The organism is Ornithinibacillus contaminans (genome assembly GCF_001038425.2).
Lineage (GTDB): Bacteria > Bacillota > Bacilli > Bacillales > Amphibacillaceae > Ornithinibacillus > Ornithinibacillus contaminans.
In genome coordinates this window covers 1-57,671 of sequence record NZ_LDPV02000044.1, presented here as the reverse complement: position 1 = coordinate 57,671, position 57,671 = coordinate 1, and the positions used below count along the sequence as shown (strand labels likewise).

General features: G+C 40.0%; 52 protein-coding genes, 1 pseudogene and 3 riboswitches (1 of these 56 running past the window's edge). Of the genes and pseudogenes, 44 read left to right on the top strand and 9 right to left on the bottom strand.

Annotated features, from left to right (window positions below; genetic code table 11):
- Positions 1–216: the start of an ABC transporter ATP-binding protein gene (locus tag JF53_RS11035; RefSeq protein ID WP_047979553.1), read on the bottom strand. The gene continues 789 nt to the left of window position 1, outside the view; only the first 216 of its 1,005 coding nucleotides appear in the window; it begins with the start codon at positions 214–216; its stop codon lies beyond the left edge, outside the window.
- Between the two features lie 298 nt (positions 217–514).
- On the opposite strand from JF53_RS11035, the gene JF53_RS11030 reads away from it, so the two are divergent.
- The 7 genes from JF53_RS11030 (at position 515) to JF53_RS11000 (ending at position 10,815) form a co-directional block, all read left to right on the top strand.
- Positions 515–2,032: an amidase gene (locus JF53_RS11030; RefSeq protein WP_047979554.1), complete on the top strand. Its 1,518-nt coding sequence runs from the start codon at positions 515–517 to the stop codon at positions 2,030–2,032.
- A 195-nt stretch (positions 2,033–2,227) separates the two neighbouring features.
- Positions 2,228–2,566 carry a hypothetical protein gene (locus JF53_RS11025; RefSeq protein ID WP_047979555.1) on the top strand — a complete coding sequence of 113 codons (339 nt, stop codon included), beginning with the start codon at positions 2,228–2,230 and terminating at the stop codon, positions 2,564–2,566.
- A gap of 247 nt (positions 2,567–2,813) precedes the next feature.
- The gene (locus tag JF53_RS11020; protein WP_047979556.1) at positions 2,814–3,773 is read left to right on the top strand and encodes an AAA family ATPase; all 960 of its coding nucleotides are present in this window, start codon (positions 2,814–2,816) and stop codon (positions 3,771–3,773) included.
- Positions 3,773–5,041, top strand: coding sequence for a DUF58 domain-containing protein (locus tag JF53_RS11015; RefSeq protein ID WP_047979557.1), 1,269 nt, complete (start codon positions 3,773–3,775; stop codon positions 5,039–5,041). Before JF53_RS11020 ends, JF53_RS11015 begins: the two co-directional genes overlap by 1 nt.
- Positions 5,038–7,227 carry a DUF4129 domain-containing transglutaminase family protein gene (locus JF53_RS11010; RefSeq protein ID WP_053071814.1) on the top strand — a complete coding sequence of 730 codons (2,190 nt, stop codon included), beginning with the start codon at positions 5,038–5,040 and terminating at the stop codon, positions 7,225–7,227. Before JF53_RS11015 ends, JF53_RS11010 begins: the two co-directional genes overlap by 4 nt.
- Positions 7,228–7,267: 40 nt before the next feature.
- Positions 7,268–7,369, top strand: a riboswitch (purine riboswitch).
- Between the two features lie 104 nt (positions 7,370–7,473).
- Entirely contained in the window at positions 7,474–9,012 is a 1,539-nt protein-coding gene (gene guaA / locus JF53_RS11005) for a glutamine-hydrolyzing GMP synthase (protein WP_047979558.1), read from the top strand.
- 88 nt (positions 9,013–9,100) lie between these two features.
- A riboswitch (purine riboswitch) is annotated at positions 9,101–9,201 on the top strand.
- Positions 9,202–9,510: 309 nt separating this feature from the next.
- Positions 9,511–10,815 (top strand): NCS2 family permease, encoded by a 1,305-nt coding sequence (locus JF53_RS11000; RefSeq protein WP_047979559.1) that lies wholly within the window; start codon positions 9,511–9,513, stop codon positions 10,813–10,815.
- 61 nt (positions 10,816–10,876) lie between these two features.
- On the opposite strand, the gene JF53_RS10995 is transcribed toward JF53_RS11000, so the two are convergent.
- A complete protein-coding gene (locus tag JF53_RS10995; protein ID WP_047979560.1) occupies positions 10,877–12,037 on the bottom strand; it encodes an MFS transporter in 1,161 nt (386 codons plus the stop codon).
- A 172-nt stretch (positions 12,038–12,209) separates the two neighbouring features.
- Complete coding sequence (msrA, locus tag JF53_RS10990) at positions 12,210–12,734, bottom strand: peptide-methionine (S)-S-oxide reductase MsrA (RefSeq protein WP_083443610.1); 525 nt, start codon at positions 12,732–12,734, stop codon at positions 12,210–12,212.
- A 289-nt stretch (positions 12,735–13,023) separates the two neighbouring features.
- Between msrA and JF53_RS10985 the strand changes: the two genes are divergently transcribed.
- Positions 13,024–13,689, top strand: a complete 666-nt coding sequence (locus JF53_RS10985) for an MOSC domain-containing protein (RefSeq protein WP_047979561.1) — start codon at positions 13,024–13,026, stop codon at positions 13,687–13,689.
- 79 nt (positions 13,690–13,768) lie between these two features.
- Here the strand turns inward: JF53_RS10985 and JF53_RS10980 are convergent, their stop codons facing one another.
- On the bottom strand, positions 13,769–14,203 hold the full coding sequence (locus JF53_RS10980) for an Hsp20/alpha crystallin family protein (RefSeq protein ID WP_047979562.1): 435 nt from the start codon (positions 14,201–14,203) through the stop codon (positions 13,769–13,771).
- 368 nt (positions 14,204–14,571) lie between these two features.
- Here JF53_RS10980 and JF53_RS10975 point away from each other — a divergent pair, with 368 nt between their 5' ends.
- The 23 genes and pseudogenes from JF53_RS10975 (at position 14,572) to JF53_RS10870 (ending at position 36,285) form a co-directional block, all read left to right on the top strand.
- Positions 14,572–15,159, top strand: coding sequence for a DUF2179 domain-containing protein (locus tag JF53_RS10975; protein ID WP_047979563.1), 588 nt, complete (start codon positions 14,572–14,574; stop codon positions 15,157–15,159).
- Between the two features lie 133 nt (positions 15,160–15,292).
- Positions 15,293–15,392: riboswitch (purine riboswitch) on the top strand.
- Positions 15,393–15,509: 117 nt separating this feature from the next.
- Positions 15,510–16,001, top strand: a complete 492-nt coding sequence (purE, locus tag JF53_RS10970; protein WP_047979564.1) for a 5-(carboxyamino)imidazole ribonucleotide mutase — start codon at positions 15,510–15,512, stop codon at positions 15,999–16,001.
- Positions 15,988–17,109, top strand: coding sequence for a 5-(carboxyamino)imidazole ribonucleotide synthase (gene purK / locus JF53_RS10965; protein ID WP_047979565.1), 1,122 nt, complete (start codon positions 15,988–15,990; stop codon positions 17,107–17,109). Before purE ends, purK begins: the two co-directional genes overlap by 14 nt.
- Positions 17,106–18,401 (top strand): adenylosuccinate lyase, encoded by a 1,296-nt coding sequence (gene purB, locus JF53_RS10960; protein WP_047979566.1) that lies wholly within the window; start codon positions 17,106–17,108, stop codon positions 18,399–18,401. The genes purK and purB overlap by 4 nt, the downstream gene beginning before the upstream one ends.
- A gap of 10 nt (positions 18,402–18,411) precedes the next feature.
- Complete coding sequence (purC, locus tag JF53_RS10955) at positions 18,412–19,125, top strand: phosphoribosylaminoimidazolesuccinocarboxamide synthase (RefSeq protein ID WP_047979567.1); 714 nt, start codon at positions 18,412–18,414, stop codon at positions 19,123–19,125.
- Positions 19,122–19,373, top strand: a complete 252-nt coding sequence (gene purS / locus JF53_RS10950; RefSeq protein WP_047979568.1) for a phosphoribosylformylglycinamidine synthase subunit PurS — start codon at positions 19,122–19,124, stop codon at positions 19,371–19,373. The genes purC and purS overlap by 4 nt, the downstream gene beginning before the upstream one ends.
- Positions 19,370–20,056 carry a phosphoribosylformylglycinamidine synthase subunit PurQ gene (purQ, locus tag JF53_RS10945; RefSeq protein WP_047979569.1) on the top strand — a complete coding sequence of 229 codons (687 nt, stop codon included), beginning with the start codon at positions 19,370–19,372 and terminating at the stop codon, positions 20,054–20,056. Before purS ends, purQ begins: the two co-directional genes overlap by 4 nt.
- Positions 20,040–22,259 carry a phosphoribosylformylglycinamidine synthase subunit PurL gene (gene purL, locus JF53_RS10940; RefSeq protein ID WP_047979570.1) on the top strand — a complete coding sequence of 740 codons (2,220 nt, stop codon included), beginning with the start codon at positions 20,040–20,042 and terminating at the stop codon, positions 22,257–22,259. The genes purQ and purL overlap by 17 nt, the downstream gene beginning before the upstream one ends.
- Entirely contained in the window at positions 22,244–23,653 is a 1,410-nt protein-coding gene (gene purF / locus JF53_RS10935) for an amidophosphoribosyltransferase (protein ID WP_047979571.1), read from the top strand. Before purL ends, purF begins: the two co-directional genes overlap by 16 nt.
- Positions 23,654–23,671: 18 nt before the next feature.
- Complete coding sequence (gene purM, locus JF53_RS10930; RefSeq protein ID WP_047979572.1) at positions 23,672–24,694, top strand: phosphoribosylformylglycinamidine cyclo-ligase; 1,023 nt, start codon at positions 23,672–23,674, stop codon at positions 24,692–24,694.
- Positions 24,687–25,256, top strand: a complete 570-nt coding sequence (purN, locus tag JF53_RS10925; protein ID WP_047979573.1) for a phosphoribosylglycinamide formyltransferase — start codon at positions 24,687–24,689, stop codon at positions 25,254–25,256. The genes purM and purN overlap by 8 nt, the downstream gene beginning before the upstream one ends.
- 173 nt (positions 25,257–25,429) lie before the next feature.
- Positions 25,430–25,627: a hypothetical protein gene (locus tag JF53_RS17490; RefSeq protein WP_157052498.1), complete on the top strand. Its 198-nt coding sequence runs from the start codon at positions 25,430–25,432 to the stop codon at positions 25,625–25,627.
- A gap of 31 nt (positions 25,628–25,658) precedes the next feature.
- Positions 25,659–27,191, top strand: a complete 1,533-nt coding sequence (gene purH, locus JF53_RS10920; protein ID WP_047979574.1) for a bifunctional phosphoribosylaminoimidazolecarboxamide formyltransferase/IMP cyclohydrolase — start codon at positions 25,659–25,661, stop codon at positions 27,189–27,191.
- A 14-nt stretch (positions 27,192–27,205) separates the two neighbouring features.
- Positions 27,206–28,468 carry a phosphoribosylamine--glycine ligase gene (gene purD / locus JF53_RS10915; protein WP_047979575.1) on the top strand — a complete coding sequence of 421 codons (1,263 nt, stop codon included), beginning with the start codon at positions 27,206–27,208 and terminating at the stop codon, positions 28,466–28,468.
- A gap of 133 nt (positions 28,469–28,601) precedes the next feature.
- Positions 28,602–29,057, top strand: a complete 456-nt coding sequence (locus tag JF53_RS10910; protein WP_047979576.1) for an NUDIX hydrolase — start codon at positions 28,602–28,604, stop codon at positions 29,055–29,057.
- A 53-nt stretch (positions 29,058–29,110) separates the two neighbouring features.
- The gene (locus JF53_RS10905) at positions 29,111–29,602 is read left to right on the top strand and encodes a GNAT family N-acetyltransferase (RefSeq protein ID WP_053071815.1); all 492 of its coding nucleotides are present in this window, start codon (positions 29,111–29,113) and stop codon (positions 29,600–29,602) included.
- A gap of 15 nt (positions 29,603–29,617) precedes the next feature.
- The gene (locus JF53_RS10900) at positions 29,618–30,154 is read left to right on the top strand and encodes a GrpB family protein (protein WP_047979577.1); all 537 of its coding nucleotides are present in this window, start codon (positions 29,618–29,620) and stop codon (positions 30,152–30,154) included.
- Positions 30,144–30,641: a GNAT family N-acetyltransferase gene (locus tag JF53_RS10895; RefSeq protein ID WP_047979578.1), complete on the top strand. Its 498-nt coding sequence runs from the start codon at positions 30,144–30,146 to the stop codon at positions 30,639–30,641. Before JF53_RS10900 ends, JF53_RS10895 begins: the two co-directional genes overlap by 11 nt.
- A 317-nt stretch (positions 30,642–30,958) precedes the next feature.
- Positions 30,959–32,698, top strand: a pseudogene (locus JF53_RS10890) (adenine deaminase C-terminal domain-containing protein).
- Positions 32,699–32,782: 84 nt separating this feature from the next.
- Positions 32,783–33,820, top strand: a complete 1,038-nt coding sequence (locus JF53_RS10885; protein WP_047979579.1) for a DUF3048 domain-containing protein — start codon at positions 32,783–32,785, stop codon at positions 33,818–33,820.
- A gap of 18 nt (positions 33,821–33,838) precedes the next feature.
- The gene (locus tag JF53_RS10880) at positions 33,839–34,135 is read left to right on the top strand and encodes a YerC/YecD family TrpR-related protein (protein WP_047979580.1); all 297 of its coding nucleotides are present in this window, start codon (positions 33,839–33,841) and stop codon (positions 34,133–34,135) included.
- A 171-nt stretch (positions 34,136–34,306) separates the two neighbouring features.
- Positions 34,307–35,509, top strand: coding sequence for a class I SAM-dependent rRNA methyltransferase (locus JF53_RS10875; RefSeq protein ID WP_047979581.1), 1,203 nt, complete (start codon positions 34,307–34,309; stop codon positions 35,507–35,509).
- 218 nt (positions 35,510–35,727) lie between these two features.
- Positions 35,728–36,285, top strand: a complete 558-nt coding sequence (locus JF53_RS10870; RefSeq protein ID WP_047979582.1) for a cupin domain-containing protein — start codon at positions 35,728–35,730, stop codon at positions 36,283–36,285.
- A gap of 385 nt (positions 36,286–36,670) precedes the next feature.
- Here the strand turns inward: JF53_RS10870 and JF53_RS10865 are convergent, their stop codons facing one another.
- The 3 genes from JF53_RS10865 to JF53_RS10850 all read right to left on the bottom strand — a co-directional run bounded on the left by JF53_RS10865 (position 36,671) and on the right by JF53_RS10850 (position 38,921).
- Positions 36,671–37,378 carry a DUF421 domain-containing protein gene (locus JF53_RS10865; RefSeq protein WP_053071816.1) on the bottom strand — a complete coding sequence of 236 codons (708 nt, stop codon included), beginning with the start codon at positions 37,376–37,378 and terminating at the stop codon, positions 36,671–36,673.
- A 205-nt stretch (positions 37,379–37,583) separates the two neighbouring features.
- Positions 37,584–38,111 carry a hypothetical protein gene (locus JF53_RS10860; RefSeq protein ID WP_053071817.1) on the bottom strand — a complete coding sequence of 176 codons (528 nt, stop codon included), beginning with the start codon at positions 38,109–38,111 and terminating at the stop codon, positions 37,584–37,586.
- A 576-nt stretch (positions 38,112–38,687) separates the two neighbouring features.
- Positions 38,688–38,921, bottom strand: a complete 234-nt coding sequence (locus tag JF53_RS10850; protein WP_047979584.1) for an MDR/zinc-dependent alcohol dehydrogenase-like family protein — start codon at positions 38,919–38,921, stop codon at positions 38,688–38,690.
- 239 nt (positions 38,922–39,160) lie between these two features.
- Between JF53_RS10850 and pcrB the strand changes: the two genes are divergently transcribed.
- From pcrB to gatB, 11 genes are all read left to right on the top strand, one after another.
- Entirely contained in the window at positions 39,161–39,838 is a 678-nt protein-coding gene (pcrB, locus tag JF53_RS10845; RefSeq protein WP_407944460.1) for a heptaprenylglyceryl phosphate synthase, read from the top strand.
- Positions 39,839–39,859: 21 nt separating this feature from the next.
- Positions 39,860–42,136, top strand: a complete 2,277-nt coding sequence (pcrA, locus tag JF53_RS10840; protein WP_047979586.1) for a DNA helicase PcrA — start codon at positions 39,860–39,862, stop codon at positions 42,134–42,136.
- A 15-nt stretch (positions 42,137–42,151) separates the two neighbouring features.
- Entirely contained in the window at positions 42,152–44,176 is a 2,025-nt protein-coding gene (gene ligA, locus JF53_RS10835; protein WP_047979587.1) for an NAD-dependent DNA ligase LigA, read from the top strand.
- Complete coding sequence (locus tag JF53_RS10830) at positions 44,173–45,288, top strand: CamS family sex pheromone protein (RefSeq protein WP_047979588.1); 1,116 nt, start codon at positions 44,173–44,175, stop codon at positions 45,286–45,288. The genes ligA and JF53_RS10830 overlap by 4 nt, the downstream gene beginning before the upstream one ends.
- 211 nt (positions 45,289–45,499) lie before the next feature.
- Positions 45,500–47,047, top strand: coding sequence for an L-glutamate gamma-semialdehyde dehydrogenase (pruA, locus tag JF53_RS10825; RefSeq protein ID WP_047979589.1), 1,548 nt, complete (start codon positions 45,500–45,502; stop codon positions 47,045–47,047).
- A gap of 303 nt (positions 47,048–47,350) precedes the next feature.
- Positions 47,351–48,616, top strand: coding sequence for a helix-turn-helix domain-containing protein (locus JF53_RS10820; protein WP_047979590.1), 1,266 nt, complete (start codon positions 47,351–47,353; stop codon positions 48,614–48,616).
- 13 nt (positions 48,617–48,629) lie between these two features.
- The gene (locus JF53_RS17485; RefSeq protein WP_157052497.1) at positions 48,630–48,782 is read left to right on the top strand and encodes a hypothetical protein; all 153 of its coding nucleotides are present in this window, start codon (positions 48,630–48,632) and stop codon (positions 48,780–48,782) included.
- Positions 48,783–49,221: 439 nt separating this feature from the next.
- Entirely contained in the window at positions 49,222–50,760 is a 1,539-nt protein-coding gene (gene putP, locus JF53_RS10815) for a sodium/proline symporter PutP (protein WP_047979591.1), read from the top strand.
- A 176-nt stretch (positions 50,761–50,936) separates the two neighbouring features.
- The gene (gene gatC, locus JF53_RS10810) at positions 50,937–51,227 is read left to right on the top strand and encodes an Asp-tRNA(Asn)/Glu-tRNA(Gln) amidotransferase subunit GatC (RefSeq protein WP_047979592.1); all 291 of its coding nucleotides are present in this window, start codon (positions 50,937–50,939) and stop codon (positions 51,225–51,227) included.
- A 12-nt stretch (positions 51,228–51,239) separates the two neighbouring features.
- On the top strand, positions 51,240–52,709 hold the full coding sequence (gatA, locus tag JF53_RS10805) for an Asp-tRNA(Asn)/Glu-tRNA(Gln) amidotransferase subunit GatA (RefSeq protein WP_047979593.1): 1,470 nt from the start codon (positions 51,240–51,242) through the stop codon (positions 52,707–52,709).
- Complete coding sequence (gene gatB / locus JF53_RS10800) at positions 52,706–54,136, top strand: Asp-tRNA(Asn)/Glu-tRNA(Gln) amidotransferase subunit GatB (protein WP_047979594.1); 1,431 nt, start codon at positions 52,706–52,708, stop codon at positions 54,134–54,136. The genes gatA and gatB overlap by 4 nt, the downstream gene beginning before the upstream one ends.
- A 38-nt stretch (positions 54,137–54,174) precedes the next feature.
- Here the strand turns inward: gatB and JF53_RS18070 are convergent, their stop codons facing one another.
- Together JF53_RS18070 and JF53_RS18065 are read right to left on the bottom strand one after the other, a co-directional pair.
- On the bottom strand, positions 54,175–54,501 hold the full coding sequence (locus JF53_RS18070) for a GNAT family N-acetyltransferase (RefSeq protein WP_407944459.1): 327 nt from the start codon (positions 54,499–54,501) through the stop codon (positions 54,175–54,177).
- 6 nt (positions 54,502–54,507) lie between these two features.
- Entirely contained in the window at positions 54,508–54,720 is a 213-nt protein-coding gene (locus JF53_RS18065) for a hypothetical protein (RefSeq protein WP_407944458.1), read from the bottom strand.
- A gap of 239 nt (positions 54,721–54,959) precedes the next feature.
- Between JF53_RS18065 and JF53_RS10790 the strand changes: the two genes are divergently transcribed.
- Positions 54,960–55,871, top strand: a complete 912-nt coding sequence (locus tag JF53_RS10790) for a diacylglycerol kinase (RefSeq protein WP_047979595.1) — start codon at positions 54,960–54,962, stop codon at positions 55,869–55,871.
- 87 nt (positions 55,872–55,958) lie between these two features.
- Positions 55,959–57,344 (top strand): 23S rRNA (uracil(1939)-C(5))-methyltransferase RlmD, encoded by a 1,386-nt coding sequence (gene rlmD, locus JF53_RS10785; protein ID WP_047979596.1) that lies wholly within the window; start codon positions 55,959–55,961, stop codon positions 57,342–57,344.
- Positions 57,345–57,671 lie beyond the last annotated feature (327 nt).

Here is a 57,671-nt window from a genome sequence, read left to right as displayed (position 1 = left end):
GATGGTTCCTTCCACTATTTCGCCAGGCTTCTCGATTAGTTTCATGATGGATAGTGCAGTAATACTTTTTCCACTACCAGATTCTCCAACTATTGCTACTGTTTCTCCAGGTTGGACAGTAAAAGAAACACCATCAACAGCTTTTGCAATTTTTTTCTGGTCCAAGTAAAAATACGTTTTTAATTGATTAACAGCTAGAAGCGGATTTGGCCTCATGAAAGACACCCCAATCATTAGTTAGTACGTGTTACGGTAATATACTCTCTGCTTTTTTCTTCTCTCTAGTTGGCGAAGGTTTCTGGTATTCGTAACATACTATGACAGGTCGTTTACTATTATTCATCGTAATAGTAAAAGTGGCTTGTTTATTAGATTTTTTTGGTTAAATGTAGTACGAAAGAGCGTGTATACAATTTTTCTTAGTAAGACGAATAGGAAAGTATGACCATGCAAATTCAAATATTGAACGACAGGTGATACACTGTAGAAAAGAAGAAAATTCGAGGTGTGATTTATGGATCTAAGAACCTATTTAACATTAGATGCTACTGACATGGCAGCATTAATTCGAAATAGAGAAGTAACACCAAGGGAGCTAGTGTCTTTAAGCTTCCGGCAATTAGAAAAGGTTAATCCAGCTTTAAACGCCGTTGTTCACGAGCGGAAAGAAAAAGCATTACAGGAAGCAGAAAGCATCACAGTAGATTCTAGTGGTTTTAGTGGGGTGCCATTTTTACTGAAAAACATCTCCCAACGATTAAAAGGGGAGCCGTTAACGTCAGGCTCTAGGCTACTTCGGTCTAGCTTTGCTAAGCAAAATTCGAACTATGTGGACAAGCTTCAACAAGCAGGTTTTATCTTTTTGGGTCATACGAATACACCTGAATTCGGATTGAAAAATATATCAGAACCCGTTCTATATGGCCCTTCGAGAAATCCGTGGAATGTAGAACACTCTCCAGGTGGATCAAGTGGCGGTACGGCTGCTGCGATTGCGGCTGGTATTGTACCAATGGCAGGAGCTAGTGACGGTGGTGGATCAATCCGTATTCCAGCGTCATTTTCTGGCTTGTTCGGCTTGAAACCAACACGAGGTCGCACCCCTGTTGGACCAGGTGTAGGACGACAATGGCAAGGCGCATCGATTGATTTTGCCTTATCACGGACAGTTCGAGATAGTGCGGCATTACTCGATATGGTGCAGGTAGTTCAACCAGAAGCGGCGTTTCAGACCCCGCTATTCCCTGGAAGCTTCCAGAAGCAGATGGCACAACCGTTTAATCAAAAGTTACGAATTGCGTTTTCAACGAAATCTCCGGTCGGAACGCCTGTATCAAACGATGCAGAGTCAGCTGTTAAACAAGTTGTCACGTGGTTGGAAGCACAAGGTCATCATGTGGAGGAAAAAGAAAATGGCGTGGATGGCATTCAATTAATGCGTAATTACTACTTGATGAACTGTGGCGAAATTTCAGCCATGGTGGTTGAATTAGAGGCATTACAGGGGCGGGAGTTGACCGCGGATGATATGGAAATTGAAACGTGGTTAATGAATGTTGCTGGAAAATCAGTCAGTGCAGCTGAGTTTACGGCAAGCCTAGCTGCTTGGGATACAGCCGCAGCACAAATGGCCGAACTCCATCGGGAATATGATTTTTACATCACACCAGCTACTGCGTATACAGCACCAAAAGTCGGGGAGCTAACGCATTCTGCCGACGCGCAAGCAGAGCTTCGTGAACGGGTTGCCCGATTAGATAAGAGCGGCCAACAAGCGTTAATTTATGACATGTTCCTACCGAGCTTAACCTATACACCATTTACCCAGCTGGCTAATTTAACCGGACAACCAGCTGTTTCACTTCCGGTTTATCAGTCCGCAGAAGGCTTACCACTTGGCGTGCAGGTAATGGCATCTAAAGGGGAAGAGCATCGTCTGTTACAGCTCGCCTATCAACTAGAGCAATCAGGCCTGTGGATAGATGTGATGGGGAATCCAATTTTGAGTGAGGCAGTGGATGTGAGAGGGTAGGTGTGGTTGAGTGCTGACGCGGGGTTTGTGCTATGGTACTGGGAACTCGGGGGTGCGGGTACCCTCGCTGGCTGGTGGGGTAGGCAAGGTCGGCTAGTGTAGGAGGGCTGGGCAGGATCGTTTCAGCAGAAAAAGCGGTGGTATCAGCAGATATATGGAAACATCAGCAGAAAACGTGGTGGTATCAGCAGATATATGGGAATATCAGCAGAAAAAGCAGAAGTATCAGCAGATATTTTAGGATATCAGCAGAAATCCGGAAACATCAGCCATTATCCTGAAATATCAGCAGATGCCATTAACCTAAGGAGTAGGAACATCGCTCGAAATCCAGAAGTATCGCCCGAACCAGCAGAATATCGCTCGAAATCCAGAAGTATCGCCCGAACCAGCAGAATATCGCTCGAAATCCAGAAGTATCGCCCGAACGAGCGGAACATCGCTCGAAATCTAGAAGTATCGCCCGAACCAGCAGAACATCGCCCGAAATCCAGAAGTATCGCCCGAACCAGCGGAACATCGCCCGAAATCTAGAAGTATCGCCCGAACCAGCGGAACATCGCCCGAACCTCCAGAAACATCGCCCGTCCACCAAACCAGCGCCAAACCAGCGCCCAAGACAAAAGCCCAATTCTCTCCAGAATGGGCTTTTTTTCATCAAAAAGAGGTTTAGGGAACTGTTTTTCTGAAAATAATATATATTAAGTATCCTTTTACTAACGCGTGGATTTTTAGTATAGTTAAAGGGTACTAGTAATTTATGCAGAGGGGCGTTTAGAGGATGCAGGAGACTATGGTATATAACGAAAAAATCGAGAAAGTAATGGCGAACATTAACAAAGTAATGATTGGAAAAGAAGATGTTGCTGTTTTAAGTTTAGTGGCCTTGCTTGCGGAAGGTCACGTATTGTTAGAGGATGTTCCGGGTGTTGGGAAAACAATGCTTGTACGAACACTTGCTAAATCACTGGATTGTGATTTTAAACGAATTCAATTTACACCTGATTTACTGCCTTCAGATGTAACTGGCGTATCGATCTACAACCCGAAAGAAATGGAATTTGAATTTCGTGGTGGACCAATTTTAGGAAATATCGTGCTAGCAGATGAAATAAATCGTACTTCCCCTAAGACACAATCTGCCCTACTCGAAGGTATGGAAGAAAAAAGTGTCACGGTAGATGGAAAAACAATTCCACTCCATAAACCTTTCTTTGTTATGGCTACACAAAATCCTATCGAATACGAAGGTACGTATCCACTTCCAGAAGCTCAACTTGATCGCTTTATTTTAAAGTTAACAATGGGTTATCCAACCTTGCAAGATGAGTTGGAGCTACTAGAGAGAACATCAAAAGATCACCCCATCGAAACAATTTCACCGGTAATGACAAAAGAGGAATTAGTGTTAATACAAGAAGAAGTTCGCAATGTGTATATGGAGAAAAATGTGCAGCAATACATCGTTAACCTCATACGGGAAACACGGAATCATGATGCTGTTTTTCTGGGTGTCAGTCCACGTGGATCGATTGCTTTAATGAAGGCAGCAAAAGCGTATGCTTATATCGCAGGGCGTGATTATGTGCTTCCGGACGATGTGAAATATTTAGCACCATATGTATTAACCCATCGGATGATCCTAACCTCTGAAGCAAAATATGATGGTAAAACAGCAAGACAAATTGTGGAGGAAATTGTCAAACAAACATTTGTACCAATTCGAAAGGAATTTAGTTGATGAACCAGTCGTTTCTGTTTTTACGTAATCTTCTCTTCAGTCTGGTTTTGTTTCTATTACTATTTGCTTATGCAATGTTTCAAGGGGGATTTACGAGCTGGTTCTTGTTTTTTAGCTTTCTACCAATCTTTTTATATCTAATCGGATTATCGTTGTATCCGATATCGAGGTGGAAGGTTCAACGATTGATGAAGCGCCATGTGGTGGCAACAGGGGATCATTTAACCGTGACCATTAAGATTAATAGAACGCTACCCTTTCCGATTCATTATTGTATCGTAGAGGAAGTCTTACCGAAGAGCTTAAATCGTGTCGATATAAGGCATGCGAAGTATCAGTATTTAGAGCATCCGAACAAGTTATTCACAAGTAGGCATTTTAAAAAGATAATTTTTCCGTGGTTCAAGCGGAATATGGAAATTGTCTATGAGTTAGATCAGCTCCCACGAGGAAATCATGTGCTTCCAGCTATCCGGGTGAAAATTGGTGATATATTCGGGTTAGTGAAAAAGGAGCATATCTATCCTGTTACAAGTGAATTAATGGTTTATCCAGTAGAAAGAGCTGTTCAAATGGTGGAAAAAATGAACAGTTATGAACAGGGATCTATTGCATCATTGGCAATGAATTTAAAGAATACAAATGTTGCGACCGGAATTCGGGAATACATGCCTGGTGATAAGTTTTCTTGGATTGATTGGAAGCAAACGGCTAAGAAAAACGATGTGATGACTAAGGAATTTGAACAGGAAAAAAGTACCGATACATTGATTGTTTTAGATAATTGCTATTACAAGGGAATGAATCTATTAGCCTATGAAGCTACAGTTGAGATGAGTATCTCGTTAATGGACACGATTCGCAGACAGGCTTCTCAAGTAGGGTTCCTATCGATTGGGACAGATACTGTATTTTTTCCGGTAAAGCATGACCCAACGAAAATGGAATGGATACGCAGGCATTTAACACAGGTACAACCAAGTTCCAATTATGCATTTTCGAAAAAACTAAAAGAAGAAATGCTGAAAATCACGAGTAGTTTTTACGTTATTTTAGTAACGACGCATCTAGATGAGCAGCTGAAAGATACACTTGGGCATGTGAGGCTACGTGAAAAGAAGCTTATGATTATGTTTATTCAAGCGGAAAAACGAGTTTCCATGCAGGAGCACCGAATTATCCAGCAATTACGCAATGAAGGAATTAGTGTATGCCTGTTGACAGAGAAAGAATTAGTCCAGGACCCGATTGAGGTGAAAACATTGTGAGACGATTCAAACAATCCAATACCCCATTCATTTATACAACTATTTTGTATATAGCTGGACTTTTGTTGTTTTTTGAATGGTTATATCCGATTGAAGAGGTAACCGATACAGCTTATATTGGTGTCTTTATTCTTTATACGTTGTTATGTTGCTTTATTACCCTGCTACAGGTAAAATGGTGGATTACGGTTCCTGTAAAAGGGTTCGGTATTATTGTCGTTTTACATGGGATTTTTGCATCAAAACTTCCGGACAAAAGCTTCCTTGGTAGTGTGTTTTCGGACTTGATGTTTAATGTTGAGGCATTAATTGCAAGAGAATGGTTTAACCTAACAGACATGTTTCGGACGCTGTTGTTTTTACTCGTCATTTGGTTGATGAGCTATTTACTATACTATTGGTTTGTACAAATGAAGCATGTATTAGTGTTTAGTATTTTGACCTTTATTTTCGTGACACTGCTAGATACCTTCACAGTCTATCAAGCAAATTGGGCTATTTTTCGGACGTTTGTTATTTCTTTTCTAGCGTTAGGTCTAGCAAATGTATTAAAGGAGATGCAACGGGAAAATATTCAATCCAATGGCATGCGAGTAAGGTCTATTTGGATTCTGCCGTTGATTGCTATGGTGCTATTTTCATCGATGGTAGGATATACTGCACCAAAGTTTGAAGCGCAATGGCCTGATCCAGTTCCATTTCTGAAAAGTGCCTCCGGTGGAATTGGCGGTGTCGGTGGATTTGGTATCCAAAAGGTTGGCTACGGAGAAGATGATTCACGGCTAGGTGGGTCATTCGTCCAGGATTATAGCTCTGTATTTCAAGCCTATATGACGAAACCAAGTTATTTCCGGATTGAGTCCAAGGATGTCTATACCGGAAAAGGCTGGATTACCTCTGATAATGCCACGTATAGTGAACAAGCAGCAGAGGAAATTTCATTGGAGACGTTCGATCCAGCATTAGAAACGGAGCAATTGGATGTCTCATTAGTTTTCTCAGGTGATACACAAATTCCGAAGCTTATTTATCCGTACGGTATCCGTCAGGTGGAACTGGGTAATCCGGATGTGAGCTTATTAGTAAATGAGAACTCTGGAGAAATTCGAACAGAGCTATTGCAAGAAGAAACTAGTTTAGAGGGTTACAGGATTGAATATGATTATCCAGCCTATCCCATAGATACAATGCGTGAGGAGCTACCGATCGAGGATCCTGAACTTTTAGCACAATATACACAGCTTCCACAATCATTACCGGACAGGATTACTGAGTTAGCACAAGAGATTACCATAAACTTTGACTCGCCATATGATAAGGTTCGTGCTGTGGAAAGCTATTTTAGTGCCAATGGATATGAGTACCAAACGACAGATGTGGCAGTACCAGGAATTAACCAAGATTATGTGGATCAGTTTTTATTTGAAACAAAAGTAGGCTATTGTGATAACTTTTCCTCAGCCATGGTTGTAATGCTTCGTACACTGGATATACCAGCTAGATGGGTTAAGGGCTTTACGAGTGGGGAAAAGGCACAGGAAAATATCGATGACAGTGGCTATGATGTTTATCAGGTAACAAATGCGAATGCACATTCTTGGGTAGAAGTATATTTTCCACAAGTAGGTTGGGTACCATTTGAACCGACACAGGGCTTTGATGTACCGAATGATTTTGCGGTGGATACTAGTAATGACGAGGAAGACCCATTAGAAGCGCCAGAAGTTCAGCAGCAACCTGAAAAGCCAGAGCAAGCAGAGGAAGAAGCTGTAGAAGTGAGTGGTCAGAAAAAGGATACAGATTCATTTACGTTAGAGTTGACCTGGGTGCATGGTGTCATTGCGGCAGTTATTCTCCTACTAGTTCTTGTGCTTGCTTATTGGAAGAGGTATCAGATTCAAGTCTATTTTATCGAGAGAAAAATTCGGAAACGTCAGGATGCAGCTACGTATCAACAAGCCTATCACTATGTTCTGAAGCTATTGAAGCACAAAGGATTTAGCAAGAAGCCAGATCAGACGTTACGAGAATTTGCGAAACGGATTGATAGTTGGTATGGCAGTGATGAAATGGGGCGCCTAACAGCGAACTATGAACGGTTAATCTATCAAAATGGTGGAAACCTTGTTGCTGAACAGGAAATGTCTAATTTATGGAAAAATTTAATCAACCGTATATTGGGTTGACCTAGGTAGCGAAGGCTAGTAAAATAGGTTTAACTTTTAAACTTAAATAGTAATCGCCTTTCGTATATCCTCGATAATATGGATCGAAAGTCTCTACCGGGGCACCGTAAATGCTCTGACTATGAAGGCGGAATATCTAGATTTTTTGGAATCTGGATTTCTGCCTTTTTCTAGTTGTGTAGTGTAATCTGCATGCTTAGAATAAGGAGAAATTCAGATTTTTTTTATTTAATAATAGTTGGGAGAATGGGTATGGATAAGGAAATGATTCTAGTATTAGATTTTGGCAGTCAATATAATCAACTGATTACAAGAAGAATCCGCGAATTTGGTGTTTACAGTGAACTTCATTCTCATAAGCTTACGGTTGAAGAAATAAAAGCAATGAATCCAAAAGGAATTATCTTATCTGGTGGACCACATAGTGTTTATGATGAGAATAGCTTCCGTCCCGATGAGCGTATTTTTGAATTAGGAATACCTGTTTTGGGGATTTGCTATGGGATGCAGTTAATGGCGCTTCATTTCGGTGGCAAAGTGGATAAGTCTAAGAATCGGGAATATGGAAAAGCTACGATTGCGTTGCAGGGTGATTCATTATTATTTACGGAAACACCAGGTCAACAAACGGTTTGGATGAGTCATGGGGATAAAGTGGTAGAAGCTCCAGCAACATTTACCGTGGATGCGACGAGTGTTTCAACACCAATCGCGGCATTTAGTAACAAAGAAAGCAAGATGTATGGTGTGCAGTTCCACCCTGAGGTCCGCCACTCAGAATACGGGAATCAATTGCTTCGTAATTTTGTCTTTGATGCGTGTAATGCTACTGGTGATTGGACGATTGAAAACTTTATCGATATGGAAGTAGCGGCTATCCGGGAAAAAGTCGGCGATCGTAACGTGCTTTGTGCGTTAAGTGGTGGGGTTGATTCTTCCGTTGTGGCGGCATTAATCCATAAGGCAATTGGCGATCAGCTTACATGTATTTTTGTGGATCATGGTCTACTTCGTAAAAATGAAGCAGATGATGTGATGAAGGTATTTGCAGATGACTTTAATATGAATATTATTAAAGTAGATGCTGCTGAACGCTTTTTAACGAAGCTAAAGGGTGTCGATGATCCAGAGAAAAAACGTAAAATCATCGGAAATGAGTTTATTTATGTATTTGATGATGAAGCGGCTAAGCTAAAGGATATTGATTTTCTTGCGCAAGGTACGCTGTACACGGATATCATTGAGAGTGGGACAGAAACAGCACAAACGATTAAATCTCATCATAATGTAGGTGGACTTCCAGAGGACATGCAATTTGAATTAATCGAGCCACTAAATACGTTATTTAAGGACGAGGTTCGTGAGCTTGGAACACAATTAGGTCTTCCTGATCGAATCGTTTGGCGTCAGCCTTTCCCAGGACCAGGACTAGCTATTCGTGTATTAGGTGAAGTAACCGAAGAAAAATTAGAAATCGTACGTGAATCAGATGCGATTTTGCGTGAAGAGATTGCTGCTGCTGGCTTAGAACGTGATATTTGGCAATACTTCACCGTACTTCCAAACATCCGCAGTGTAGGGGTAATGGGAGATGCGCGTACGTATGATTATACGATCGGTATTCGTGCGGTTACCTCGATAGATGGCATGACATCTGACTGGGCAAGGATTCCGTTTGACGTGCTGGAGAAGGTTTCAACCCGGATCGTGAATGATGTGCAGCATATTAATCGCGTTGTGTATGACATTACGAGTAAGCCGCCTGCTACGATTGAGTGGGAATAAAATACGAACATTAATTAATTTATTGCAAAAATTGTTCGGGATTTATTGACATGATTCTAGTAAAATAGTAATATAACATCATAAACAAACAAAAAATAATACAGCTTTGCGTATAATTTCGGGGATATGGCCCAAAGTCTCTACCAGACTACCGTAAATGGTCTGACTACGCTGATGAGTGATTGTTAACGGATAGTTTTCCTGTTTTGGAGATCTATTGTTTCGTTGCTTTTCTTACGTAGTTACTGGTAGCATGCCTAATCCTTCCTATTTGGATTAGAGCATGCTTTTTTAGTGGAAAAGATATCAAGGATGTCTAGCTCCAGGCGCCAACGACTAACTGACTTCCTTCACCTCCGTACGATAAGTCAACATCGACTCCTTGCAGTCGTCGTGTTTCCTTTATCTCCTGCGGTTCAGTCCAGTCCGTACGTCGCTGAGCGGCGCCTTGCGCTTTTCTAAGTTGAACTTATTTTTTATTTTCTAGGAGGAAAAGGAATGAAGAAGTATTTTCAGTTTGAACAGCTAGGAACGAATTATCGCACCGAATTTATGGCAGGATTAACAACATTTTTAGCAATGGCTTATATTTTATTTGTCAATCCTGACTTACTAAGTGCAACTGGAATGGATAAAGATGCCGTGTTTGCAGCAACAGCGATTGCCTCTGCGGTAGGTACGCTATTAATGGGGATTATTGCGAAATATCCGGTGGCACTTGCACCTGGTATGGGCCTAAATGCATTTTTCGCATTCACCGTTGTTATCGGAGGCGGTATTCCTTGGGAAACAGCTTTATCTGGTGTTCTAGCATCTGGACTTATTTTTATCGTGTTAACATTAACTGGGCTACGTGAAAAAATTATTAATTCTATTCCAGCGGACTTAAAGCTAGCGGTTGGAGCTGGTATCGGTTTATTCATTGCTTTTATTGGTCTGCAAAGTTCTGGAATCGTTGTTGACAACCCTGATACATTACTTGCACTTGGTGATCTTTCAGCACCAACCGTACTACTATCTATCTTTGGACTAATTGCTTCTGTTGTTTTATTAACGCTTGGTATTCGTGCAGGTATTTTTTATGGCATGATTTTAACAGTAATTGTTGGGATGATCTTTGGATTAGTACCAATTCCATCGGGTATTGATGGTATTGTAAGTGGTGTTCCAAGTGTTGCTCCGACTTTTGGACAAGCTTTCTTACACTTCGGTGATATCTTCACAATGGAAATGCTAGTTGTTATATTAACGTTCTTGTTTGTTGATTTCTTCGATACAGCGGGAACTTTAGTGGCTGTTGCAACTCAGGCAGGTTTGATGAAGGATAATAAATTACCACGTGCTGGTAAAGCGTTATTTGCGGATTCATCTGCAACAGTTGTTGGTGCAGTAGTAGGGACATCTACAACTACTTCCTATGTAGAGTCTACAGCAGGTGTTGGTGTTGGTGGACGCTCTGGATTTACAGCAGTCGTGACTGCAGGATTCTTTATCCTAGCACTATTCTTCTCACCACTACTTGCGGTAGTTACATCAGAAGTAACAGCACCAGCATTAATTATTGTTGGTGTCATGATGGCAACATCACTGAAACAGATTGATTGGGATAAATTCGAAATTGCTGTACCGGCATTCTTTACAATTCTCATCATGCCATTAGCATACAGTATTGCAACTGGTATAGGTATCGGATTTATTTTCTACCCGATTACCATGGCTCTAAAAGGTCGTGCGAAAGAAGTACATCCAATCATGTATGGACTGTTCGTTATCTTTATTTTGTATTTTATTTTCTTAAACTAGTAATTAAAAGGAAAGAGCGAAGTCATTTAAAATCAATGATTTCGCTCTTTTTTTATATCAATTATTCTACTGCTCTACTTCTAGAAAACATCAAATGATAAAAGAATATCGACACTGTACCGATACATGAAAATACACCGAGTACCGTGTATAGTGTACCACCATTAAAGTTATTCATAATGGCTCCTCCCATTAAAGAACCAATGATTCCGCTAAGTCCGAAGAACGTAGCAAAGAACACCAAATGTCCTGTTGATTGTAGCAGCTTCGGGATTAAACGTGATACATAATTAAATGCGGACAAATAAAAGATTCCAAAGGTAATACCATGTAAAAATTGAAGTGCAATAATATAAATTGGGTCATCAATCGCTCCGTATATAAACCAACGTATGCTATAAATGGCTCCAGCAATCATGATAAACACTAGTGGATGGAGTTTTCTAAACCATAGACCTGCCAGGGCAAATACTACAGCCTCACTAGCAACGCCGACGAACCAAGCTAGTCCGACAAGCCCTTCACTCCCGCCCAGTTCTGTAATATATAGCCCGATAAAACTATCACTTGTCCGATGAGCAATCGAGAGAAATACAACGGAAACTAAGAATAGAATAAACGCTTTATTTTTTACTAGAATACCAATATCTTTAATTTTTACTGGATCGGATTCTGCTTTGACATCCTTTAATCGAAAGACTACGAGTAAGGCAAGGAATCCAAAGGAAAGATATGGCCAAATCATATGCTGCACCCCATATCGGGATAGGACTTCACCGATAACGAGGGAGGAAATGGCAAATCCAATAGATCCCCACATCCGAATTGTACCAAACGATATTCCGAGCGCTTCTGATCTGCGCTGTGCCAGGCTATCTCCCAATGGACCAATTGGTGTCACGAAGAAATAGAAGACAGCACCCATACACATAATACTAATCAAGCTATTCATTTGAAAGAATAGCGTGCTAAAAATAAGTAGCCCACAAACACAGATAATGAGTATTCGTTTCACGGTTTTAAATCGGTCACTTAAATATCCCCAAAACGGTTGGGCAAAAATAGAAGCTAAAGGACCAATTGCTAGTACCCAGCCTATTTCCGTTCCATTTAATCCTTTATATGCTAGATATAAAGGGAGAAAGCTTAATATAATGGTATTGGTAGAATGGAAACTAAACAATAGCATTTTTAATGGTAGTAATGATTCTTTATTTGCCAATATGTCCGCTCCTTTAACGATGCTGTCAAAGGGTAATTATACTACTTTCTGAAGTATGGGGAAATAGAGAGTTTAGCTAATTAGCAGATTTATTCAAATCAGGCAAACTGGAAATTTTAACTTCTATCAATTAAAAAGCATCCCTGCATAAGAGGATGCTCAGCTCAATCTATTATTTCCAATTCTCGGCGATAAACTCATCACGGCCAGACTTGGCACGATCTTCTTTATATTCTTTTTCACTCTTTTTATAAAAATCCTGATGGTAATCTTCAGCAGGATAGAAGGGTACTGCAGGTAAGATTTCGGTAACGATTGGTTTGCTAAACTTGCCGCTGTCACATAATGCTTTCTTGGATGCTTCTGCAAGCTCCTGCTGATCCTTATCGTGATAGAAAATAGCGGCGCGATATTGGTCTCCGCGATCCTGGAATTGACCACCTGCATCTGTTGGGTCAATTTGGCGCCAATATACTTCCAATATTTCATGATAGGAAATGATACTCGGATCAAATGTAATTTCAACGGCTTCATAATGGCCGGTAGTTCCTGTTTTTACTTCCTTGTAAGTTGGGTTTTCTACATGTCCGCCAGTGTAACCAGAGATAACGGCATGAACCCCGTCCCACTGATCAAACGGTTTTACCATACACCAGAAACAACCACCCGCAAATGTTGCTTTTTTTAATGCTGTCACGTGACTTCCCCCATATCAAACTGCCAGTCAATGGCAGCTATATTTTAAAAAACTATACCATAATTTGAGGAAAGTAGCACGATTGGAGCATTAGATATTCGGACACCTGTGCCACAGCAGGGCGCCTAACGTTTTCGCTTATTTTTAACATTTTAGCCTCGCTTTTAGCATTATTTCATGCAGCTTAACATTTCAACCGCACCACCCCAACTCCTCAGTTCATACTAGCCGCAAACACCGCTCAATATGATAAACTGTAGGAAGAAGCAGTTCGGAAAGAAGGTGCCAGATGGATAATCCTTTCTTAGACAAGATATTAACTGGTAAAGTAAGGCAGGTTGGTGACCCTGACGCCACCAATCTAATGGAAAAACAGTGGGAGACAGGAATGTTTAAAGAAGTCATAGCGGGTTCCGTTTGGTTAAGTAAAACAGGTCTAGCTGGGGATGAAGTGGCGGATAAAAAGAATCATGGTGGCCCAGAAAAATCTGTTTTTGCTTATCCGGTTGAGCATTATGATTTTTGGTTAGCAGATTTACCTATTGATGAAATTGGTGCTGGTGCAATGGGTGAGAATCTGTCCGTGAAAAACATGGATGAATCCACTGTATGTATTGGTGATATCTATCAAATGGGTGAGACAATTATTCAAGTATCTCAACCAAGAAAGCCGTGCTGGAAACCAGGAAGACGTTATCTGGTCCCTGATTTTGTAGTGCGGATTCAAAACACTGGTAGAACGGGTTGGTATTACCGAGTCCTCCAAGAGGGGGCGGTTGAAGCGGGGCTCAATCTTCAGTTGCTTGAGCGACCACTTCCAAAATGGACCATTGCTGCATGTAATGATGTATTAAATGTGCGGAATGATGACTTAGAAGCTGCTAAAGAACTTGTAGCGTGTGAACTACTTGCTGATGGCTGGAAGCATTCATTAAGGAAACGATTGCGTTACTAAAGGAAAAAATAAAATAATGCCCCTTTTCTACTATTATAATCGATTATAAGAGTAGAAAGGGGGCATTCGCTTCTTGAATTTATTCTTCTTCAATTAATTCAAGCTGCACGCGGCTTTTACGACTGTTATCGGAGATCAAGCGATGTAATTGAATGTAGACAAGACCATTTCGATAGGTTGCCTGTATTTTATCAGGGCGAACAGGGAAGGGGAGGTGCACAGTCCGCTCGAACACACCTTGTAAAATTTCTTCCTTTACAACTGTTCCACCTTGATGGCTAATGTCAATTACACCACGCAGTTCTAATGATGCATAATCAGCATAAATATCAATTTTATTTAAATCTGTTAATCCAGGGACATTGACAATGCATAGAAGTTCATGGTCAGTTTGATATAAATTAATTTGGGGAATGGTTGGTTTAAGGATCCCTTCAAATTGATCCCAAAATTGCTCGCCGAAAAATTGATCCATATTTTTCTTCCAATCAGTCATTTGTGAAAATGGGTCCACACGAAACACCTCGTTTTTTCAAAGTATGATAGTGATACTATATGCGAATGATAAAAATGGGTGAGTATAACAGATTTTCTGGTGGATGAGCATTAGGAGGAATCCTGCGATATCAGCGGAACTGGGCGGGTATCAGCAGGAATTCGGTAACATCAGCAGAAATCCCGTAGCATCAGCAGATATTCCAGAATATCAGCAGGAATCCCGTAGCATCAGCAGATATTCCAGAATATCAGCAGGAATCCCGTAGCATCAGCAGATATTCCAAAATATCAGCAGGAATCCCGTAACATCAGCAGAACCACAAACCCAGAATAAAAAATTTAGAACACGCATCTATAAAAGTTAGTCATGCAGGAGGTTATTTTTTGCTTAATAATGCTATCGTAATGGTTTCCATTATATTAATTATCAATGTTGTGTATGTATCTATGTTCACGATTCGAATGATTCTAACACTAAAAGGTCGGCGGTATATTGCGGCTTTTGTGAGTATGTTTGAAATCGTGGTGTATATATTTGGTTTAGGGCTCGTCCTCGATAATTTAAATGAAATTCAAAATGTAATTGCATATGCGCTCGGGTATGGAATCGGGGTTGTGATTGGGTCTATTATTGAGGAAAAATTGGCACTTGGTTACATTACAGTTAATGTGGTGTCAGGAAATCCGGATCTTAACTTTACGAGAAGGCTCAGGGAAAAGGGGTATGGTGTGACGAGTTGGTCTGCTTATGGTATGGACGGAGATCGTTTATCAATGCAAATCCTAACACCGAGAAAATATGAATTGAAACTTTATGAAGAAATAAAAACAATTGATCCAAAAGCATTTATTATTTCCTATGAACCGAAACAAATCTATGGCGGATTTTGGGTGAAACATGTACGAAAAGGTGCCTTATTGAAGCCGAGACATAAGACAGGAAAAGAAACTGAAAAGGAACCGCAAGAATAAATTACTAGAAAATAAAATGAAATAACAGGATGGAAGTGCAACGATCGCAGTAAAAACCGAACATTAACATATTATAAAATTAAAACGTTCGACAATTAGTTGACTTCACCAGATTGTTTTGTTATTCTAAAGGCGACAATTCAAAACGATTCCTCATATATTCTTAGGGATATGGCTTAAGAGTTTCTACCTGGCACCGTAAATGCTGGACTATGAGGGAGGATGAATCATTGTATCGGATATCAATGGTTACTTTAGGTTGCTTTTTTGTCTATTCATCTTCTCTCATATGAGGGAGACGAATAGACTTTTTTAATGGAAAACTTTTTCTATATAGAGGAGACGATCGTATGGCAACTGTTGGGGTTATTATGGGAAGCCTATCAGACTGGGAAACAATGATGCATACTTGTCAGCTATTAGATGAGCTCCAAGTACCGTATGAAAAAGATGTAATTTCCGCTCATCGAACGCCGGATATCATGTTTGACTATGCAAAGACCGCACGTGAGCGAGGATTAAAGGTAATTATCGCAGGCGCTGGCGGCGCGGCACATTTGCCAGGAATGGTAGCATCGCAGACAACACTTCCTGTCATTGGCGTGCCAATTCAAAGTAAAGCATTAAATGGACTTGATTCACTTCTTTCTATTGTACAAATGCCAGGTGGTGTTCCAACGGCAACTGTTGCCATCGGAAAAGCTGGCGCAATAAATGCAGGCATCCTAGCAGCACAGATTCTTGGTGCTTTTGATGAAGACGTTGCGATTAAACTAGCAAACTATCGAAAGGAGATGCAAGCAAAAGTGGCGGAAATGAGGGAAGACCTTGCAGAAGAATAGTAGCATTCTACCCCCGCAAACAATCGGTATCATTGGTGGTGGTCAGCTTGGTAGGATGATGGCGATTGCTGCACGATATATGGGCTATCAGGTTGCTGTATTAGATCCAACACCGAATTGCCCAACAGCTCAAGTGGCCGATAAGCAAATCATTGCAGCCTATGACGACAGAACCGCGATAAAGGAATTAACGGAAATAAGTGATGTTGTAACCTATGAATTTGAAAATGTTGATGTGGAAGCAGCGAAATATATTGAGAGCCATGGGAAATTACCACAAGGTGTAAAAGCGCTTGAGATTACCCAAGATCGTGCAAAAGAAAAACAACTCATGAAGGATTTAGGGCTACCTGTACCAGCGTTTTCCATCGTACGAGATGGTGCTCAGTGTGAGGATGTACTCCGAAATGTGGCTCTTCCAGTCGTGATAAAAACCTGCCGTGGTGGTTATGATGGAAAGGGTCAGTTAAAGCTTGAATCGGCAGCAGACATTCCTGCTGCGATCCGATTTGCAGATAAGAACGCACCTTGTATTATCGAGACTTGGGTCACATTTGATAAGGAGATTTCGGTGATTTTCACGCGAACAGCGATAGGAGAAATGGAATTTTTCCCAATTGCTGAAAATGTACATAAGGACCATATTTTGTATCAAACGACTGTCCGTGCGACTATTGCAGGTGGAATTCAGGAAAAAGCGTATCAGGCAGCAACTGTTTTGGCAGATCAAATGAATATTGTTGGCACCTTTGCGATTGAAATGTTTGTTGCAGGGGATGACTTTTATGTAAATGAAATGGCTCCACGCCCACATAACTCTGGCCATTATACAATTGAGGCATGCACGATATCACAATTTGCCCAGCATATCCGCGCAATCTGTGGTCTGCCGCTTGTGCCGGTAGAGCTTATAAAACCAGCGAGAATGATTAATATATTAGGGGAAGATTTAGAAGCAATTCAACAGGCGATGCCTAAGCTGAACCAAGGCTATGTCCATTTATATGGAAAGGTCGAGGCGAAAGCGAAACGAAAAATGGGGCATATTACCTTTATTGGAGAAAACATCAACGAACAGCTTGAAAAGCTTGAGGAGGCAAAACAATGATTGAACGTTACACCAGAGAAGAAATGGGCAAGATTTGGACAGAGGAAAACAAATTTAAAGCATGGCTAGAAGTAGAAATTTTAGCATGTGAAGCATGGAGTGAGCTTGGCATTATTCCGAAAGAAGATGTGAAAAAGCTTCGTGCTAATGCTTCATTTGATATTGAACGTATTTATGAAATTGAAAAGGAAACGAGACATGATGTAGTTGCATTTACTCGTGCCGTTTCAGAAACACTCGGCGAAGAGCGAAAATGGGTGCATTACGGATTAACCTCAACCGATGTGGTGGATACTGCGCTATCGTATTTGTTAAAGCAAGCAAATGAAATCATCCGTAAAGACATCAACAACTTCATTGAGATTTTAAAGAACAAAGCAATCGAGCATAAGCATACCGTCATGATGGGGAGAACACATGGGGTTCATGCCGAACCAACTACGTTTGGACTAAAGCTAGCACTTTATTATGAAGAAATGAAACGTAATCTAGAGCGTTTTGAACTAGCCGCAAAAATGATTGAGGTTGGCAAATTATCTGGTGCGGTTGGTACGTATGCGAATATCGACCCATTTGTGGAGCAATATGTTTGTGAAAAATTAGGACTATCAGCAGCACCAGTCTCTACACAAACCTTACAGCGTGATCGTCATGCAGCGTATATTTCCACACTTGCATTAGTTGCAACATCCATTGAAAAAATCGCTACTGAAATTCGTGGTCTGCAAAAGACAGAGACACGTGAAGTGGAAGAATTTTTCGCAAAAGGTCAAAAGGGCTCTTCGGCAATGCCGCATAAACGTAACCCAATTGGTTCCGAAAACATGACTGGTATGGCAAGAGTCATTCGTGGTTATATGCTGACTGCTTATGAAAATGTAGCCCTATGGCATGAGCGTGATATTTCCCATTCATCAGCTGAGCGTGTGATTTTACCGGATGCAACGATTGCCCTTAACTACATGTTAAATCGATTTGGGAATATCGTGAAAAACTTAACGGTCTTCCCAGAAAATATGAAACGAAATATTGATAAGACACATGGTGTTATCTTCTCACAACGTGTGCTTTTAGCCCTTATTGATAAAGGAATGGCGCGTGAGGAAGCATATGATATTGTCCAGCCTAAGGCGATGGAAGCATGGGAAACTGAAGTACATTTCAAGGAGCTTGTCTCACAAGAAAACAGAATAACGTCATTACTTACAGAAGCGGAAATTGAGGAATGCTTTGATTACACATATCATTTAAAAAATGTTGATGTTATCTTTGATCGCATCGGCTTAAACTGAGGTGACTAACGTGAAGGCAGAGCTTTTATATGAAGGAAAGGCTAAGAAGGTTTATCGTTCAGCTAGCAATTCAGAGCAACTCATTTTGTCCTATAAAAATGATGCGACTGCATTTAACGGCAAGAAGAAGGCAAGCTTTACTGGGAAGGGGAGATTAAATAACGAAATTTCTTCCCTAATCTTTCCTTATTTACATGAGCGAGGGATTCGCACGCACTTTTTGGAAAGGCTGAATGATACGGAACAGCTCGTATGGGCAACTGAGATTATTCCACTAGAGGTAGTTGTTCGTAATGTAGCAACCGGAAGTATTACGAAGCGGCTTGGATTCAAGGAGAGGACGCCATTTGAGCCAGCGCTTGTGGAGCTTTTCTATAAAAATGATGCATTAGATGATCCTTTAATTAATGATGATCATGCTCTGCTTTTAACAGATAGTACAGCCAAAGAATTACGTGAATTAAAAGTAATGGCATTAGAAATTAATACCGTGCTACGTGAGTTATTTCAATCTATAAATCTTGCATTAGTAGATTTTAAGCTTGAGTTTGGAAGATTGCCGGATGGAAGTATTGTCTTATCCGATGAAATTTCTCCGGATACATGTCGCCTATGGGATATGGTGACGGAGGAAAAAATGGATAAGGATGTTTTTCGCCAGGATATTGGTGATTTAATAAGCGTTTATGAACAAATACTACAGCGACTGGAGGCAAGATTATGAGAAAGGTAACAGTTTACATTACATTGAAGCAAGGTGTGCTAGATCCACAAGGGAAGGCTATCCAAGAATCACTGAACACATTAGGGTATAAAGAGGTTCAAGAGGCACGCGTTGGGAAATACATAGAAATGCAGGTGGAAGATGGTGCGGACGTGGATACTCGTGTGAAGGAAATGTGTGATAAACTGCTTGCCAATCCAGTAATCGAGGATTATCACTTCGAACTCGAGGGGGCTGTTCGCTCGTGAAGTTTGCTGTCATTGTTTTTCCAGGCTCCAACTGTGATCGCGATATGTATCATGCCGCTAATGAAGTGCTTGGCGAAGAGGCAGATTTGGTATGGTACCAAAATAGTAAACTAGAAAACTATGATGGAATCTTACTTCCGGGTGGTTTCTCCTATGGGGATTACCTCAGATCCGGGGCAGTAGCAGCTACGTCAGATGTGATGAACCAAGTAAAAGAACATGCTGCAAAAGGAAAGCCAGTGCTCGGTGTTTGTAATGGATTTCAAATTCTAACCGAAGCCGGTTTACTTCCTGGTGCGCTGATGCGTAATAAAAAGCTTGCTTTCATGTGCCATCAAGAAGAACTTATCGTGGAAAATAATGACACGATTTTTACACGGGGCTATGAAAAAGATGAAATCGTTCGGTTTCCGATTGCTCACGGGGAAGGAAATTATTTCTGTGATGAACAGACACTTGCAACGTTAAAAGCGAATAATCAAATCGTATTTACGTATAAAAACAACCCAAATGGGTCTGTTGCTGATATTGCTGGAATCATCAATCAAGCGGGAAATGTTCTCGGTATGATGCCACATCCAGAGCGTGCCGTTGAGGCGCTGCTTGGCAGTGAGGATGGGCTAAAGCTGTTTCAATCAATCGTCCAAAACTGGAGGGAGTCCCACTATGTTGCAAACGCATGAGATTAGTCCAGAGCAAATTGAACAAGAAAAGCTTTATCAAGGAATGGGGTTAAGTGATCACGAATTTGAGATGGTGAAGAAGATTCTTGGTCGTCGTCCTAATTTTACGGAGACAGGTATTTTTTCAGTAATGTGGTCGGAGCATTGTAGCTATAAAACATCCAAACCATTATTAAAAAAATTTCCGACCAAAGCACCCCATGTATTGCAAGGGCCAGGTGAGGGTGCTGGGATTATCGATATTGGGGATAACCAGGCAGTTGTTTTCAAGATTGAGAGTCATAACCATCCATCTGCTGTTGAGCCATACCAAGGGGCGGCAACTGGTGTTGGTGGGATAATTCGGGATGTCTTTTCAATGGGGGCTCGTCCAATTGCTTTGATGAACTCGTTACGATTTGGTAATTTGACGACGGATCGGGTGAAATACTTATTTTCAGAGGTAGTCAGCGGAATTGCTGGCTATGGAAATTGTGTTGGGATTCCGACTGTTGGTGGCGAGGTTCAATTTGACGATTCGTATGAGGATAATCCACTAGTCAATGCGATGTGTATTGGCTTAATTGATCATGCTGATATTCAAAAAGGAATTGCTGCTGGTATTGGGAATACGGTGTTATATGCTGGAGCACCAACAGGTCGTGATGGGATTCATGGTGCAACCTTCGCGTCAGATGATTTAGCAGAGGATGCAGCAAAAGACCGTCCGGCAGTACAGGTAGGCGATCCGTTTATGGAGAAGCTGCTTATTGAAGCTAGTTTAGAAGTGATTCATTCGGATGCACTAGTTGGTATGCAGGATATGGGTGCAGCAGGTCTGACATCATCTGCAAGTGAAATGGCAAGTAAAGCTGGAACAGGAATGGAAATGGATTTAGACCTTGTTCCACAGCGTGAACAACATATGAATGCGTATGAATTAATGCTTTCTGAATCCCAGGAGCGAATGCTGTTGGTGGTGAAGAAAGGTAGAGAGCAAGAAATCATTGATGTATTTGAACGCTATGGCCTTCGTGCAATTGCAGTAGGTCATGTTATAAAGGAAAAAGTTTTCCGTATTAAACAGCATGGTGAAATTCAAGCAGAGATTCCGGTGGATGCATTAGCAGAGGAAGCGCCTGTCTATCATTTACCAGCTCAAGAGGCGACGTATTACCAAGAATTTCAGAAGATTGGCAATACAATACCTGTAGTCAAGGACCATCGTGCTGTATTAAAACAATTATTACAGCAGCCAACCATTGCCAGTAAGGAATGGGTGTATGATCAGTACGATTCGATGGTACAAACCAATACGGTCGTTGCACCAGGCTCCGATGCAGCTGTCGTACGAATTAAAGGGACAAATAAAGCATTAGCAATAACAACAGACTGTAATTCTCGCTATATTTATTTAGATCCAGAGACTGGTGGAAAAATTGCGGTGGCTGAAGCGGCTCGTAATATTGTTTGTTCAGGAGCGAGACCACTTGGATTAACCGATGGTCTCAACTATGGAAATCCAACAAATCCAGAAGTGTTTTGGCAAATGGAGAAAAGCGTGGAAGGTATGAGTGAAGCATGTGATGCACTTGGGACTCCTGTTATTAGTGGGAATGTTTCCTTATACAACCAATCAAAAGGGAAAGCAATTTTTCCAACGCCGATTGTTGGGATGGTTGGTTTGCATGAGTCGCTAGATCATATTACCCCAAGTCATTTCCAAGCAGCGGGTGATGTCATTTATGTGATTGGTGAAGCAAAAGCTGAATTCGGTGGAAGTGAGCTGCAAAATCTATTAGAAGGAATCTACCAAGGAAAAGCTCCGGAAATTGATTTGCATGTTGAGGCAACAAGACAATCGCAGCTATTAACCGCGATTCAACAAGGAATGGTTACGTCGGCACATGATCTTGCAGAAGGTGGATTAGGTGTGGCGTTAGCAGAAAGCTTGTTTACGGATACGTTTTTAGGTGCTGATATTAACATAGCGGCGGATCCAACCGTAGCATTATTCAGTGAGACACAATCACGCTTTCTTGTTAGTGTAAAGGAAGCGCATAAGGAAGCATTTGAATTTTTAGTAGAAGATGCCATTGAAATTGGTACAGTCACAGCTGATGGCTATCTCACGGTTCATAATGAGGAAACGGTTATTTTAAGTGAAGAAGTAGAAGAGCTATGCAACCTTTGGAGAGGGGCAATCCCATGCTTGCTGAAATAAGAGGCTTGAATGAAGAATGTGGTGTCTTTGGAATTTGGGGTCATGAGAAAGCAGCCGAATTAACGTATTATGGCTTGCATGCCTTACAGCACCGTGGACAAGAGGGAGCAGGTGTTGTGACGACAGATGGTCATGAGCTAAAGCTTCATAAAGGCCAAGGTCTGGTAAATGATGTGTTTAAACGAGTGGATTTCTCGAAGCTAAGTGGGCATGCGGCAATTGGGCATACACGCTACGCAACACAAGGAGAACGAACAATCGATAATGTACAGCCATTACTTTTTCGCTCGCAGCTCGGTAGTATGGCGCTAGCTCATAATGGTAACATCATGAATGCCTATAAACTACGCGGGGAGTTAGAGGAAGCGGGGAGTATTTTACAGACCTCTTCTGATACAGAGGTGCTCGCACACTTAATTAAACGTAATGGATCATTAGAGTCCTTAGAAGGGCTAAAGGATGCTTTGCGTCAACTGGTCGGTGCATATGCCTTCATTATTTTAAAAGAAGATAAAATGCATGTTGCCCTTGATCCACGAGGGTTACGACCATTATCAATTGGCAGGTTAGGCGATGCCTATGTGGTTGCATCGGAGACATGTGCGTTCGATATAATTGGTGCAACCTATGAGCGCGAAGTATTACCTGGTGAACTATTAACTATTTCAGATAAAGGAATGGAAAGTACACGATTTGACGCACAAGAAAAACGTGCTCTATGTGCGATGGAATATGTTTATTTCTCTCGTCCAGACAGTGATTTGAATCATGTGAATGTTCATGCTTCACGGAAGCGGATGGGGATCGAGCTAGCGAAGGAATCACCAGTTGAAGCGGATGTTGTCACCGGTGTTCCGGATTCTAGTATTTCAGCAGCAATCGGCTATGCGGAACAAACAGGAATCCCGTATGAAATTGGACTTATTAAAAATCGTTATACTGGTAGAACGTTTATTCAACCATCTCAAGAGTTACGTGAGTTGGGTGTGAAAATGAAGCTATCACCAGTACGGGGGATTGTTGAAGGCAAGCGTGTCATTATGATTGATGACTCCATTGTTCGTGGTACGACGTGTAAGCGGATTGTTCGGATGTTAAAAGATGCTGGGGCAAAAGAGGTTCACGTTCGAATTGCTTCTCCAGCAATTACAGATCCGTGTTTTTACGGGATTGATATGTCCACAAAGGACGAACTAATCGCTGCCAATTACTCGATTCAAGAAATGTGTGACATGATTGGTGCTGATAGTCTGGCATATTTATCAACGGATGGATTGGAGAATGCCATTGTCACAGAGGATTCAATCAATCAAGGTGTTTGTATGGCGTGTATGACAGGGAATTATCCAGTATCAGAAAAAGGGCAATTAGAAATATCCTATACGAAATGCTAACCGAAGAGGGGTGTCCATGTGTCGAACGTATATAAAGCTGCAGGTGTTGATGTAGAAGCGGGTTATGAAGCGGTTGAACGAATGAAAAAACATATCGCAAAGACAACCAGACCAGAAGTGCTTGGAGGGATTGGTGCATTCGCAGGATTGTTTGAGCTTACTTCGTTGAATTATAAAGAGCCAGTATTGGTTTCCGGAACAGATGGTGTTGGCACGAAATTAAAGCTTGCGTTTCAACTGGATAAGCATGACACAGTAGGCATCGATCTAGTTGCCATGTGTGTTAATGACATTGTCGCCCAAGGAGCTCAGGCCCTCTTTTTCCTAGACTATATTGCCTGCGGGAAAAATGATCCAGCACAAATTGAACAAATTGTTGCTGGGATTGCAGAAGGTTGTAGAGTTGCTGGTGCTGCGTTAATTGGTGGGGAAACTGCTGAAATGCCGGGTATGTACGGGGAAAATGAATATGACCTAGCTGGTTTTGTTGTTGGCATCGCTGAGAAAGAAAAATTGGTTACGGGGGATTCTATCGATGCTGGAGATGTGGTGATTGGCCTTCCTTCAAGTGGCATTCATTCCAATGGGTATTCATTAGTTCGGAAGCTAGTGGAAGGCATGGATGTTACGTCTATTCCAGAAGGGTTATCTAAGCCATTAGGTGAATGGTTGCTTGAGCCAACACGCATTTATGCCAAACAGGTGAAGCGATTAATGGAACAGGTCAATGTGAAAGGAATTTCCCACATTACTGGTGGTGGGTTCTATGAAAATTTACCGAGAATGCTACCAGATGGATTAGGGGTAGCCGTTTCTACTACGAGCTGGGACATCCCAGAAATCTTTCCATTTTTACAAGCACAGGGCGAACTTTCCTTCGAGGAGATGTTTGGTGTTTTTAACATGGGAATTGGGATGGCAATTGTCGTTTCAAATAAGGACGCTGCGTCAGCGCTAGAAGTATTAGAAGAAGTAGGAGAAAAGGCTTCGATAATCGGTCGTGTTGTCGGTGATGAAGGGGTACATTTGCGTTATGAGTAAAGTGAAAGCAGCCGTATTTGCATCGGGCACTGGTAGTAATTTTGAAACGATCATGAAATGTGATGATCTCGCCTGTGAGGTTGTGCTATTAATCTGTGATAAGCCAGGTGCTCGTGTGATAGAGAAGGCATCTCGATGTAATGTACAAACGTTTGTTTTAAATCCGAAATCCTTTGATTCAAAGGAAGCATATGAGCAAGAAATACTTCGCATGTTGCAAGCCGCAGAAATCGAATGGATATTTTTAGCGGGTTATATGCGAATTGTTGGGAAAACGTTGCTAGAAGCCTACGAGGGAAAAATTGTTAATATTCATCCGTCCTTATTACCAGCATTCCCGGGAAAAGATGCGATTGGCCAGGCTTACCGCGCTGGAGCTGCTGTTACAGGTGTTACAGTTCATTTTATTGATGAAGGAGTCGATACTGGCCCAATCATAGCCCAAGAGCAGATTGACGTTCTTCCCGATGATACGGAAGAAACGTTGAAAGCACGGATCCAAAAGGTCGAGCATGTCCTTTATCCAGCGGTTATTAACCAATTACTTAGTACCACTGATTAACAGGATGCTGGGGGAATAGTTCAGGCGATATTTGTCCAGAACGAGCGATGTCTTTGGATATCCGGCGATATTTGGTCAGAACGAGCGATGTTTTTGGATATCAGGCGATATTAGGCCAGAACGAGCGATGTTAATGGATATCGAGCGAAATTTGGTCAGAACGAGCGATGTCTTTGGAAATCGGGCGATATTTGGCTAGAACGAGCGATGTTTTTGGAAATCGAGCGATACTTGGTCAGAACGAGCGATGTACACAGAAATCGAGCGAAATTTGGCCAGAACGAGCGATGTACACAGAAATCGGGCGAAATTTGGACAGAACGAGCGATGTTCACAGATTTCGAGCGATATTTGGCCAGAACAGCAGATAAATAATATCTCATAAAAGTGAGGGGTCTTACCATGAAGAAGCGAGCATTAATTAGTGTTTCAGATAAACGGAATATCGTAGAATTTGCGGAAGGTTTAGTTGCACTACATTACGAGATTGTGTCTACTGGGGGAACGTTAAGCGTATTACAAGATGCTGGTATACCGGCAATCGCTATTGATGCGGTTACAGGATTCCCTGAAATACTCGATGGGCGTGTCAAAACCTTGCATCCATCCGTTCATGGTGGGCTATTAGCGAAACGTTCTTATCCTAGTCATCAGAAGCAAATGGAAGAAAACCATATTGATCCGATTGATATTGTTGTCGTAAACCTATACCCATTCAAACAAACGCTTGAAAAAGAAGGCGTATTAAAAGACGAGATCATTGAAAACATTGATATCGGTGGACCAACGATGTTGCGCTCAGCTGCGAAGAACTTCACAGATGTACTAGTAGTTGTGGATCCAGGGGATTATGAGTCTGTGCTGGACGTGTTAAAGCCAAACAAAGCGGACTATGACTATCGTCAACAGCTGGCAGCGAAGGTATTCCGTCATACAGCAAACTATGATGCCTTGATCGCGAATTACTTTGCGAGTGAAACAGGAGAAAAATTTCCGGAGACCTATACCGTTACCTATGAAAAAGTGCAATCATTACGTTACGGGGAAAATCCACATCAGGAAGCGGCATTTTACAAGAACCCACTACAAAACGGCATGAGCCTAGCGACTGCAAAACAATTACACGGGAAAGAGCTTTCGTATAACAATATTCAGGATGCTAATGCGGCACTGGAGATTTTAGCAGAATATACAGATCCTGCCGCTGTTGCGGTGAAGCATATGAATCCGTGTGGTATCGGAGTTTCGGCTTCTATTGCGGATGCTTTTCAGGTGGCATTTGAAGCGGATCCAGTCTCTATTTTTGGCGGAATTGTTGCTTTGAATCGTGAAGTAGATTCCCAAACGGCAGAACAACTAAGCGAGATATTTTTAGAGATTGTCATTGCACCAAGCTTTTCAGAAAAAGCACTAGAAATCTTAACACAAAAGAAGAATATTCGCCTATTAACGTTAGAAATGACTACGAAGGATGAAGCTAGCTACAAGCTGACTACTGTTGATGGTGGCGTGTTAATACAGAGCAGAGATAATGGTAGTGTTACGGCTGAAGACTTAGCGGTAGCTACAAAACGAGCGCCGTCTGAGCAAGAGCTACAGGATCTATTATTTGCTTGGAAAGCGGTAAAACATGTGAAATCAAACGCCATTTTACTAGCAAAAAATAACCAGACGATTGGTGTTGGTGCAGGTCAGATGAATCGGGTTGGGGCAGCTAAAATTGCCATAGACCAAGCAGGTAAGAAAGCGACTGGATCTGTCATGGCATCTGACGCATTTTTCCCAATGCCTGATACGGTAGAAGAAGCGGTAAAAGCTGGGGTGACAGCGATTATCCAGCCTGGTGGCTCGAAGCGTGACCAGGATTCCATTGATGTATGTGACAAACATGGAATTGCCATGGTATTCACAGGTATGCGTCATTTCAAACATTAAAGAGGGGGTCTTTGATGAACGTTTTAGTGATTGGTCGTGGTGGTCGGGAACATAGTATCGTACGAAAGCTTTCTGAGAGTAACCAAGTTGGAAATCTATTTATTGCACCAGGTAATGCCGGGATGTCTCGTGATGCAACCTGTGTACCGATAGAGGAAACAGATGTTGATGGTTTGGTCGACTTTGCAAAGCGTAATGCGATCGATTTAACGTTTGTAGGTCCTGAAAATCCATTACTAATGGGGATAGTAAATCGATTTCAGGAAGAGAATTTAGCAATCTTTGCACCTACAAAGGAAGCAGCGCTTATTGAAGGTAGTAAAAGCTTTGCCAAGGAATTGATGGAGAAATACCATATCCCAACTGCTGATTATGAAACATTTACAGATGCTGAATTGGCGAAACGCTATGTAGCGGAAAAGGGTACTCCAATTGTGATTAAGGCGGACGGTTTAGCTGCTGGTAAAGGAGTAATTGTTGCAGAAACGGAGGAGATTGCATACCAAGCGATTGATGATATGCTTGTTTCCAAAGCCTTTTCCGATGCTGGTGCTAAAGTAGTTATCGAAGAATTTTTAGCTGGTAGAGAATTTTCTTTGATGGCATTTGTAAACGGTGAAAATGTTTACCCAATGATTCCAGCACGCGATCATAAGCGTGCCTTTGATCATGACGCGGGGCCAAACACTGGTGGCATGGGTGCTTATGCTCCTGTTGCGGATATAACAGAAGATGTGATTAAGGTTGCTGCGGAGGGAATTTTGCAGAAGGCTGCAAGTGGATTGGTCGCTGAAGGACGTACGTTTACAGGAATATTGTATGCTGGACTAATCATGACAGAGGCAGGACCAAAGGTCATTGAGTTCAATGCTAGATTCGGCGATCCAGAGACACAGGTCGTATTGCCGTTGTTGAAAAATGACCTGGTTCAGGTGATGCTGGATGTGTTAGCTGGGAAGAATCCAGAGTTGGCATGGGAAGAGAAAGCTTGCCTTGGTGTCGTGCTAGCTTCCGCGGGATATCCTGGGTCGTATGAAAAAGGTGTTTCTGTTCCTGCTTTTCCTGAGAACGATACATTTACGATTTATGCTGGTGTTGGGCAAGCAGCTAATGGCTATGTGTCGGATGGTGGACGTGTGCTGGTAGTTGGGGCGAAGGCTGGAACATTAGCGGATGCAGGTAGATTAGTATATAAAAGCTTGACTTCTGTTGGTGAGATAGATGGATTTTTCTATCGATCGGATATTGGTAAGATTGGTGAGGACGTTCTGAAATAGAGCGTCCTTTTTATTTGTGCAAAAAGTGAGTAAAATTATTTGAAAATTATGGTAGTATGGAAGTGTAAGTTGTAAAAACTGGCAGTTTAATAAAGTCTAAAGGCAAATAGCGATCCAGAAGGTGGAGTACGTAATGGAATACTATAAATATCTCAGACAATATGTAGGGCATAAACCAATTATTTTACCTGGTTCAGTTGTAATCATTTTAAATGAACAAGATGAAGTCTTATTACAAATGAGACTCGAGGGTACTTGGGGATTGCCAGGCGGTTTAATGGATTTAGGAGAAAGTTTTGAAGAAGTCGCCAAAAGAGAGGTTTTTGAAGAAACAGGACTAGCAGTTGAAAACTTAAAATTGCTTAATGTATTCTCCGACTCAAACTACTACTTAAAAGTTCCGAATGGTGATGAATTATATTCAGTAACAGCTGTTTATTATACGAAAGATGTAAGTGGAGACATTAAAATTGATTATAGTGAATCAGAAAACATGCAGTATTTTTCATTACATAATTTGCCTAGTGGGTTAACTGATGAGTATAGGGAGTTTATTAAGCAGTATATGGATAGAGAAATTATTGGGTAAATTAGAGAATTGGTTCTTATTCAAGTATTTATATTTAAAAGTGGGTGGATTTTTTGTTAAATTTACAAAGAGTACAGGCAAAGGAAGAACATGTATTACAAAATATTATGCAATTTTACATATATGAATTCAGCAAATACATTCCTATTATTAGTGTAGAAGAAGATGGTGCATATGAGCCATTTAAATTAGATAAATATTGGGATAATGAAAATTTTCATGCTTATTTTATAAAGAAAGACGATGAGCTTATTGGATTTGCACTTGTGGAAAGCGCGAAGGATTCTTACCCTAACACAATTCAAGAGTTTTTTATCATGGCTAAACATAGTGGAAAGGGATACGGGAAAGAAGCTGCGAAAAAATTATTTACCATGTTTCCTGGTGATTGGAAAATTACTCAAATAGTAAAAAATAAGCCTGCCCATTCTTTTTGGCATGGATTAATTCAGGAGATCAGCAAAGGTAAATTTACAGAGTACTTTAAAGAGGGAAAGTACATCCAAGAGTTTAATACGGAAAACTTAAATAAATATGGTATCTAAAGGAGTGTACAATAAATGAAAGTTCGGCTCACTGAATTTAATGATAAATGGTCTCAAATGTTTCATGACGAGGTACAAAATCTGAAAACAATATTCGGCGAGGAAATCATAAGATGTGAGCATTTTGGAAGTACATCAGTTCCGGGAATGAAGGCAAAACCTGTAATTGACATGATGTGTATCTTTAAAGATATAGAGAAGGTTGATTTATTCAATTCCAAAATGCAATCTCTTGGATATGATGTTGCAGGTGAATGGGGTATTACGGGTAGAAGGTTCTTTCGAAAAGGTGGAGAAAATAGGACGCACCATATTCATTGTTATCAATTTGATAATCCTGAAATCGAACGGCACTTAATTTTTCGAGATTATTTACGGACTCATCCAGAGGAAGTTATTAGGTACAGTAATTTTAAGGAAGAATTGGCTCAACGTTACGAGGATACAAATGAATACAGTCCAGCAAAGAAGGATTTTGTAGAGGAAATGGAACAGCGGGCAATTCATTGGTTTGGAGAAGTCTTAAGGGAGCAAAAACGCCATGAAAATTAGAGAAATAAAACCATCTGATGCAGAGAACCTAGCAAATCTAATCCAACGAGTAGAAGCTAGTTCACAATACATGCTTTGGGAAGCTGGGGAAAGGGTTATTCAGCCAGAAAATCAATTAACGATGATTGAGCGAATTAATAGTGAGGATAACTCTACTATTCTTGTATCTGAACGAGATAATCAATTAATAGGGTACTTATTTGCCATGGGTGGTAACGCTAAAAGGAATAAACATGCTGCCTATATTGTTATTGGAATCTCTGAGGGTTATCGAGGACAAGGTATTGGTAAATTGCTATTCAAACAGCTAGAGAATTGGGCAGCCTCTAATAACATCAAAAGGCTGGAACTAACAGTGGTCACGAAGAACGAACCAGGACTGTCATTGTATAAAAAAGCTGGCTTTGAAGTGGAAGGTACAAAGAGGAAATCATTGATCATTGATGGTGAGTTTGTGGATGAGTACTATATGTCGAAGATCTTGTAAATATTTTTTGGGGGGAGAACGTTCTTAAATAGAGCGTTCTTTTTATATACTAAACTTATCTAGTTGAAGACTGCTTACGCCGAAATAACAGTTCTTCCCGCTGAAATAATTGTACGAACGGTGATATACTATAATTTGCGCTGAATTCACCCCCCCACGGATCAAAATTTCAATCCACAACAACCATTTAAATTTATAAAGAACACCCCAAACCACATCAATTGTCAACAAATCTTCACACTACTTCATAAAAACTTTACAGTAATAAAGCGTGAATTATGGTACAATTATAAAAACTATGATTGGGAGTGTGCCATATGCTAGAAAATGGGTATTGGAGAAATATAGAGCTACGTAAGCATGTAAAAGTAGTGGAAGGCAAAATTGCTCCGACATTAGTTTTGAAAAATGCTACGTATTTAAATATGTACCTAAAGCAATGGCTAACAGCAAATATTTGGGTATATAATGAGCGAATTGTCTATGTTGGGGAGAACTTACCCGACCAGACAACGGACACTGAAATAGTAGATTGTGAGGGGAAGTTTGTTGTTCCTGGTTATATGGAGCCACATGCCCATCCGTTTCAAGTTTATAACCCGGAAGAATTAGCAAAATATGCAGCTAGATTCGGCACAACAACACTAGTAAATGATAACTTAACATGGCTTTTTTTATTCGACAAAAAGAAAGCGTTTTCGATATTAGAAGAGTTTGACAAGCTTCCAGTTACCATGTATTGGTGGTCACGCTTTGACCCGCAAACGGAATTGTTAAATGAGGATGAATTGTTTAATACAACGGATATGATGGATTGGCTTTCTCACCCGTCTGTTATTCAAGGTGGGGAATTAACTGGGTGGCCAAGCTTATTGAATGGTGATGATCGCTTATTGTATTGGCTACAACAAGCAAAGCGAAAAGGGTTGCCAGTTGAGGGGCATCTGCCAGGAGCTTCTGAGAATACACTAACAAAACTCAAACTCCTCGGTGTATCAGCTGATCATGAGTCGATTAGTGGCGAGGATGTGATGAAGCGCTTGAAACTTGGCTATCAGGTGGGTTTACGTTATTCGTCGATTCGTCCAGATTTACCGCAATTGCTTGATGAACTACTAGAAGCGGGATTAACAACCTTCGATCAATTAACCATGACGACCGATGGTGGAACAGCTGGATTTTATGAGAAGGGATTAATCAATGTCTGTATTGATATTGCGATTCAACGGGGTGTCCCAATTGAAGAGGCGTACCGGATGGCGACGTTTAATGTGGCCAAGCATTTTCACTTAGAGGAATAGCTTGGATGTATAGCTCCGGGGAGGATTGCGAATATTAATATATTACAAGCAAAGGACAACCCGCATCCGGAAAGTGTTCTAGCAAAAGGACAATGGATCGTGAAGGATGAGGTTGTTCAAGAATTCCCGTCAACCATTAATTGGGAAAACTATAACCTAAAGCCACTGGAATTTGACTGGGATATGAATATGAGTGACTTGCAATTTTCAATCCCAATTGGGTTGGATATGGTAAATGACGTCATTATGAAACCGTATGCGATTCAAACTGATATAAGTGTAGATAAATTACCGGAGGATCGTGATGATGCATTCCTTCTTTTATTGGATAAAAAAGGGGAATGGCGCGTAAATACAACTATTCGTGGTTTCACAAAGAATTTAGGTGGCTTAGCAAGTTCGTTTTCCCAAACCGGTGACCTTGTTTTTGTTGGTAAGAATAAACCGGATATGCTACTTGCATGGAAGCGTCTGAAAGAGCTAGGTGGTGGAATTGTTCTTGTGCACGAAGGTGAAATTATAGTAGAAATCCCCCTACAATTAAGTGGTAAAATGTTTGCGGGTAATATGGAGGAGTTAATTCGGATTGAGAAGGAATTGAAGGATACGCTTCAACAGTTTGGCTATTCCTTTCAAGATCCTATTTACAGTATCTTATTTTTATCATCGACCCATTTGCCCTATATCCGAATCACTCAGGCAGGTATAATTGATATTAAAAAGCGAGAAGTACTCTTTCCAGCTACTATGAGGTAACATATAATAGAAGTAGAGGTCATGAATTTGATAGGAACCAGGCAACTAAGAGGCAAAAATCGACAGAGAAAAGGTGTTGGGAGCATGAGAAATTTTATTTTATTTCTTTTTATTGGTATGAGTATTGTATTAGTAGCTTGTAATAAAGAAACCGATACGACGCAGAAAGAGGAAGAACCGGAAGAAGTAGTGGAAGAGGAAGCCTTTGAAAATGTATACCCATTAACCGGGATCGGCACAAATGATCCAGTGGATAACCGGATTGTCGGTGTGATGGTAAACAACCACGGTAACGCTCGTCCGCAAACAGGACTTTCGAAAGCGGATATTGTATTTGAGATTTTAGCAGAAGGTATGATTACTCGTTTTCTAGCACTTTATCAAAGTGAACAGCCTGAGATGGTTGGGCCAGTTCGTAGTGCCCGCGAGTACTATTTTGACTTAGCCAATCGTTATGGTGCCTTATACATTTATCATGGTGCTGCTACCTTTGTAAATGATATGCTTGATAATCGCGGAATTGACCATATTGATGGGGCGCAATATGATAATGATGGACACTTATTTAAGCGCGAATCATTCCGAGTAGCACCACATAACTCTTATTTACTACTTAATAATGTATACGATGTGGCGACGGATTTAGGCTATGAGGTTAAAGCTGATCACGATGCCTTACCGTTTTTAGCGGAGGAAGAAGTTGATGCAATCACTGGTGATAATGCAGCTCATATAGAAATCGTTTATTCCGACAATCCATTGGAAATCGTGGAATATGTATACGATGCAACAGCAGAAATATATACCCGCTATAATGACAGTGAAATGACAGTGGAGTTAGACACGAACGAACCGATTCAGGTTGATAATGTCTTTATCGTTGAGACACATCATGAAGTAATTGATGATGCGGGTCGCCGTGCTGTCGATATGAATGCGGGAGGAAATGCGTATCTGATCCAAAAAGGGAAGGTCCAACAGCTTCAGTGGGAAAACCGTGATGGAAAAATCGTTCCAGTTAAAGACGGTGAAGTAGTTGGGTTTGTTCCAGGTAAGACGTGGATTAATGTTGTTCCAACAAATCCTGGTATGGAAGAATCGGTTACGATTTCAGGTCAGTAGGGAGTAGGAGGAAATACCATGCAGATAGATAAATTACGAGGAGAACAACTAGATCAGCTATTTGATGCGATTTTATCGTTAAAAGACCGTGAAGAATGTTATCGTTTCTTTGATGACATCGCAACAATGGGGGAAATCCAGTCACTCACGCAACGCCTGCAAGTGGCAAAAATGCTAACAGAAGGACGTACCTATAATGCGATTGAGAAGGAAACAAAAGCATCAACAGCGACCATCTCAAGAGTAAGACGTTGTATTGATTATGGTAGTGACGGGTATAAGATTGTTTTAGAGCGGATTATGGAAACAGAATAAATGATTATTTGACTAAAGGTGCGTTAACATGTGTATTTCTCGTTAACGTGCTTTTTTGTATTGCAAGCAAAAGTAGTGCTTGTCACTAAAATCTTGGTAAAGGTGCATTATGTGTTACAATCAAGAAATACTAGATAACATACAAAATATCGATAGATTGGATTTGACGGAATGGTAAAGGATATAAAACTGAAAGTAGATGCAAAATTTGTAAATAAATATCGTGGTGGGTTTCCACTAATCTTCTCGGATGCAATTAGTAATCTGAAGGATTTAAAAGAAGAAGGTTCTGTTGTAAAGCTGGTTGACGAAAAGAATGCATTTATCGCCAAGGGCTACTATGGTAAACAGAACAAGGGATATGGCTGGATTCTTAGCAAGAATGAACAGGAAACATTTGATAAGAAATTCTTTAAAAATAAAATAACAGCCGCACTCAGCCGTAGAGCGAATTTATTCGCAGACGAAGAAACAACTGCGTTTCGAGTTTTTAATGGAGAGGGAGACGGTGTTGGTGGTATCACCATCGATTACTTTGAAGGCTTCTATTTAATAAATTGGTACAGCCTTGGTATTTACCATTATCGGGAGGCTATTATCGAGGCACTGAAAGAATCGGTGGACTTTAGAGGTATATACCAGAAGAAACGGTTTGATGCAAAAGGTCAGTATATGATGGAAGATGATGACTTTGTCGCTGGAGAGCGTGGAGAGTTTCCACTAATTGTGAAAGAAAATGGTGTGAAGTTTGCTGTTTACTTAAACGAAGGTGCAATGGTTGGGGTATTTCTGGATCAACGAGAAGTGCGAAAAACTATCCGAGATAAGTATGCAAAAGGGAAAACGGTGTTAAATACGTTCTCATATACAGGTGCGTTTTCCGTATTTGCGGCACTTGGTGGTGCTACGAAAACAACTAGTGTTGACCTTGCCAACCGAAGTAAGCCGAAGACGATTGAGCAATTCAGTCTAAATGGGATTGATTACGACGCACAGGATATTATTGTGGAAGATGTGTTTCATTACTTTAAATATGCCGGAAGAAAGAATTTGAAATTTGATTTGGTAGTACTTGATCCACCTAGCTTTGCTCGCTCAAAAAAGGTTGTTTTTAGTGCGGATAAGGATTACACCAAATTATTAAAAGAAGCAATAGCAATAACCGAAGATGATGGCGTCATTGTTGCCTCTACCAATAGTAGTTCATTTGGAATGAGCAAATTCAAAGGCTTTATTCAAAAAGCATTTGAAGATTCTGGTCATAACTATACAATAGTAGAGCAATTTTCGCTTCCGGAGGATTTCCGAACGGTTAAAGAGTATCCGCAGGGAAATTATTTGAAGGTGGTTTTTGTTAAAAAGCTATCTTTGTAGGTAGGGGAATAGCAATACTGCGCAACAAGGGTATCACTTTTAAATGACTTTGTGAAAGAATTTATTTAAAGTGAAGAGTTTTATATATAGGTGTTGATTTCCACAACCGGGCCATTTAAATGAGTAAAGTCTTTTGTGATAAGTCACCATAATCGAAGTACATTCCCTAAACATAGTGAATAGGATAATATTATAAATCTGTGAAGGGAATGAGCGAAATGTACTATGTTCCTTATATGTATCCACATCCTTATTACGTCAATGTACCAATGTGTGTTTATGGAAGACAGCCTGTGTACCGGTCTTATGCTGATGAGATAGAATATGCTAAACGATATCGTTATTGGCATTCATTAAATGAGGAAAGCAGCATTGAATTAAAAGATTATGGAAAAGAACCATTTGTAGTGAATATTGATGAGGCTACTAAGCAAAACCGTACATTTCGAACAGCCTTATGGACAGGTAGTAATTTGCAAGTTACTGTGATGAGTATCAATGCTGGGGAAGACATCGGTTTAGAAGTTCATCCCACAGTTGATCAATTCTTACGTGTTGAAGAGGGGCAAGGGATCGTTCAAATGGGTGATACTAAAGATAATTTATATTTTCAAGAAAGAGTTTATGATGATTATGCAATTATGGTACCTGCTGGTAAATGGCACAATCTAACCAATACGGGGGATGAACCACTTAAACTTTATACTATCTATGCCCCGCCTGAGCATCCATTTGGTACTGTTCATGAAACGAAAGCAGACGCTATGACTCCTTAAGAACCATTACTAATAGTTAAATATTTGAAATGAAATATCAAAAGTATTATGAAATTGCTAGTCCTAAAAAATCATCAATCTTCAGCAATTGGGCGCATTTCAGGAATAAGAATTGCGCTCTTTCTTTGTGTATCGGGCCAAATTGGGAACTTAATTTGATGATTAAGATAAGAATATGCATGGACATTGTTTCTTGTGGACATTATGGTGTATCATCTTAGATTGTGAGCTCGTTCATCTTATTGTTGTAGGTGTTATAAGGCTACGTATTTTTATGGAAGTGACCGATAACTATTTAAGTATTGTTGTTATATTATCTTTTATCCGATTCATAAAAACATTAGCCTATATAGACGCTACAAAATTGTTTAGGTTATCGTTGAAGTTACGTGTTTAATGTATTCAGTTTATATTTAGGGCTTATATGTATACCTTCACTCTCTCGCCAATCTGCGTAGAGTATACACTTTTCATTTTCATATCCATTTGCAACTAATTTGTTCTGTAACCACTGTTGATCGAAGCCTAGTTCATGTAAATTATCCCATAAAATTTCTCCATCTATAATTAACGATGTTGGGAGAACTACTGGACATTCTGGAAGATTAAGATCTTGCTTTTCTGGTTTTTGATACTTGGATTTTAATAATGTGCTTATTTGCCCATTAGCTTCTAATATACCGTATTTGACTTCCCGAACTGAAAAAACATGATTTTGTCGAAGCAAACTCAGTACCTGATTTATATCTAGTTTGTTCTTTTTAAGTAACTTTCTGTTGATGACACCATTTCGAATAATGATGTTAGGATTGCCTAAAAAGAGAGAACGTGCCGTCTTGTTTTTTAGAGTTACAAACTCTATCCCCAACATGAGAAGAGTCCACAATCCAATGGCATATAAAAAATGAAAAGTACTTATCTTATCTTCATAAATGGTATTTCCTAAAAAATCCCCAAGTACTAATACAAAAACTAAGTGAAACGGGGTTAACTGAGAGATAGATGTTCTGCCTGTTATGATAATAATAAAAAATAAAGCAACAAAACCCACGATAACTTTGATCGTCAGGACACCAATATTAATTTCTTCCAAGGTCTTTTCCTCCCGCTAAATTATAATTTTTTGAGTCCTCTAGATTAATTTTGCTAACAGTATGAAAGGATAGACATTCCTTGCATGATTAGAAGGGTGATAAATATCAAGTTATTCTAGTAGTAGGGAGATAGTTTTGAGATGAAAATATTACAAGTTTTTTAGGAAAGAATAAGTTCCCCGTAATAGGTGCGGCATGCAAAGTCTACGATTTTTTTAATCGATGTGGGAGGAACTTGACTTTGTTACTTTTTAACAAGTCCCTTGTAAATGTAAAAAAAAATATGTATATGGATGTAGCAAGAAGATAAAAGGCAAATGAATTAAGGAAAGTCCATCCACTATACTTAAAAACATTAAAAAACGCAGCTAACGATTCAAAGCCTAGAGCAAAAAGAGACCAAAATACGACATATGCAGTAATATATTTACCCTTTGGATCAAACTTGTCAAATAAATATATACATAATAATGCATAGGGAGAATACATCAAATATGTTATTATGTCTGTTACCTCATATTTTTTAAGGTCATTAAGGTCATATAAATCCAAGGGTGGCGTTGCTATTAGATGGTCCATAATAATTGCAATTGTTACAGTGAACAAAACCATTAAGATAGAAATTACATGAGGATATCTTTTGGGGAGTAACAAGATCAATATGAAACCAAAAACAGTGGTAAGAATTATAAACCATTCATTTTCGTCAAACTGCTCTGGCAATGGTAACAATTAGCTCATCTCCTTTTTAAGTATTTTTCTAAAGATGGTTGAAAGGAAGAATATAATAAGTAAAATGACAACCCACTCTATTATGGAATAAAAAAGATTCCATTTTACTAAATCATATACATTAAGAAGGTTGGCTAGATATTCAATCCCTATTAAAAGGGGTATTAAAATAAACAGTATAATCCAATTATTCCTGTTATTAGCCTCCTGGGTTTTATCTATATACCAAATAATAAGAACAGGAATAAGGAAGACCCTAATAAGTGCCATTGTCCAATAACTAGTTGAACTGCTATTTAAATTGATCATCTCCGTGTTCAATGCGAAGATGGTCATAAAATTATGATGAATAATGTTAATAACCATCCATATGAAGAATATTTCAAATAGATGAAGATTCTTTTTGGATACGGCATATGTCAGATTTATTATTACTGTTAATGCAAAAAATATAGAAAATGCCATAGATCCTCCAATAATATGCTTTTTAAATAGTATTGTCTCTCTATGTTTAAAAAATATACCTTATTCAATTAAAGTGGCTTATACCGAAGATGATCGATTAACAAAACATAGTCATTTTTCTGCATAGTACAAAGATAATGGCAGTGCATTACGCTTGGTGAAATCTTCCTTCGTATAATCAATGACATAATCTGCTCCAAGTGATGTTGCCATTTCGATGTGTCGTGTACTGCATACGGCTGTAACCTCGGCATTAGCTAGTTGTATCGCAAACGTTCCTACCCTTTGCCCCGATTGAACGTTCCATTTATCACGCAATGCGTGTATTGCAGTAACCGCAGCCATGGTACCAAAGCCGCCTCTTCGAAGGAAAGTGAAGATGGTTTTAGGGCTAATGCTTGTTCTGGTACTACCGCATCTATTCGCTAGCTTTGTAGAAAATCCTATAAAGTACAGAAACTTCCAAGCAAGACATTTAAAACTTCTCAAAAAAATCTCACCATATCACTAAATCCGAGGCTCTTTTTTTGCTATAATAAACTAATGGAATATAGTGATGGAGGATTAGACCTTTGTATGCAAATATGAAAGAATGGAAGCATGTATTCAAACTGGATCCAGCGAAGGAAATTTCAGATGAGGATTTAGAATTAATTTGTGAATCTGGAACGGACGCGATTATTGTTGGTGGAACAGATAATATAACGCTGGATGGTGTGTTAGATTTATTATCGAGCATACGTCGTTATACGGTTCCGGTTATTCTAGAGATTTCCTCGATGGATGCTATTACACCTGGATTTGATTATTATTATATTCCGATGGTAATGAATAGCACGGAGAAAAAATGGATGATGGATATCCAGCACGGGGCAATTAAACAATTCAAGGACATTATGAATTGGGAAGAGATATTTATGGAAGGCTATTGCGTTTTAAATGAGGATGCAAAGGTGTTTCAGTATACCAACTGTAAGCTGCCAGATGACGAGGATGTTGTGGCATATGCTTATATGGCGGAAAAAGTTTTCCATCTTCCTATTTTTTATGTTGAATACAGTGGGAAATATGGCAATCCTGAATTAGTAAGGAAGGTTAAGCAACAATTAGATAACACGCTTCTCTTCTATGGTGGTGGGATTGAAACAGCCAAACAGGCGAGTGAAATGAAAGAACATGCCGATGTTGTTATCGTTGGTAACAGCATTTATACCGATATAAAAGCAGCTTTAGAGACAGTACAAGCTGTGAAAGACAAATGATTTCGTGGGAAGGTGTTTTACATGAGTCGTACAATCGATGACTTAATTAAAGGTTTAAATAAAGAACAGCAGGAAGCGGTCTGTCATACAGAAGGACCATTATTAATTATGGCTGGTGCTGGTAGTGGTAAGACTCGTGTGTTAACACATCGTATTGCCTATTTAATGGATGAAAAGGAAGTATCGCCACGAAATATTCTAGCGATTACTTTTACCAATAAAGCTGCACGGGAAATGAAAGATCGTGTAAGCAAACTCGTTGGACCAGAGGGAGCGGATATGTGGGTATCCACCTTCCACTCCATGTGTGTTCGAATTCTTAGACGTGATATTGACCGGATTGGGTTTAATCGGAACTTTACGATTTTAGACAGTGGTGATCAGTTATCCGTGGTCAAACAGGTATTGAAAAACTTAAATATCGATACAAAACAATTTGAGCCGCGTGCAATGCAAGGACAAATTAGTACGGCAAAGAATGAACTAATATCGGTTCAAGAATTTGCAACTAAAGCAGGTAATTTTTACGACCGAACAGTGGCAAATGTATATGAGGGGTATGAAAAAATCCTTCGTAAAAACCAGTCGCTTGATTTCGATGACTTAATCATGCAGACAATCCTGCTTTTCAAACGAGTGCCAGAGGTGTTGGAATACTATCAACGCCGGTTCCAATATATTCACGTGGATGAGTATCAGGATACAAACCATGCGCAATACATTTTAGTTAAACAATTAGCAAACCGGTTCCAAAACCTGTGTGTCGTAGGGGACTCAGATCAGTCGATTTATCGCTGGCGTGGGGCGGACATTTCCAATATCCTTTCCTTTGAAAAGGACTATCCTACCGCTAAAACGGTATTTCTTGAGCAAAACTATCGCTCTACCAAGTCGATCCTGGAAGCGGCGAACAAGGTAATTTCCAATAATCCAGGTCGTAAGCCAAAGAATCTTTGGACACAAAACCCGGACGGGCAAAAGATTAATTATTATCAAGGTGCTACCGAGCAGGATGAAGCATTTTTTGTAACAAATAAAATACAAGAACTAGTTCGTGAAGAAGGAATTTCACCGAGCGATATTGCCATTTTGTACCGTACCAATGCCCAATCACGAGCAATTGAGGATACGCTAATGAAATCCAACGTAGCGTATCAAATGGTTGGTGGAACGCGATTCTACGACCGAAAAGAAATTAAGGATATGGTGGCTTACCTTCGATTGATTACGAATCCAGATGACGATTTAAGCTTTGAACGTGTTGTAAACGAACCAAAGCGTGGTATTGGGAAAACATCGATAGAAAAGCTACGAGCATATGCAACCGAGAATGGGATGTCCTTCTATCAAGCTGTTGAGGTCGTTGATTTTACCGGAGTTTCAAAAAAAGCTGCTATTGCTTTAGCGGAGTTTGGTGATTTGATCAAAACCCTAACACAGCAGCAGGAATTTTTAACAGCAACCGATATGGTTGAAGCCGTGCTAGAACGTTCTGGCTATGAGCAAATGTTGAAAAACGAACGCTCTATCGAATCACAGAGTCGTTTAGAGAACTTAGAAGAATTCATGACGGTTACTCAGAACTTTGAAGAAACAAGTGAAGATAAATCCTTAATTGCTTTCTTAACCGATTTAGCCTTAATCGCTGATATTGATCGTGTCGATGAAGAAGATCCAGACAATCAGGAAAAAGTAACATTAATGACATTACATGCTGCAAAAGGACTTGAGTTCCCGGTCGTCTTCCTGATTGGATTAGAGGAAAATGTATTCCCGCACAGTCGCGCCATGTTTGATGAAGAGGAAATGGAAGAGGAACGACGTCTTGCTTATGTAGGGATTACCCGTGCAGAGAAGCAGCTTTTCTTAACCAATGCAAAAATGCGTACCTTGTATGGACGGACGAATATGAATCCGATTAGCCGATTCATAAATGAAATTCCAGATGAATTAATCGACGGAATCGAGCAGGCGAAAGCGGCTATGTTTGGACCATCATTATTTGGTAGTGGATCCGCATTAGGAAACCGAACACCATTTGGTAACCAGTCAAGAACAAAGCCGACTGAGGAGCAGGTGCAATTAAAACGTAAGGCAGAACGATTACAAACAACAACTGGTGCAGAGAATGAAGCGTGGAAACCAGGTGACAAAGCTGCACACAAGAAATGGGGCGTCGGTACAGTTGTGAAGGTACAAGGTGATGGTGATAAGATGGAGCTGGACGTTGCTTTCCCAGCGCCAACCGGTATCAAGCGTTTGCTGGCTAAATTTGCTCCAATTACGAAACAACAGTAGGGAGGTGCTTGTTGAATGGATAAATTGCAAGCACAAGAAAAAATAGATTCCTTAAGGACGCTATTAAATAGCTATGCACATGAATACTATGTACTTGATAAGCCATCGGTTCCAGATTCGGAATACGATGAAAAACTAGCAGAATTACGACAGCTGGAGGAGCAATTCCCAGATTTAATTACAACGGATTCTCCTACGCAACGTGTTGGTGGGGAACCACTAGAAGGCTTCCAAAAGGTGCAGCATTCAATTCCGATGCTTAGCTTAGGCAATGCATTTAACGAGCAGGATCTCCGTGACTTTGCTCGCCGTGCAAGCCAAGGGACAAGTAAGCCCTTAGCATTTGTCTGTGAATTAAAGATTGATGGATTAGCCATTTCCTTGACCTATGAGGACGGAAAATTCGTTCGTGGCGCAACCCGAGGTGACGGGACAACAGGTGAGGATATCACCAGTAATCTCCGTACAATTAAGAGTATCCCGTTGTCTATTAAGGAAAAACGAAAAATAGAAGTTCGTGGGGAAGCATATATGCCACATAAATCCTTCCTTGCCTTAAATAAACTAAGGGAAGAAAACGGGGAAGAGCTATTTGCCAATCCGAGAAATGCTGCAGCAGGTTCGTTAAGGCAGCTTGATCCAAAAATAGCTGCATCACGTAACCTTGATGTTTTCCTTTATGGAATCGGTGAGTGGCAAGGAGATCCAGTTAGTTCCCATAGTGAGCGATTAACCCAACTGAAGGAATTAGGCTTCCGAACGAATCCAGAATGGAAGAAATGTGAATCGGTAGAAGAAGTATTAGAATACGTTGAATACTGGACAAGAGAACGTCCAAATTTACCGTATGAAATTGATGGTATTGTAATAAAAGTGGATGATCTGGATACCCAAGAAGATTTAGGGTTTACGGTGAAAAGTCCGCGCTGGGCAATTGCCTATAAATTCCCAGCAGAAGAAGTTGTCACGAAGCTATTGGATATTGAGCTTAGTGTCGGAAGAACTGGTGTTATAACGCCAACCGCTATTTTAAATCCTGTGAAAGTTGCCGGTACAACCGTACAGCGAGCTTCCTTACATAACGAAGATCTTATTCGTGCCAAGGATATCCGTATAGGTGATACCGTAGTGATTAAAAAAGCAGGCGATATTATTCCGGAAGTCGTCCGCGTCATCCCGGAAAAGCGTGAAGAGGATGTGCTAGAATTCCATATGCCAACGGAATGTCCTGCATGTGGTAGTGAACTCGTTCGGTTAGAAGAAGAGGTTGCACTTCGGTGTATTAATCCGAGCTGCCCAGCACAGCTACAAGAAGGGTTAGTCCATTTTGTATCACGAAATGCGATGAATATTGATGGACTTGGTGAAAAGGTTATCAACCAGTTATTCCAGGAAGGTTTAATTCATACCATTGCTGATATTTACCGATTGGAACGAGATGAATTGTTGAAACTGGAACGAATGGGTGAAAAGTCAGTAGATAATTTATTGAAAGCAATCGATGCTTCAAGAGAAAATTCATTGGAGCGCTTATTATTTGGTTTAGGCATCCGTTTTATTGGTGCCAAAGCAGCCAAAACATTAGCTACCGAATTTGAAACTATCGATAAGCTACAGCAAGCAACCTATGATGAGCTAGTCGCCGTTGATGAAATTGGTGAAAAGATGGCTGATTCCATTGTCCAGTATTTTTCCGAACAAGAGGTAACGGACTTGATTCAAGAACTAAAAGAGCTTCAGGTTAATATGGAATATAAAGGACCGAAGCGGAGCGAAATAGTAGCAGATGGGTCCAGTATATTTGCCGGTAAAACAATTGTACTAACCGGTAAAATGGAGCAGATGTCCCGTCCAGAAGCAAAAGAACGGATTGAGGCGTTAGGTGGTACGGTGACAGGTAGTGTCAGTAAAAAAACAGATATCGTTATTGCTGGTGAGGATGCTGGTTCGAAATATGATAAAGCAATCAAGCTAGGTATTACGATATGGGATGAAGAACAGTTTATGCGTATGCTAGAACAGGAAGGAGGGGTTGCATGAAAAAACTAACGATTGGATTAATCAGTATACTCCTCTTGTTAACGAGTTGTGCCCCTAAGATTGGGGAGGAAGAAGATGAATTAATGCCGAATGAGGAGGAGCCAACTGGCCAACCTTCTATCGTTCCAACCTATAAACTATCCGATGAGGATTACCGCGTTATTCTACCTTATCGAACGAGTGAAGCGAGAGGCGTTATTACGAACCAATTAGCGAACCGTCTAGATATTGATGAGATGGAAGAAGGATTAATGAGGCATTCTAAGGAATATTTTGATCCGAACAAGGTTTATTTTGAAGAGGGTCAGTATTTAACAGATGAAACGGTATATACCTGGATTGATGAATTAAATCCGGTAGTTGAAAAAGGCTCGGAGGTAGAGGAATATCGGGAAAACCCGCGTTATTTATCGCATATCTTGGAGCAGAATTTCCTAAAGCGAAATGATGATAATACGGTCGATCTAGTCGGTCTATCGATTGGACTTGCATTAAAATCACAGTATCGCTTCCAGACAGAAGTTGGTGGACCATATTTTTATGAAGACATAAAGCAAGCCGATATGCTTAAAAAAGGTCAAGAAATTGCTCAAAAGGTATTAGAAAGAATAAGAGGAATGGAAGGCCTTGCGGATGTTCCAGTAATGTTTGCAATCTATCGTGAAGAAGAGGTTGGTTCTGCAGTTCCAGGGAATTTTGTTGCGAAAACGTATGTCCAAGATGGTGATTTATCGATTGATGAATGGGAAGCTGTGAAAGAAGATTATATCTTATTCCCATCTAGTGAAGCAGAGAAAAAGTACTTTGACGATGCCCAAATCGTAAAAACCTTTGGAATCGATATTGCAGAATTTTTCCCGAACTATGTAGGTTACATTGGGGAAGGCTTTTATGTGAATGAGGAATTACAGAAGCTTACCATCGAAGTGCCAATTGAGTTTAAAGGTAAAGGGGAGGTCATAGGATTTTCACAATACACCTATGGCTTAGTAAAGGATAAGTTCCCGAACAAATATGATATTGAAATCAAAATTAGCTCAAGCGATAAACTAGAGGGGCTTATCTATCGTGAATCGGGAGAAGAGAATCCAACGGTTCATATATTTGATTAAAAGCGACCGAATGTTTGAAGAGTCAACCATATTACGTTAGAATAAGGGGTGGATATATTCCACTCCGTTTTTCTTGCTAATAGGAAAGGTCAACAATCTTCCTGATGGCATAAGCATAATCTATTAGTTCCTGATAGACGATATATTTTTTAGGATGGTTGAAAACGGAATCAAGCGGAATAAATTGTATTACTTTAGGGAGGTTTTTTTTATGGTAGTACCATACAAACATGAGCCTTTTACTGATTTTACAGTAGAAGAAAACAAACAATTAATGCTAGATGCCTTAAAAAAGGTAGAAGCAGATCTTGGTAAAGACTATCCATTAATTATTAATGGAGAAAGAATTATGACTGAAGATAAGATCGTATCTGTTAATCCTTCTAATAAGAAGGAAGTAATTGGATATGTATCTAAAGCAAATAAAGACTTAGCTGAAAAAGCGATGAAAGTAGCGGATGAACGCTTCCAAAATTACTGGAGAACTTCTGATCCGAAGTTCCGTGCTGATATCTTGTTCCGTGCAGCAGCGATTATTCGCCGCCGCAAGCATGAGTTTAATGCACATCTTGCGAAAGAAGCTGGGAAGCCTTGGAAGGAAGCGGATGGAGAAACGGCTGAAGCAATTGACTTTCTTGAGTTTTATGGCCGCCAAATGCTTAAGCTGAAAGATGGTATGCCAATCAACAGTCGTCCAATTGAACATAACCGTTTTGATTACATCCCATTAGGAGTAGGACTTGTTATTTCACCTTGGAACTTCTCATTTGCGATTATGGCAGGAACAGCAGTGGCAGCAATGGTTACTGGAAACACAGTACTATTAAAACCTGCTAGTGTGACACCAGTTATTGCATATAAATTTATGGAAGTATTAGAGGAAGCTGGCCTACCTGCTGGTATCATCAACTATATCCCGGGTCCTGGTAGTGAAGTAGGAGATTACTTAGTAAATCACCCACGTACTCGCTTTATTAGCTTTACTGGTTCTCGTGAAGTCGGACTTAATATCTTTGAAAACGCAGCGAAAATCCAACCAGGTCAAATTTGGTTGAAACGTACTATCCTTGAAATGGGAGGGAAAGATACCATTGTCGTGGATAAAGAAGCGGATCTTGAATTAGCAGCTGAATCGATTGTACATTCTGCATTTGGATTCTCTGGACAAAAATGTTCTGCATGTTCTCGTGCTGTAATTCATGAAGCTGTCTATGATCAAGTGAAGAATCGTGTAGTAGAATTAACGAAAGAATTAACGGTCGGTGATCCAACGGAAAATAAATATATGGGTCCTGTAATCGATCAAGGTTCATACGATAAAATTATGAAATATATTGAAATTGGGAAAGAAGAAGGTAATGTTCTAGTAGGAGGAACTGGAGACGACTCGAAAGGTTGGTTCGTTAACCCTACTGTAATTGCTGATGTTGCTCCGAAAGCTCGCGTTATGCAAGAGGAGATCTTCGGACCAGTTGTTGCATTATCGAAAGCAAAAGACTTTGATGAGGCAATTGAGATTGCCAATAATACAGAGTACGGTTTAACTGGTGCGGTTATCACGAACAACCGTGAGCACCTGGAGCAAGCACGTAGAGATTTCCACGTTGGAAACCTATACTTCAATCGTGGCTGTACGGCAGCAATCGTTGGCTACCAACCATTTGGTGGATTCAACATGTCTGGTACCGATTCAAAAGCCGGTGGTCCAGATTATTTAGTTCAACACATGCAAGGAAAAACAACGTCAGAAATGCTTTAATCATGAAGTCAAGACCTCTTTCCGAAAAAATGCGGAAAGAGGTTTTTTTATTGCAAAAGGAAAGTTAGGAAAAAAACCGGTCGATTCCATTAAAATTTCTACAATATTCGACTAAAATCATCATACTTTTGGTTCATTTTTAATAAAAACTTTCCTACTTTCCTCATTTTAGGAAAGTAGGAAAGTTTTTAGGGGGTTTATTAGTACTTTTTACCCCCAACTTTCCCAATATGCAAACATTCAGAATGTGTTATTATAGATTTAACAAATAGAAATAGAAGCAAAGTATGGGAGGGAAGTAATATGGAAATTGGCTCCTTTATCAAATTGCAGCGTGTCAAGAAAGGTATGACACAGGAAGAGCTTGCGGATGGTATTGTTTCTATGTCCTATTTGTCAAAGATTGAAAATCAGCGTGCAGATGCAAGTCCTGATGTAATTAGTATGCTTTGTACACGACTAGGTATTGAACTAGATAGTGACAAGGACATCACCATTAAGGAAAAATGTGAACAGTGGTTCAATATGCTATTTGAAGTCAATGACAAAGAAGTGATCACTGAGCGATACAATGAACTAAATGAATTAATGGCATTAGTACGCTCTGATAGTTTGATGATGTTTGAGATACATAAGATTAGGTATTATCTAATCCTAGGTGAACTAGAAAATGCATTAGAACAAATTAATAGTTTAAATGAAGTTTCTGGTACGTTTGATAGTATTCATTTATTTTACTGGTATAAGTTCAAAGGAAATTACGCTACTAGAAACACTGAATATAATCAGGCAATGAGAATGTATAAACTTGCCGAAGATAAATTGAACCAAATTCATCTCCCTGAGGCAGAGGTTGCCGATTTGCAATATACGATAGCGGTAACTCATAGTAAACTATTAAACACGCTAGAAGTGATTGAGTATTCCAATAAAGCGATTGATATCTTCCAAAAGGAATATAACTTCATTCGTTGTGCACAATGCCACATCCTTTTAGGGATTGCATATAGAAGAATTAAAATGTATGAAAAAGCCATTAAACATTATAATTTGGCAAGGCATTTGGGAGAGTTAAACAAGAATAATAATATTATTCAGCTAACGAATCAAAATTTAGGTTACTTGTATTCAGCAATTGGTGATTCAAAAGAAGCAATTAAACACTATCTTGGTGCTATTGAAGGAAATGCAATTGGCTTAAATGAAAGATTGACTGCAACTACGAATTTAATTAAGGAGTATTACAAAACCCATAATTATGAAAAGGCATTAGAAGTAATTGATAAGGCAAAGAAGTTATTAGAGTTAGCGAAGAATAATGTATTTTATGATTTATATTACTATATAATTCATACTTATATATATGCTATTAACGATCAATATGATCTATTTACTAAGTTAGTAATAGAGGATCTTATTCCTTACCTAAAGAAGCATAAGGATCATGGGAATTTAATCCTATTTTCCAATATGCTAGCAAAGCATTTTGAAAATGTAGGTAAGTATAAGGACTCTGTTAAATACTATAAAATTGCTAACCTCACATATGAGGAAATAGTTAACCTGTAAAGGAGGGTTGTATATGAAAAAACTTATTGCATCTGTTGCTCTTGGAACTTTGCTTGTAGGTGGATTCTTATTCGTACAAGATTTCCAACCAAGCGATATTGCTCATGGTGAAACAGAGCCTAGTGTATTCAAAATTTCAAGAACTTCCTTAGTTAATGTATTCTAATCAATTTACTTAAGCTTGTCAGTAATTCTTATTTTTTACCCTATTACTATATGATAGATTTTGCCTGAAGTAGTGTGGAAACTCTTCAGGTCTTTTTTTTGTTCAGTAATAGTTTATGAAAATCATGTATTATAACAATCTAAGATTAATTATGCAAATATTTTGAGTTATGGAATAGATTGCAAAAATCCTATGTTATGCTAGTAGTTGAGGGGGTGGATTTGAAATTTTATAAATATTCACATGGAAACATATACTTCTTTAAATGCACTTTCTCATCACTATACTGGGCAGGTATAAAATTGTTAAAAGGAAAGGGGACATGGAGATGGAAGAATATGCATTATCTGCTGCTACGTGGTTTTGGATGTTTGTTCCGATGCCATTATTAATTATCTTGTCAATTGTTTCATTGTTTACGAATAAGGGGGACAAATAAATGGACAGTACGATTTTAATTACATTTGTTATTTATTTAATCGGAATGTTAGCCATCGGAATTGTCATGTATTATAAGACGAATAACTTATCGGATTATGTATTGGGTGGACGAACACTTAGTCCAAGTCTTGCGGCATTAAGTGCTGGTGCCTCTGATATGAGTGGCTGGTTATTATTAGGTCTTCCTGGTGCTATTTATGTATCCGGTTTTGGCGGTGCATATGGCGGTTGGATGGCAATTGGTCTTGCGGTTGGGGCATATTTAAACTGGCAGTTCGTTGCAAAGCGTTTACGGGTTTATACCGAGGTTTCCAACAATTCGATTACGATTCCAGATTTCCTAGAGAATCGCTTTAAAGATAACTCACATATACTTCGCGTGATTTCTGCATTGGTTATTCTATTGTTTTTTACCTTTTACACTTCATCTGGGATGGTTGCGGGTGCAACACTTTTTGAAGCCTCATTTGGATTATCCTATGACACGGCACTATGGATCGGTGCGATTGTAGTTGTTTCTTATACCTTTTTAGGTGGATTTTTAGCAGTTGTATGGACCGATTTCTTCCAAGGTCTGTTAATGCTATTTGCGCTAATTGTAGTACCAATTGTAGCTTTAAATGAGATTGGTGGCTGGGATTCAGCTGTACAAGCGATTGGTAATGTTAATCCGGAGCTATTAGATATGATGGCGGGATTAGGGACATTTGCAGGGACAATTGCAATTATATCTGGTGCTGCCTGGGGACTAGGCTATTTTGGGCAGCCGCATATCCTTGTTCGATTCATGGCACTACGTTCACCAAAGGATGTACCGAAAGCAAAATTTATTGGTACAACGTGGATGATATTAGGTCTATATGGGGCGGTATTTACTGGGTTTATCGGGATTGCCTATATCGGTACACAGGACGTTTCAGGATTAGCTGACTTCGGGATAAAAGTCGTGCAGGAAAATGGTCTACAGCTGTTAGACAACGAGGAGACAATCTTCATTGCATTCTCTCAACTATTATTCCATCCAGTCATTGCGGGGATCTTATTAGCGGCTATACTTTCCGCAATCATGAGTACGATTGACTCCCAGCTACTAGTATCTTCCTCAGCGGTCGCAGAGGATTTTTACAAGGCGATCTTCCGTAAAAAAGCTTCTGACAAAGAATTGGTTTGGGTTGGAAGAATTGCGACTGGTGTTATTGCATTGATTGCAACACTGCTTGCCATGAACCCGGAAAACTCCGTATTGGAACTGGTTGACTTTGCCTGGGCTGGATTCGGTGCGGCATTCGGTCCAACCGTTATCCTCGCCTTATTCTGGAAGGGGATGACCCGTAATGGTGCCTTAGCTGGTATTGTAGCAGGTGCTGTAACAGTTATCATATGGGGAGGCTACCTAGAAGGTGGAATCTTTGATTTATATGAAATTGTACCAGGTTTTGTACTTAACCTAATTATCACGATTCTGGTGAGTAAATTAGGTAGACCAACAACCGAAATGGAAACTGAATTTAATGAAACTGTTTCCCAATTAAAATAGTAAGTGTCATGAAGGGTCACTTCTTGAATGAGGAGTGACCCTTCTTCATGCTTGCACTTGCTCGAACAGTTGCCTAGTACTAGTAAATTCTGCTATTATCAATAGTATTGTAGCAGTTTTTTTATTGTCTAAAAGATAATGATAAACTATTCCTATAGATTGATGGAGGTGTAAGAATGGCAGAGATTACGAAAGAACAAGTAAAACACGTTGCAAATTTAGCACGCCTTGACGTATCGGAACAAGAAGTAGAGATGTTTACCGAGCAGTTAAGTTCGATTATTTCGTTTGCCGAGCAATTAAATGAAATTGATACGGAAGGTATTGAACCAACTACACACGTCCTAGACTTGAAAAACGTAATGCGTAAGGACGAGCCTAGACAGTGGATTAAAAGAGAAGAAGCATTGAAAAATGCACCAGATCAACAAGATGGTCAATTCCGTGTACCATCAATACTGGAATAAGGAGGGAAATCCGTGTCATTATTTGATAACAGCATCAAGGAAATAGAAGCTAAATTACATAATAAAGAAATTACCGTTCGTGACCTTGTAGAAACTTCGTATAACCGAATTAAAGAAGTCGATGGCCATGTGAACGCATTTTTAACATTAGATGAAGAAGCAGCACTAGCTAAGGCAGCTGAATTGGATAACGAGTCTGATACAAGTGCAAAATTATTCGGGATTCCTGCCGGGATTAAAGATAATATCGTCACAAAAGGACTACGGACTACTTGTGCAAGTCAATTTTTACGCAACTTTAATGATCCATTATATGACGCAACTGTCGTAGAAAAATTAAAAGCGGAAAAAGCCGTAACGATTGGAAAGCTAAATATGGACGAGTTTGCAATGGGTTCTTCTAACGAGAATTCAAGCTTTACACCAACACGTAATCCGTGGAACATAGATTATGTTCCTGGTGGCTCTAGTGGTGGTTCGGCAGCAGCTGTAGCAGCTGGTGAAGTACTATTTTCATTAGGATCTGACACTGGTGGTTCGATTCGTCAACCGGCAGCATTCTGTGGCGTCGTTGGCTTAAAGCCTACCTATGGTCTTGTTTCACGATTCGGATTAGTTGCATTTGCATCTTCACTAGATCAAATCGGTCCATTAACACGTACTGTAGAAGATAATGCGCGTGTCTTAGAAGTAATCGCCGGACATGACAAAATGGATTCTACTAGCGCAGCTGTTGACGTACCTGCTTATACAGAAGCACTTACTGGCGATGTAAAAGGGCTAAAAATCGCTGTTCCGAAAGAGTATTTGGCCGAAGGGGTTAACCCGGAAGTAAAAGAAGCTGTCATGCAAGCATTAAACGTGTATGAGTCATTAGGTGCTACCTGGGAAGAGGTTTCCTTGCCACATTCTAAATATGCTGTGGCTACCTATTACTTACTATCATCTTCTGAAGCGTCTGCAAACCTTGCCCGCTTTGATGGAGTACGTTACGGTGTTCGTTCGGAAAATGCCGATAACATGGTCGACATGTTTAAAAAATCTCGTAGCGAAGGCTTTGGGGAAGAGGTTAAGCGTCGTATTATGCTTGGAACCTTTGCACTTAGCTCAGGCTATTATGATGCTTACTATAAGAAGGCGCAAAAGGTACGTACCTTAATTAAGAATGATTTTGATAAAATCTTTGAAGAATACGATGTTGTTATTGGGCCAACCACACCAACACCTGCATTTAAAGTTGGCGAGAAAATTAAGGATCCATTAACGATGTATGCCAATGATATTTTAACCATTCCAGTAAACCTTGCCGGTGTACCGGGAATCTCTATACCATGTGGATTCTCCAATGAGGGACTTCCAATTGGCTTACAAATTATTGGGAAGCACTTTGACGAGAGCACGGTATTCCGTGCGGCACATGCTTTTGAACAAGCAACAGATCATCATACGAAACGACCTCAAATCGGAGGTGCAAACGAATGAATTTCGAAACAATTATTGGTCTAGAAGTACATGTTGAACTGAAAACAAAATCTAAGATATTCAGCCCAAGCCCGAATGCGTTTGGTGCAGAGCCGAATAGTAATGTGAATCCAATTGATTTAGGCTATCCTGGTGTGCTTCCAGTCTTGAATGAGGAAGCTGTTAACTTTGCGATGAAGGCTGCAATGGCCCTGAATTGTGAAATTGCAACCGATACAAAGTTTGACCGTAAAAACTATTTCTACCCAGATAATCCAAAGGCATACCAAATCTCGCAATTTGACCAACCAATTGGGGAACACGGTTGGATTGAAATCGAAGTCGGTGGCAAGAAGAAAAAAATCGGGATTACACGTGTTCACTTAGAAGAGGATGCGGGTAAACTTACTCATGGTGATGATGGCTATTCCTATGTGGACTTTAACCGTCAAGGCACACCACTAATTGAAATCGTATCAGAACCCGATATGCGCTCTCCCGAGGAAGCATATGCATATCTAGAGAAGCTAAAAACGATTATCCAATATACTGGTGTATCCGATGTGAAAATGCAGGAAGGTTCTCTTCGTTGTGATGCGAACATTTCCTTACGTCCATATGGACAAGAGAAGTTCGGTACGAAAGCAGAGCTGAAAAACTTAAACTCCTTCACATTTGTCCAAAAGGGTCTTGAGTTTGAAGAGAAGCGACAAGAAAAAGTACTGCTATCTGGTGGAGAAATCCTACAAGAGACACGCCGTTATGATGAGAAGACAAAAGAAACGATTCTAATGCGTGTGAAGGAAGGGTCAGATGACTACCGTTACTTCCCAGAACCAGATCTTGTTCCACTCTATATTGATGAGGCATGGAAGGAACGAATTCGTAGTGAAATTCCAGAGCTTCCAGATGCACGTAAAGCACGGTATATTGAATCCATGGGATTGCCGGAATATGATGCAGCAGTCTTAACTGGATCGAAGGAAATGGCAGACTTCTTTGAAGAAACCATTCAAAACGGAGCAGATATGAAGCAAGCCTCCAACTGGTTAATGGGTGAAGTGTCTGGTTACATGAACAAGCACTATAAGGAGTTACATGACCTTGCACTGACACCTCAAGCATTAGGGAAAATGATTAAACTTATCGAAGACGGCACCATCTCTTCTAAAATTGCGAAGAAAGTATTCGCAGAACTAGTAGAAAATGGTGGCGATCCAGAACAAATTGTAAAAGATAAAGGCATGGTTCAAATTTCAGATGAAGGCCAATTACGTGAAATCATCACAGGCATTTTAAATGAAAATGAACAGTCAATCGTCGACTTTAAAAATGGGAAGGATCGTGCGCTTGGCTTCTTAGTTGGTCAGGTAATGAAAGCAACAAAAGGACAAGCAAATCCTCCGATGGTGAATAAGATTTTAGTCGAGGAAATGAATAAGCGCTAAAAAACGAGCTAGACTACAACCTTGGATGTAGTCTAGCTCTATTTTATTACCTCATTGACCTTGATCCGCCAAATCATATGATGTTCGCCGTCACCCCAATAATTCTCTAAAAAATAGTCAGGATCACCAAATTTCTTTTTCCAAACACGCTGGGCAATTGTAAAGCCAGAATCTAAACAAAATTCTTCAATGCCATGGCGATTTAAAACGGCATACATTTCATGTAAGAGCTGGCTACCTATTCCTTGTCGTTGATAGTCTGGGTGAACATACACGGTTCCTATTTCAACTATGTCAGCTAAAGCATGATCGGTACAGTTGAGGATAAGGTCATTGGCAGGTCCATAAGCAATGGAACCTACTATTTTATCTCAATTTGTAGCAATTAGAAAAAATCTCTCTTTCCCGTTACTTTCGAAATCACTATGTAAGGCATGATATTTCGATTCTAATTCTTCATCTCTATCAGCTGTAAGATGACCAATGCCATTTTTCTCAAAGGTATCAATTAGAACGAGGCTGAAAAATGCTTTTAACTCCAATACATCATTAGGTTGTGGTCGTCTAATCTGGACTGGTTTCACTCTGAAATCTCCTCTACATAAATATTAGGCTAATTCTACCATAAAATTCCGACCATTATAATAATTGGTTGAAGCATGTATGCTTTCAGTTTGTTAGGGCATCAATTTTTTGCGAAAAACTTTTCAAACCTATAAAATATGGCTATGATAGAAATACATGAAATTTTATCCAATCATTTAAATAGATACTATGAAACAGGCAATATGCATAGTTTAGCAGTGGAGAGGGGACATGTCTTATGAAAAGAGCCCGGATCATATATAATCCAACTTCTGGCCGAGAGGCATTTAAAAAAGAATTACCAACCGTCCTAGAAAAGTTTGAAAAAGCAGGATATGAAACATCAGCACATGCAACGACAGGCGAAGGTGATGCAATCGAGGCAGCAAGAACGGCGGTTGAACGAAAATATGATATCGTGATTGCAGCAGGTGGAGACGGAACAATAAATGAAGTCATTAATGGACTAGCAGAACAAGATTACCGTCCGAAGCTAGGTGTCATTCCAGTTGGGACGACAAATGATTTCGCGAGAGCATTAACTATCCCGCGTGATATTCAAAAAGCAGTGGATGTGATAGTAGCAGATCATTCGATGCTTTTAGATATCGGAAAAGTTAACGAGCAGTATTTTATCAATATTGCTGGCGGTGGAAAACTCACCGAATTAACCTATGATGTGCCAAGTAAACTGAAGACGATGATCGGTCAGTTGGCGTATTATGCAAAAGGTATTGAAATGCTACCTTCTTTAAAACCGGCCCAAGTAAAAATCGAATACGATGGAAACGTTATTGAAGAAGATATTATGCTTTTTCTCATTTCGAATACGAATTCGGTTGGGGGATTTGAGAAGCTAGCTCCGGATGCGTGTTTAGATGATGGTTACTTTGACTTACTTATTTTACGTAAAACGAATCTAGCGGAGTTTATTCGTATCGTTAGTCTAGCCCTTAGGGGTGCGCACCTTGAGGATAAACATGTTATTTATGCAAAAGCTAGAGAGATTAAGGTCACACCGCTAGATAAAATGCAGTTAAATATCGATGGTGAATATGGTGGACTGCTTCCAGGTGATTTCCGTAATCTCCAGCAGCATATTGAATTCTTTGTACCAGAATCGTATCTAAATCGGGAGACTACTGACTGATAAGTAGTCTCTTTTCATTTCATATAATCATCGATTCAAGGTATGATAAGATAGGAAGAACATTAGAGCGTAAAGGAAGATACATAGATGGCAAAACAAGCTGCACCAGTAAAAAAAAATGATACCGTGACAATTCGATTTGAGGATTTAACCCACGAAGGAAACGGTGTTGGGAAAATAAATGGTTACCCACTATTTGTGCCATACGGATTACCAGGAGAAGAAGCGACGGTAAAGGTCATCAAGGTAAATAAAAACTTTGGCTTCGGCAAATTACTGGAAGTCAAAAACCCTAGCCCAGAACGAGTGGAGCCACCTTGTGATGTGTTTTATAAATGTGGTGGCTGCCAGGTTCAACATATGAGCTATAACCTTCAGCTTTCCATGAAGCAACAGCAAGTCAAAAATGTGTTACGTAAGATTGCGCATTTAGAACATGTACCTGTTCATCCAACCATTGGTATGGAAGACCCGTGGCGATACCGTAATAAAGTTGCCATTCCAGTTGGGGAGAAAGACGGGGACCTCATCACCGGGTTTTACCAAATGCGTAGTCATAACATTATTGAAGATATGGATACTTGTATCGTACAAGAAGATTTAAATGATCGTATGGTGGAGGCTGTGCGTCGAATTGCGGATAGAGTTGGTATTGTGGCCTATGACGAGAAAAGCCATACTGGCGTGCTGCGTCACATCATGGTTCGAACTGGACAAGAAACGAAGGAAACCATGATTGTTCTTATTACTCGGACGAAAGAATTACCGCATAAAAATGAATTTATCCGGGAGTTAACCGAGACCTATCCAAATGTAAAATCAATTATCCATAATATTAATTCAGCCCGGACAAATGTAATTTTAGGTGATAAGACAAATGTTTTGTGGGGCGAAGAATATATCTATGATTCCATTGGCGATATTCGCTTTGCGATTTCCGCAAAGTCTTTCTATCAGGTCAATCCAACCCAGACAAGAAGACTGTATGAAAAAGCATTGGAATATGCGACAATTGATGAAAATGATACCGTGATTGATGCGTATTGTGGAATCGGAACTATTTCTCTATTCCTCGCACAAAAAGCGAAGAAGGTATATGGTGTTGAGGTTGTACCTGAGGCAATAGAAGATGCACGTGTGAATGCGAAATTGAATGGTATAACAAATGTAGAGTTTGAGGTCGGTACAGCAGAAGAGGTTATGCCGAAGTGGAAGGAAGACGGTTTAAGACCAGATGTTATTGTGGTCGATCCACCACGTAAAGGCTGTGATGAAGGGCTGCTTCAGGCAATGCTTGACATGGGACCGAAGCGGATTGTGTATGTTTCCTGTAATCCATCCACATTAGCACGCGATTTACGTATTTTAGAGGATGGTGGATACGAAACGAAGGAAGCACAGCCAGTCGATATGTTCCCGCAGAGTATGCATATTGAGTGTGTGGTTTGGTTGGAGAAAAATTTGTCTAACTAAAAAATAAATCTGCTAGTCAAAATAAACATTTGCTAGTCCTACCCTGATTTCGTTAAAAAATACTTTTGCGAATTCGGGGTCTTTTCATGCCCAAACCCTTGTCCTGTCATTCTTTTATCGACTTTTTCTTCATTCCAATATCACAAATGTTTTTTATAACTCCGAAAAAAAGGTGGAAAAACAGGCGTAATAGAGGGAAGAAAGTGCGTATTTTTGAAGGAAAAAACATCAAAAATGGGGGTTCCGTAGCAATACTTTATTTTAACGGCAACGGTGGAATGCGGGTTTGAGGTGGGAGATTTAGCAGGAGTTTATTTTGGTTGTACA

Bases quoted from the DNA above. Each gene is read 5' to 3' on its own strand.
- pcrA (WP_047979586.1), top strand. From the start codon at position 39,860: ATGAGTCGTACAATCGATGACTTAATTAAAGGTTTAAATAAAGAACAG.
- JF53_RS10850 (WP_047979584.1), bottom strand. From the start codon at position 38,921: ATGGCTGCGGTTACTGCAATACACGCATTGCGTGATAAATGGAACGTT.
- JF53_RS10910 (WP_047979576.1), top strand. From the start codon at position 28,602: ATGGAATACTATAAATATCTCAGACAATATGTAGGGCATAAACCAATT.
- JF53_RS10790 (WP_047979595.1), top strand. From the start codon at position 54,960: ATGAAAAGAGCCCGGATCATATATAATCCAACTTCTGGCCGAGAGGCA.
- purE (WP_047979564.1), top strand. From the start codon at position 15,510: ATGGCAACTGTTGGGGTTATTATGGGAAGCCTATCAGACTGGGAAACA.
- gatC (WP_047979592.1), top strand. From the start codon at position 50,937: ATGGCAGAGATTACGAAAGAACAAGTAAAACACGTTGCAAATTTAGCA.
- JF53_RS10875 (WP_047979581.1), top strand. From the start codon at position 34,307: ATGGTAAAGGATATAAAACTGAAAGTAGATGCAAAATTTGTAAATAAA.
- putP (WP_047979591.1), top strand. From the start codon at position 49,222: ATGGACAGTACGATTTTAATTACATTTGTTATTTATTTAATCGGAATG.
- JF53_RS10985 (WP_047979561.1), top strand. From the start codon at position 13,024: ATGGATAATCCTTTCTTAGACAAGATATTAACTGGTAAAGTAAGGCAG.
- JF53_RS10900 (WP_047979577.1), top strand. From the start codon at position 29,618: ATGAAAGTTCGGCTCACTGAATTTAATGATAAATGGTCTCAAATGTTT.
- purN (WP_047979573.1), top strand. From the start codon at position 24,687: ATGAGTAAAGTGAAAGCAGCCGTATTTGCATCGGGCACTGGTAGTAAT.
- pruA (WP_047979589.1), top strand. From the start codon at position 45,500: ATGGTAGTACCATACAAACATGAGCCTTTTACTGATTTTACAGTAGAA.
- JF53_RS10885 (WP_047979579.1), top strand. From the start codon at position 32,783: ATGAGAAATTTTATTTTATTTCTTTTTATTGGTATGAGTATTGTATTA.
- JF53_RS10830 (WP_047979588.1), top strand. From the start codon at position 44,173: ATGAAAAAACTAACGATTGGATTAATCAGTATACTCCTCTTGTTAACG.
- JF53_RS11020 (WP_047979556.1), top strand. From the start codon at position 2,814: ATGCAGGAGACTATGGTATATAACGAAAAAATCGAGAAAGTAATGGCG.
- pcrB (WP_407944460.1), top strand. From the start codon at position 39,161: ATGAAAGAATGGAAGCATGTATTCAAACTGGATCCAGCGAAGGAAATT.
- JF53_RS10880 (WP_047979580.1), top strand. From the start codon at position 33,839: ATGCAGATAGATAAATTACGAGGAGAACAACTAGATCAGCTATTTGAT.
- purH (WP_047979574.1), top strand. From the start codon at position 25,659: ATGAAGAAGCGAGCATTAATTAGTGTTTCAGATAAACGGAATATCGTA.
- rlmD (WP_047979596.1), top strand. From the start codon at position 55,959: ATGGCAAAACAAGCTGCACCAGTAAAAAAAAATGATACCGTGACAATT.
- ligA (WP_047979587.1), top strand. From the start codon at position 42,152: ATGGATAAATTGCAAGCACAAGAAAAAATAGATTCCTTAAGGACGCTA.
- JF53_RS11025 (WP_047979555.1), top strand. From the start codon at position 2,228: ATGGGAATATCAGCAGAAAAAGCAGAAGTATCAGCAGATATTTTAGGA.
- JF53_RS11030 (WP_047979554.1), top strand. From the start codon at position 515: ATGGATCTAAGAACCTATTTAACATTAGATGCTACTGACATGGCAGCA.
- purB (WP_047979566.1), top strand. From the start codon at position 17,106: ATGATTGAACGTTACACCAGAGAAGAAATGGGCAAGATTTGGACAGAG.
- purD (WP_047979575.1), top strand. From the start codon at position 27,206: ATGAACGTTTTAGTGATTGGTCGTGGTGGTCGGGAACATAGTATCGTA.
- JF53_RS11015 (WP_047979557.1), top strand. From the start codon at position 3,773: ATGAACCAGTCGTTTCTGTTTTTACGTAATCTTCTCTTCAGTCTGGTT.
- JF53_RS17485 (WP_157052497.1), top strand. From the start codon at position 48,630: ATGAAAAAACTTATTGCATCTGTTGCTCTTGGAACTTTGCTTGTAGGT.
- gatB (WP_047979594.1), top strand. From the start codon at position 52,706: ATGAATTTCGAAACAATTATTGGTCTAGAAGTACATGTTGAACTGAAA.
- purS (WP_047979568.1), top strand. From the start codon at position 19,122: ATGAGAAAGGTAACAGTTTACATTACATTGAAGCAAGGTGTGCTAGAT.
- purF (WP_047979571.1), top strand. From the start codon at position 22,244: ATGCTTGCTGAAATAAGAGGCTTGAATGAAGAATGTGGTGTCTTTGGA.
- guaA (WP_047979558.1), top strand. From the start codon at position 7,474: ATGGGTATGGATAAGGAAATGATTCTAGTATTAGATTTTGGCAGTCAA.
- JF53_RS11000 (WP_047979559.1), top strand. From the start codon at position 9,511: ATGAAGAAGTATTTTCAGTTTGAACAGCTAGGAACGAATTATCGCACC.
- JF53_RS10895 (WP_047979578.1), top strand. From the start codon at position 30,144: ATGAAAATTAGAGAAATAAAACCATCTGATGCAGAGAACCTAGCAAAT.
- JF53_RS10820 (WP_047979590.1), top strand. From the start codon at position 47,351: ATGGAAATTGGCTCCTTTATCAAATTGCAGCGTGTCAAGAAAGGTATG.
- purL (WP_047979570.1), top strand. From the start codon at position 20,040: ATGTTGCAAACGCATGAGATTAGTCCAGAGCAAATTGAACAAGAAAAG.
- JF53_RS10870 (WP_047979582.1), top strand. From the start codon at position 35,728: ATGTACTATGTTCCTTATATGTATCCACATCCTTATTACGTCAATGTA.